Origin of the sequence: Hafnia sp. CBA7124 (assembly GCF_002355555.1) — a bacterium.
GTDB classification, from domain to species: domain Bacteria; phylum Pseudomonadota; class Gammaproteobacteria; order Enterobacterales; family Enterobacteriaceae; genus Hafnia; species Hafnia alvei.
Map to the genome: position 1 here is coordinate 3,914,880 of NZ_AP017469.1, position 57,671 is coordinate 3,972,550.

Genomic DNA, 57,671 nt, shown 5'->3' on the forward strand with positions numbered 1-57,671 from the left:
CAATACGCCTCAAATCCCCTCCATGAAAGCCATTCTCGGCGCGGCTAAAAAGCCGGTAACCGCGTGGCAGCCAGCCGATCTGGAACTGCCAGAGATCACGCCATACACCGAGTTGCTGAGCGTACAGGCTCCACAGCAGAAAGCGCGTGGGCGGGTCATTATCGAAGGCGATAGCGACGATCAAATTTCAGAATTCGCAGAGCATCTGCGCAAAGTCATTAGCTAATTGGGGGCAATATGAGCAAGTTTGCAACAGTATGGGTGTTCAGTGACACCCACTCACATCTACCCGAGCTGATTGGCGGTGCACGCGAGCTGGGTGAAATTATTCACGTCATCAGCCACAGCGCTGAGCAATCAGCTTTGGCTTTCCGTCTCGGCGCTAACGCCGTTTACCATATTGGCGAACAGCCCGCCGATCGCATCATTGAAGATTATGCCGATACTCTGGCTCAGGCGATCAAGACGTATAGTCATAGCTCGCGCGCTTTATTGCTGCTGCCCGCAACCCGTCGCGGCAAAACGCTGGCAGCGCGCTTAGGCGCTCGCCTAAACGCTGGGGTAGTTAACGATGCCGCTGAGCTAAGCCTCGAAGACGGATACCCGGTTGCCACGCACATGGTTTACGGCGGTTTAGCCTTCGGCAAAGAGAAAATCACCACCGACTACGCCGTCATCACGCTCGCCAGCGGCGTATTCCCTGCGGTATCAGAAGACAGTGCCTTAGTAGGCAATGCCGAAACGCTGGCCTTTATCCCACCAGCCCATGCAATTTCCTGCGTATCACGTCGAGCCAAACAAGGCGAAAGCGTCGATCTTGGCAAAGCACGTTTGGTGGTGAGCGTTGGGCGCGGCATCGGTTCACAGGAAAACATCGCCATTGCGGCGGCGTTAAGCAATGCCATTGGTGCAGAGCTGGGATGCTCGCGTCCGGTCGCCGAAAACGAAAAATGGATGGATCGTGAACGCTACGTGGGCATTTCAGGGATCATGATCAAACCAGAACTCTATCTGGCGCTGGGGATTTCTGGCCAGATCCAGCACATGGTCGGCGCCAACGGTGCGCAGATCCTGATGGCCATCAACAAAGATAAAAACGCCCCGATCTTCCAATACGCGGATTACGGGATCGTCGGCGATCTGATGAAGATCGTCCCTGCTCTGACAGAAAAACTAAAACGATAAAATATCGACGGAGCACGGATTAGCCAATGGCTTCCGTGCTCCATCGAATTTGGAGAGCCTATGTCTGAAGATGTCTTTGACGCCATTATTGTTGGCGCGGGCCTGTCTGGCTGCGTTGCGGCGCTAGTGCTTGCCCGAGAAGGCGCTAACGTATTGGTTATCGAGCGAGGTAATCATGCGGGAGCCAAAAACGTCACCGGTGGTCGCCTGTATGGGCACAGCTTAGAACGCATCATTTCCGATTTTGCGGCCCATGCGCCCGTTGAGCGCCGCATTACCCGCGAAAAAATATCGTTTCTTACCGACGACAGCGCAGTCACGTTGGATTATCACCATGCCAATGCGGCCGAACCGGCGCAGGATTCCTATTCGGTTTTGCGCAGTAAATTCGATCCTTGGTTGATGGAACAGGCTGAAGCCGCCGGTGCGCAATTCGTTCCTGGGATCCGCGTAGATAAGCTGATTGAGCGCGATGGCAAAGTGATCGGCGTTGAAGCCGATGGCGATATTTTAGAAGCCAACGTGGTGATCCTCGCTGAAGGCGTTAACGCGCTGTTGGCCGAACAGCTGGGCATGGTGCAGAAACAGGTTTCTGCCAAGCATGTGGCCGTTGGGGTGAAAGAGCTGATTGAACTGCCGCGTGAACTGCTCGAAGCGCGCTTTAGCCTAACGGAAAACGAAGGCGCCGCGTGGCTGTTTGCCGGAACGCCGTCTAACGGTCTGATGGGCGGTGGCTTTCTGTATACCAACGGTGATTCATTGTCTTTAGGTATCGTTGTTGGCCTCAGCCATATTGCCGATGCGGAAAAATCAGTACCGCAAATGCTGGAGGATTTCAAACAGCATCCAACCGTTCGTCCATTAATCGCCGGTGGCAAAACCGTGGAATACGCCGCACACGTAGTGCCTGAAGCCGGAATTAATATGCAGCCCAAATTGGTGGGTAACGGCGTGCTTATCGCCGGTGATGCCGCAGGCATGTGCATGAATCTGGGATTCACTATCCGTGGAATGGATATGGCGATTGCCTCTGGTGAAGCGGCCGCACGCGCCGTGCTGCAAGCCAAAGAGGCCAATAATTTCAGCGAGCAGGGATTGAACGGTTATCTCACGTTGCTAGAAGAATTGCCGGTTATGAAGGATTTACGCCACTACCGCAAAGTCCCTGCCATGCTGGAAAACCCGCGCATGTTTACCCAATACCCACAGATGGTCGCCGACATCATGGCGGATATGTTCACCGTCAACGGCCAGCCGCCGCAGCCAATCCGCAAAATGGTGATGCGTCACTGCAAGAAAATTGGCTATCTCAACCTGTTGAAAGACGGCATTAAAGGAGTGACCGCGCTATGACCGAATCCGTCAAACCCGCCAATTCCCCCGTCAATGAGCCCGTTAACGTTGATGTGAAATTAGGCATTAACAAGTTCCACGTTGATGAAGGGCATCCGCATATCATCATTCGCGAAAACCCTGATATGGCGGCGTTTCATACCCTCACGCTGGCCTGTCCGGCGGGGCTATACAAGCTCCAGCCGGATGGAACTATCCGCTTTGATTACGCGGGCTGCCTAGAATGCGGCACCTGCCGGATCCTATGCCGTGATTCCGTTTTAGATGAGTGGAACTACCCGCGTGGCACCTTTGGCGTTGAATATCGCTACGGCTAAAAAACGATATTCTGGCCTGCCCGTCTCTGTCACTTTTTTTACCCACTATAGCCACTTAGCTCTGCGATAAATGCCAGAGCTAAGCAGCTATCAGGCTGATTAAAACCACCATTATGGAAAAATCCAAAAGGTTTGATGACATCAGTTTTACCCCGATCCACCGCAAAATTATGCTGTGGGGAAGCGGTGGCCCTTTTCTCGATGGCTACGTGCTGGTCATCATCGGTATTGCACTCGAACAGCTGACTCCGGTGTTACAGCTCGACGCTCGCTGGGTGGGGTTAGTCGGGATCGCAACGCTGGTTGGGCTGTTTATCGGTACATCATTGTTTGGCTACATCGCCGATGTGCTTGGCCGCCGGTTGATGTTTCTGATTGATATTATTGCCATCGGTATTATCTCTGCCGCGACCATGTTTGTGACATCGCCGCTGGAGCTGGTGATCCTGCGTTTTCTGATAGGTATTGTGATCGGCGCAGATTACCCCATTGCCACCTCGATGATTGCCGAATTTTCTACCACGCGTCAGCGCGCTTTCACCATGGGGTTTATCGCCGCGATGTGGTACATCGGTGCAACCGCCGCCGACGTTGTGGGCTATCTGTTATATGACGTCGAAAACGGCTGGCGCTGGATGTTGGGCAGCGCGGTTATTCCCTGCATTATCATTTTGTTAGGACGTTTTGAACTGCCCGAGTCTCCTCGCTGGCTAATTCGTAAAGGGCGTGTTGAAGAGTGCCGTGCGCTGATGTTTAAGCTGTTTGGCGAACACGTGGTATTCGATGACGAAGCCCCACAGGAAACGCGTTATAGCCAGATTTTCACCCGCAGGCACCTAACATCGATTTTGTTTGTCGCCATTATTTGGACGTGTCAGGTGATACCGATGTTTGGCATCTATACCTTCGGCCCACAAATTATCAGCCTGCTGGGGCTCAACGAAGGCAAAGAGGCCGTGCTCGGCAACGTGGTGATTAGCCTGTTCTTTTTGATTGGCTGCTTGCCTGCGATGTATTGGCTCAACAGCATCGGACGCCGTCCGTTGTTAATTGGCAGCTTTGCCATTATGACGCTCGCGTTAGCGGTGTTAGGAATTGTTCCCGACCCTAGTATTACGCTGATTGTGTCAGCCTTTGCGCTTTATGCATTTTTCTCAGGCGGCCCCGGCATTTTACAATGGCTCTATCCAAACGAACTTTTCCCTACTCACATTCGCGCTTCCGCCGTGGGCGCAGCGATGTCGCTCAGCCGGATTGGCACCGTGGTGTCAACCTATGCGCTTCCGCTGTTTATGCAACAGCATGGGATCGCAATGACGATGCTGGCCGGTGCGGGGATCTCGCTTTTTGGCATGGTCGTATCCATATTTTTAGCGCCCGAAACACGCAATTTATCGCTGGATAAAACCAGCCAGATGGATCTGTATTAAAAATACTGGCGGGCAATCAGATTAACTGGCTAATGCAGATCGTTTAAGAGATCGAGATACACGGGTCTACCATACCGCGGGGCGCTCCGGCGGCTTCGCCGCTACGACCCCATCGGTATGGTCCCCCTAAAATCAAGCTTAAATGATCAACATTGATCGACTGCCCGCTTTTTAATTGCCTATTTTTGTCATGCTTCAAGCTGCTCGCAAAAATAGCGGGCGCCGTCGCGCAATGCCCGATCGGCACTTTCCATCATGCGCGAATAATGCAAAAACGCATGCAGCGTACCGGGATACATTTTATAGCGGCAAGGTTGTTGATGTTCAGAAAGCGTGCGATGCAGCGCAATACTGTCGTCAATCAGCGGATCAAATTCTGCGGTGGCAATAAAACAGGCGGGTATGTTATGGCTAAGATCGTTATTAAACAGACAGTAATAAGGTGACTCTTTATCGTGTTCATTAGCCAAATAGGCGTGCTGATAAAATTCAATATCGGGCCCGGTTAAACCGTCCCAGACTCCGCCGTATAATCGACGGCTGGCAGAATCCTGTAATCCATAAAGTCCGTAATAAAGCAGAACGCCTTTAACATGACCACAGTCTATCTCGCGATCGCGCAGCCATAACGCCGTTGCTAGCGCCAACATTGCACCGGCAGAATCTCCGGCAAAACCAATTGACTGCATATTGAGTTGATAGTCCGCTGCACGCTGAGAAAAATAGCGACATACCGCAACCGTCTCTTCGATAGCCTGCGGAAAATGTGCTTCAGGCGAAAGCGTATAGTCAACGCCAATCACGGCGCATCCGGTGTAATCGGCTAATAAACGCATAATACGGTCGTGAGTATCAAGATTACCGACAATAAAACCACCGCCGTGTAAATAAAAGATCGTTGCCGCCGTTTCACGCTGTGGATAATATATTCTTACGCTGATTTCTCCGTAAGAAGTAGCTATCTTTTCATGTAGGGTCTTAAGCATTTTAGGCCCCTCCTCATTCCAATACTTTCGCTCCTCAATATAAGCTTGTCTAATCGTTGAATTATCAGCATCCGCTGCGATTGGTTTTGCATTTTCATACTGAACACGCAATACATCACGCATCTCCGGTGATATTTTATCAGGGGCATTAGTTTTATTGATTGGATTCATTACACACTCTCATTAGCTATTTAATTCATTATAAAAATAGAGCTAACGCCACATGGCATTAAGAAACAAAAAGCATGATAAACCAGATAGCTATGACGTCATCAGCAAGCAAAAAGCGCGCCAATACGCATAGTTTTTTGCTTATTCTGGTGATATCAAATTAATTATGTTGTTTATTATTTTAAATCAAAAAATTCGCCTTTATAAACATATTCTCAATCACAAAAATAAATTAACACCATACAGCAACAAAACATTATCACTACAATAAAACAACAATAATTGCGGTTACAATCCTTCGCAACAAATAAAATAAAATACATAGCGAAGGCGTCATTAGATAGGTATATTCAGATCAAATCATGATTATAAATGTGAATATGATCGCATATATTTGAGCCCATCCATTTATATGGTAAACAAATGCTAATCTGATAAAAAATTGCTTTAATTTAAAGGTGAGCCTATGTGTAGAGAATACGTACCAGAGCCTTTGTATTTGTCCGTGGCGCGTTGGGCAATGCAACAACAACGTTGGATAAGCTCGCGAGAGATTGCCGAGCAGTTTGATCTCACGCCGTGCAAAGCCATAAACCTTGTCTCTTATATCCTTTCTGCCGTTGATGAGATTGACTGCCAAACCAAAACCGTTCCAAATCAGCTAGAAGGCAGAGGCTGTCAGTGTCAGCGCATGATCCAAGTGGATCATATCGACGATCACATTGCCGAACGAATTAAAAACGCGGTTAACGTTGATGGCGAAGAAAATGACTCAGAATCAATGCCTAGAATGCTGATTCCGGTTCCTCCTTCAGAGCTGAATCAGGAGCAGAAGTGGAAATGGATGCTGTCTAAATCACAAAGAAAGTAGAAATGAACCGTTAAAGGGAGGTCTACTACCTCCCTTTCCCTACTGTTTTTTGTGACTCAAAGCCAACCACTACAGTCTTCCTTTTCTCATTTTTGTTAAGCCACCGCCTAGATCACACCTCTTCGCTTTACCTAATCCCATAGCTTGACTATGGGTTTTTGCCAATTCATTATATAAATAATTATATAACGAAAAAACTTCTGGTTATGACATGGATATCACTCGTCGTAAGCTGATTGGGTATTTGCTTTCTGGCGCAGCTTTATCGGTCAGCCCTTTTGCTACCCACGCCGCTGACGCCCTTTTAGTCCCTTTCGGTACTTTGCCATCGCCACAAAAAGCACATCGCGTATTGAGCGCGGGGGCTCCCGCCGATCTCTTATTGCTCGCGCTAGCGCCCGAGATGCTGCTGGGATTATCCTCGTTTGATTTCTCAGTTTCCGGCAGTGAGTTTCTTTCCGATACCATTCGAAAACTGCCAAAGTTAGGGCGTCTATCTGGCCGTGCAAGTACGCTTTCCCTCGAAAAGATAGTGTCGCTGGCTCCTGACATCATTATTGATTGTGGCAGCGCCGATGAAACCTTCCGCTCCCTTGCGCAGCGAACCGCAGCACAGACTGGCGCGCCCTACGTCTTAGTGGATGGGAAATTGCGGGATTCAGCCAGCCAACTGCGTCAGGTTGGCGCGCTGTTGGGGGTTTCATCAAGAGCAGAGAAGCAGGCTCAGTTGGCAGAGCGTTTTCTGCAAGATGCCGAACGTTTTGCGCAACTGAGCAGTAATCCTCCTCGTTTTTATTCCGCACGCGGCGCCACAGGGTTGGAGACGGGCTTGCAGGGATCTCTGCATACGGAAGCCGCAGAGCAGTTAGGGCTAATCAACGTGGCTAGTGAACCGTCGCAGCATGGTTTAGCTCAGGTGTCTTTCGAGCAACTATTGCTGTGGGAGCCCGACATTATTCTGACTCAGGATGCCAACACCTATCGCTACATCACTCAGAATGGGCTATGGAAAAACCTTCAGGCGGTGCGTAAAGGTCAGGTTTTGTGTTATTCCGGCTTGCCTTTTGGTTGGCTCGATTCACCACCGGGTATTAATCGCCTGCTAGGGATGCGCCGACTACAGGCGCATTTTGATGGCAAGATTCAGGCAAACTGGATGGATGACCTCCAGCAGTTTTTCCGGCTGTTCTACCATTCGGATTTAAACCAAACCCAACTCCAGCGCTTGTTGGAGGCTGAATGAATCTGACCAAAAATCTGGCTCTTTTTTCCAGCGGTATTCTGATTGCCATTCTATTGGCGCTTTTGGTTGGCAAATATCCACTCACGCCCACTGAGCTGTTAGATCTGTTGGTGCATTCAGACACGACGCAGGCGGATCCGCGCGTTGCTATCGTGTTCTGGCAAATACGCCTGCCGCGTATTTTAGCTGCTCTAATGATTGGCGCCGCGCTTTCGGCAGCCGGAGCGGCTTATCAAGGAATGTTCCGTAATCCACTGGTTTCACCCGACATTCTGGGAGTATCCGCTGGGGCAGGAATGGGCGCGTGCGTGGCGATGTGGCTTGGTTTGCCTATCGTTATCGTTCAGCTGTTGGCTTTTGTTGGCGGTATGCTGGCCGTAGCGCTCACCTGTCTGATTGCCTCGATGGCAAAACGCCACGATCCGGTGCTCTCTCTGGTTCTGGTTGGCATTGCCATCGGCACCCTGTGTGGCGCAGTCATTTCGCTGATAAAAATCTTGGCCGATCCCTACACTCAGCTCCCTTCGATCACCTTCTGGTTATTAGGCGGCCTTTCTACCATCACTCATGACGATCTCTACAGCAGTATCCCCGTTTTATTGTTGGGCATGCTGCCGCTTTTGCTGCTGCGTTGGCGTATGAATCTACTGAGCTTGCCTGATGATGAAGCCAAAACCATGGGCGTTAATGTTAAGCGCCTGCGGCTGATCTTTATCATTTGCGCGACGTTGATCACGGCAAGCGCGGTATCGGTCGCCGGTATCATTGGCTGGATTGGCTTAGTGGTTCCGCATATCTGCCGCTTAGTCACCGGCGATAACTATCAGCGTTTATTTCCAGCCTCCATGCTGGGCGGGGGGCTACTTCTCTTACTCACGGATACCTTGGCCCGTAGCCTATTCACCATCGAGCTGCCTTTGGGGATCCTCACGGCGCTGATCGGCGCTCCCTTTTTCCTGATGCTGTTACTTCGCGGAGGCCGCGGATGAGCATGGTGTCATTTAGCCACGTGGCCTTGGGATATCGCGATCGCCCCATTTTGCAGAATATTAATTTTGCCATCCAACGCGGGGAAATCTGTTGTCTGCTGGGCGCTAACGGCTGTGGGAAAACCACGCTAATGCGGACGCTGCTTGGGCTATTACCCGTGCTCAAGGGCGATATTACCTTGGCAGGAAAACCGTTGCAGGATTGGTCATCGGCTAAGCTTGCACAGCAGGTTGCTTATGTTCCTCAGGCTCACAGTGGCCCTTTTTCTTACAGCGTACTGGATATGGTGAGCATGGGCCGCAGCGCTCATCTGGGCTTATTTTCCTCCCCTCATCAACGCGATCACCAGCTCGCCAGAGATGCACTGGATGCTCTTGGTATTCTTCACTTGGAACAACGCAGCTTTCCAACGCTCAGCGGCGGCGAACGGCAGCTGGTATTAATCGCCCGCGCGCTAGTACAACAGCCAACGCTTTTAGTGATGGATGAACCGGCAGCCAGCTTGGATTTTGGCCATCAGATAACCCTGCTTAAGCGTATTCGCCAGCTAAAAACGGCTGGGATCACGCTGTTGATGTCTACCCATCATCCCATGCACGCCAAAGCGGTGGCCGATACCATCGTGACCCTCAGCCCACAGAACGGGGCATTACAGGGAACGCCAAAAGCGATGCTTAATAGCGCTTCATTGTCTCAGCTGTATCACGTCAGTGAAGAGGAAATCGAAGCACATCTGGGAATATGAAAACTAAAAAAGGAACTCACATGCTGATTGATGAAATCGACTTTTCTGCACTCTACCAACAACAGTTAGCGCTAGCGCAACGCACTGAAAAAGCGCCAGAACATTGGGATAAGCGCGCTGAGAAAATGGCCGTAATCTGCGCCAATCCGCAAGACGCTTATTTGGTTCAGCTCATTGCTAAAATGGATTTTTCCAATGCGGAAACCTTGCTAGATATGGGCTGTGGTCCCGGTTCGGTGTGCCTCAATGTGGCACATAAACTCAGCCATGTTTACGGCGTGGATTACAGCAAGGGGATGCTTGAGGTTGCGGCCAAACGCGCACAGGCCATGCAGCTCGATAACGTCACGCTACTTCGCCGAGCTTGGGAGGATGATTGGAGCGATCTTCCACAGTGCGATATCGCCGTTGCCTCGCGCTCAACGCTGGTCGGTGATTTACGCTCAGCCATGCAAAAACTTCATCAGCAAGCACGGCTGCGCGTTTACACCACCCACACCGTCAGCCCTTCGTTCGTCAATGCCGAAGTACAGCGGGTTATCGGTCGCCCCGTCATCGAACTGCCAAACTATATCTACGCGGTTAACGTCTTGTACCAGATGGGCATTCATGCCCGCGTTGATTTCATCACCGGGCCAAACTGTCAGGGAAATACGGATACTTTCGAGCGTTTTTATGAAAGCACCAGTTGGTCATTGGGCACGCTAAATGATGAAGAACAGCAGCGCCTTTTCGATTACTACACCCACCAGCAAAAACACGGATTAACCATTGCTTCGCCAACTCGTGATTGGGCGCTAGTTTCTTGGGAGAAAAAAACGTCACCGCAGGGGGCGCTATGATTTTCATCCCTGATGCGCAGCTCGATCAGTGGCTGATGGATGACATACAGGGCGGAGATCTTACGACACGCGCGCTGAACATCGGTGCGCGTAAAGGATCAATGCGCTTTTATCATCGGCAAGGCGGCTGTATCAGCGGCATCGACACTGCTCGCCGTATGCTTTTACGGCTGGGATTAGAGGTTGAGCAGCACCTCCACGACGGCGAGATCGCCGAGGCAGACGCATGTTTGCTCACCGCCCAAGGCCGCGCCGATGCGTTGCATCAGGGCTGGAAAGCCGTCCAGAACCTGTTGGAGTGGAGCTGTGGCGTATCTGATTATGTCTATCAAATGCGTCAGGTCCTACAGCGTTATTCACCACAGGGAAAAATTGCCTGCACGCGTAAAACTATTCCAGGCACCCACTTACTCGCCATGCAAGCCGTAATCGCCGCAGGTGGCATTATTCATCGTGCGGGCTGCGGCGAAACGATTTTGCTGTTCACCAACCATCGACGATTTTGCTCCTCCCCCGATAACTGGCAGAGCATCATTGCGACCTTACGCCAGCAGGCACCGGAAAAAACCATCATCGTCGAAGCCGATACCGTGGATGAAGCTAAACAGGCGTTATTGGGCATGCCCGATATTGTGCAACTCGATAAATTCTCACCCGATGACATTGTCGCGCTCAAAGCCTATGCACAGAGATTTTCGCCTCACTGCCGACTGTCCTTAGCGGGCGGAGTTACTCTCGCGACCATTGATAAATTTGCGCAAACCGGCATTTCACTGCTGGTCACTTCTGCGCCTTATTACGCGCCACCGGCAGACATCAAAGTTCGGCTTGGACCCTCTGACTAAATAACACAGCGTTCCACATTGGCAGGCTAATGACAGCCTGCCAATCGACACCACAAGCGTTATATAAAAATAAACATATCGATCCTGGGGATAATGATGAAAATGAGAAAAACAACTTTATGTACGGCAATAACTCTATGCATGTCAGGCGGCATTGCCATGGACGTTCAGGCTGCCGATGACGATGATGTCATGACCGTTTGGAGTAGTCCGGTGGCAAACACCAGCGAGATCCTCACACAAGACACCATCACCAAACTTGATAAGCGCAACGTCGCCGATGCTCTCAGCGTGGTTCCCGGCGTATCCTTGCAAAAATCGGGCGGACGTAACGAATTACAGGTTCGCGTTCGTGGGTTCGATAACCGACAGGTTCCCGTTTTTTATGATGGCGTCCCGATCTACGTTCCCTATGACGGCAATTTGGATTTAGGTCGCTTCCTCACATCAAATTTGGCTTCGTTGGAAGTTTCGAAAGGCTACACCTCTCTGCTGCAAGGCCCCAACCAAATGGGGGGCTCAATCAACCTCACCACGACAAAACCTAAAAAAGATTTAGAAGGTAACATTAGCTACCGTCAAGGATGGGCGCGCGGCAAAGACAATGCTTTTGACACCAACGCCTCGCTGGGTATGAAAGGCGATTTAGGCTATCTACAGATCAGCGGCAGCGAGCTAAAACAACGATTTGTAGGCTTGCCAGACAGCGTAGATAACCGCACCGCAGGCACCGACGGCAAGCGCACTAATTCAAAATCTGACGATAAACGTGGAATTGTGAAGCTCGGTTTTACCCCACGCGAAAATGATGAATACACCTTTACCTATATCAAACAGGATGGTGAAAAAGAGAACCCACCGTATGCCGGAACCAGCGATCAAAAACCGAAATATTGGCAGTGGCCGGAATACGATAAAGAAAGTTATTACTATCAGGGAACCACCAAGCTCGGCGATATCTTTACCCTTAAAAGCCGAGCCTATCGAGATACCTTTAAAAACACCCTGCTGATGTACAACTCACTGAGCGATCTGAAAAATAAAAAAGACAGCTACAGCCACTATGACGATTACACCGATGGCGCAGGCCTCCAGCTATCGGCCGATATGCGCGAGCGTGACCAGCTTTCGTTCGCCGCTCATTGGAAAGAAGACGTTCACCGCGAGCAGGGATATCGCAATGCACCTTACGATCGTTACAAAGATCGCACATGGTCGCTCTCTAGCGAATACCAATGGGCTGTCGACGATCAGTGGGACGTCGTGGCTGGAATAAGCTACGACTGGCGAGATAGCCTTGAAGGGATGAAGCACGAAAAAGACGGCTCGATTACCCACTACGACAGCAATAATCAAAACGCCTTCAACTGGCAGGCCATGACGAAATATCACTTCGACAACCGTGATGATATTGCGCTCTCGGTTTCCGATCGCAGCCGTTTCCCTACGCTGAAAGAGCGCTACACCACATCTCGCCCCGCGTTCGGACAGGTGGCCTTGGTCAATCCAAACCTCAAAGCCGAGCGCGCTCGCAGTATCGACCTCACCTATACCGGCTATCTCAGCGAAAATTGGGGGTATGAAGCGAGCGTTTATTACAACCGCATTAGCGACGCCATTCTCACGCAAAACATCGATGCCAATACGGTGCAAAACCGCAATAGCGGACGCGTTGACTACACCGGCCTCGATTTAGGTGTTAACGGACTGATTCTGAACGAAGTAAAAGTGGGCCTCAGCTACAGCCTGATTCATAGCGATGTTAAGGACAAAGACGTTGGTAAAGTGACCGGACTACCGACTCAAACGGTCATGGGCTGGGTTACTTATACGCCATGGCAACCGCTCAGCCTTACCCTTTCTGAAGAAGCCCGTTCTTCAAGCTACAGCAACAGCGATGGCAGCCAAAAAGCGGGCGGATTTGCCGTAACCAATGTGCGGGCAGATTACGAGATTGCAAAAGGCCTCAGCGTTAACGCCTCGGTGAATAACGTGTTCGATACCGCTTATGCTTATACCGAAGGTTTCGTCGAAGAAGGACGTAACTACTGGGCGGGCATCGAATATAAATTCTAAGTAATCCCCCCGTATAAGCGCGGGGGTTTAACGGTATTTATATCCAACAAGATAATGGATATAGGAGTAATAAATGAACGCACAGCAACCGCTCGCCACTCTCGATGTGATTTTATGCAACCAGCGCCAAGCCGATGGAACACAGCTAAAAAAACCGGCCAACGGGCGCGTTCATGTAGGCACCCACGGAATTGAAACCGAAGCGGGACACCAAGAGCATTTTGATGATCCTGAATGCGCCGTCATGAACTATGCGCTTGAGCATTATGATTTTTGGCGCTCACACTATCCGGCTCAGGCTGAGCTATTTAAAACCCCCGGAATTTTTGGCGAGAACTTTGCCACCCGCGGGATCACCGAACACACCATCTGCATTGGCGATACCTTCAGCGTTGGCACAGCACGGCTACAAATTTCTTGGGGAAGAGTGGCCTGTAACACCATGGCAGGTCGCTTAAATGACCCAAACGCGCCGGAGCTTATGCATCAGCAATCACGCAACGGCTGGTTCTATCGCGTTCTACAGCCGGGGGAAGTTCAGGCCGGTAATGCCATCATGCTGGTTGAGCGCCCTCATGCCGATTGGCCGCTGAGCCGCGTGCAAAATATCATCTTCAACCCCAACGCATCTGCCAGCGATCTGGACGCGCTGAGCAAGCTGGATTTACTGGCCGCAATCTGGAAAAACGAAGCTAAAGCAAGATTAGACAGCATGTAGCGTCGCGCAATGGTACAGCCGTGTGCTGTACCACTGTTCAATTAAACTGTAAGCGCTCAGTTTGAAGCTGAGCGGCAATATCGCTCATCACATTGCGCGCCGTTTGGCTAACGCCACCGAGCTGGAAAAATCCGTGGATCACGCCAAGATAGCGTTGCGCACTACAGCTTACGCCCTGCTCGGTAAGACGTGCGAACAGCGCCTCGCCTTCATCGCATAGCGGATCGTATTCAGCGGTAATAATGTGCGTTGGCGGCAGACCGGAGAAATCACTGCGCCATAGCGGGCTGACGTCAGGATGCTTAAGATCGATGTCTGGGAAATAAGCTTCGTAGCCGCTGAGCAGCGTGTCGCGGGTAATAATATAGTCGTCGCCGTTGCGCTGATAGCTATCAAAAGAGGCCGTCGCATCCAGCATTGGGTAAATCAGCAAGAGCTTATGCGGCAACCAACGGCTCTCATCGCGCAGACGCAGCGCCGTGATTAACGCAATATGCCCGCCCGCGCTGTCGCCCGCCAACGTAATTTGCTCGCGATCCACGCCTAAAAAATCGGCGTGCTGCCACACAAGCATTGCCGCATGATGCGCATCATCGTGCGCCGCAGGATAGACGTGCTCCGGTGCCAAGCGATATTGCATGGCAATCACTCGGCATCCGCTGTGATAGGCCAACTGCCGCAGCTGCTTTTCATGCGTGGCAAAACCACCGCTGACAAAACAGCCGCCGTGGTAATAAATCACCGTTGGCCTATTTCCATGTGCTCCCTGCGGGGAAACCACGCGCAGCGTCATCCCTTCAAGACTCACGTCGCGCACATCCACGCGCATCTCTTTTTCGCCCGCCAATATCGTGCTGGCCACATACCCCGCTCGCCGCTCGGCAACGGTTTGGCGACGAGGCGATGGCCGTCCTGCCGCAATGAAATCGTTCACCAGTTCAGCGATTGCAGGTTCTAAAGGCATATCTATATCCTTGATATTATTGATTCTGAGCCGTGATGAGTGCGGCACTCTGTACCTGTTCGACGATAAAATCTCGCAGCCAGCGGTGAGCAGGATCGCGATGAGATCGCTCATGCCACAGCATCGACATTTCATATCCAGCAATGGGCATCGGCGGCTCAATATATTGCAGTTCGGGACTAGCGATGGCTAAGCGCAAAGGCAGCATCGCCACTAAATCCGTGCTCGCAAGCACCGACTTCACAAACAGAAAATGCGGCACCGACAGCACCACTCGGCGCGTAAGCCCCGCCTGCGCTAAAGCCTCATCGGTCACACCGCAAAAACCACCGCCGCTGGGCGACACAATAACATGCTCTAAATCGCAAAACTGCGCAGGGGTTAGAGCCTGTGACAGCTGTGGATGCTTTCGCCGCCCAGCCAGCACATAACGTTCAGAAAAGAGCTTTTTTAGATGAAGTTCCGGTGCGGCTTCATCGCTTACGTGAAAGGCAATATCGATTTCGCCCTGCTCAAGCTGTTTAGCAATTTTAGCGGGCGCCAGTTCAATGACCGATAACCGCGTATTGGGCGCCACGGCGCGTAAGCCGATTAAAACCGGCAAAACAACCGTGGACTCACCGTAGTCGGCGGCAGAAACCGTCCAATCATTTTGCGCCGTTGCGGGCTCAAACGGTTTGGTCGGCGCAACAACACCTTCTAATGCATTCAATGCCTGCCGCAGCGGTTCGCGCAGTGCCTCAGCTTTCGCCGTTGGCAACATGCCTCGTGGCCCCGGCAGCAACAAAGGATCGTCAAAAATATCGCGCAGTTTAGACAGATGCACGCTGATTGAAGGCTGAGAAAAATTAAGCTTTTCAGCAACACGCGTCACATTGTGCTCGGTCAGCAACGCATCGAGCGTCACCAACAAGTTCAGATCCAGCCGACGAAGATTACTCATAGTAATACCTGAGATATCAGAAATTCATTTCTCATGAATATGACAAAATTCTACCCTGCTATCTCTTTATTTTTGAGATAACGACTGAGATAGCCACAATGAAAGTACTTCTTGTTTATGCCCATCCCGAACCTAAATCACTGAACGGTTCATTAAAAAACTTTACCATCCAACACCTGCAAAATGCGGGGCATGAAGTACAGATTTCAGACTTATACGCTATGGACTGGAAAGCAGCGTTAGACGCAAATGACAGCAAAAATCGACTTGATGAAACCTATTTCGATGCTTCTCTCGACTCACAGCACGCGTTCACAAACGGCCTACAAAGCGATGATATTGCCCTTGAACAGAGCAAGCTACTGTGGGCTGATACGGTTATTTTCCAGTTCCCACTGTGGTGGTTTTCTATGCCCGCCATCATGAAAGGCTGGGTGGAACGCGTATACGCCTATGGTTTTGCCTATGGCGTGGGCGAACATAATGATAGCCATTGGGGCGACCGCTACGGCGAAGGCACACTGGCAGGCAAACGCGCTATGCTGATGGTCACCGCCGGTGGCTGGCAGCCACATTACAGCGCACGCGGTATTAATGGCCCAATCGACGATATTTTGTTCCCTATCCACCACGGTATCTTGCACTACCCGGGATTCGACGTACTACCGCCATTTGTGATTTACCACACCAGCAAGGTTAACCCAGACAGCTATGCAACAATCTGTGAAAAATTAGGCCAGCGCCTCGATACTTTATGGAGCACAGCGCCCATCGCTTTCCGCCAGCAAAACGGCGGTGATTACACGATCCCAGAACTAACGCTGAAACCCGATATCGCCCCCGAATTAACCGGCTTTGCGGCGCATATTAAATAACGGTAGAGATGACTAAGGGCTGCGGGGGATGCGGCCCTTGAAGGGATTAATTATCCATTTGGCGTTCGAAGGCTTGATGAAACCTAAATAGCTCTCAGTGTTTGAACTACTTTCGGATTTCTTTCTATTAGACATAGCATTCTTAGCGCTATACCACTCGGCACTCGGCGATTTAGTTCCCAGCTTTGTATCGTTGCTGAGCTCGCCCCAATCATTTTTGCAAACTCAGCCTGATTCAGGCCGATACTTTTGCGAATTGATTTCACATCTGGGATCGCGTGGCGGTGTACATTTTCTGGATTTACTGCCGTCTCACCCTTTTCGATAGCAACCATTTCATTAATGCTGCTAAGCAAATCATTAAACAATTTTTTTTCCATAAATGAGCTCTCCTTATAGGCAACTATTATGAACCACTTTGCTTAGGCTTTTCTCCTCGTTTCTTGCGAACACGATTCCATATTTAACTACAAATTCCTGTAAATCCATCCAGCCTATTTCATTGGCAAAATCTCAGGCATATATTCATCTGGCTGCGGCAAAATCCGTAGCTAGGCTTGGAACCCTAAAACTTTTAGCCCTGAAAAAGCTTGTACTTTTTCAGCACCGACGTGCACACTTCATTTGGTGGCGCAGGTGGGGAAACCGCAAGGTTAACCGGGTGCTAGAGGCCGGGGTTCCAAACCTGCCTGTGCCATCACCAAACTTTGGAACCTTTGGTAATGGCGATAAATAAACTCTAGTAGGAAATATCGTCATGAACTTATTAAACCAAGCGCCAAGCGACAACTCCATCACCGTTTTCCGTTCCCTGATTTCCGATTTGTCATTCGAACAGTTCAGCGACACGCAGCTGTACGATCTCAGCGGAATTGCCGCCGAATCAGCTGAAGGGCTGTGTCATGGGTTATTGTATTTGAGTGAATCACTAGAAAGTGGAAACCAAATTCCCCAAGAAAGTCTTGGGCAGATTGGCGCATGGCTGAAAGCCTCTGCACACGTGATTCCAGTGATGTTCGAACTGTATGAACAGGCCAACAACCGCCTATTTCAAATGAAAAATGCGGATAGTGCTGAATAGCAGATAGAAAAAAGGGATAGCCATCGCTATCCCTTTTAGAATGATTTGAGTATCAAGGAAAACGATTAATACTCATCAAAATACCAATAGCCCTGATTCACTAAATCAGTCAGCTCAGCCACAAAGGCCGGATTGTTCAGCGCATCACCCAGCTCTTTTTTGCCTACGCTGGTGTAACGACACAGCGCATCGGCGGCTTTTGGTTCAACCGCTTTCATTGGTTCGCTGTTAACAAAGAAGCTATCGCCAATGTTCAGCACGCGCAGACCGCTTAAGCGGGTTAAAACTTCGTCGCCCAGCAGCGCATCAAGAATTTCATCAGGCTCATAAGCCGGTTCCGCAGGCGCGATATCCAGTTCATGACGCGGCGTAGTCGCAAAACGACCCAGCCACTGTTTGAAATCTTCTGGCTGATTCAGCATCTCGATCATCATCCCGCGCAGGCGGTCAACTTCATAATCTTCAATGCGGCCCACGTGATCGCGGCAGGTCAAATCAGGATCGCTGTAGTGCTCGCCACCCAGATCGTTTTCCAGCGCATAGTCAGCAAAGCTGCTGATTAAATCTCTGCCGTTTGGCCCACGGAAGCCAACGGAGTAGTTCATCGCGGTTTCATGGGTGAAACCATCGTGCGGGAAGCCCGGTGGAATATACAAAATATCGCCCGGCTCGAGATCTTCATCGATGATTGGTTCGAACGGATCAACGTGCAACAGCGCTGGATGTGGACAGAACTGACGCATCGGCAATTTATCGCCCACGCGCCAACGACGGCTGCCCATACCTTGAATGATAAAGACATCGTACTGATCGATATGTGGCCCAACGCCGCCGCCCGGCACGGAGAAGGAAATCATCAGATCGTCTAAACGCCAGTCCGGCAACACACGGAACGGACGTACCAGCTCAGCAGATGGCGCATGCCAGTGGTTAACGGCCTGAGCCAGTAACGACCAGCCGGTTTCGCCCAAGCCATCAAAATCTTCGAAAGGCCCGTTGCTGGCCTGCCACTCACCATTTTTATGGCTAACCAAACGGCTATCGACTTCCGGCTCCATCGCCAAACCCGCCAGCTCATCCGGCGTGATAGGATCAACAAAGTTCGGGAAGGCATTTTTTAATACAACTGGCTGTTTTTGCCAGTATTTTTCAAGAAATTCGGGCCAGTTAAGATTGAGTTGATAAGCCATGCTTTCACACCAGTGAGAAGAAAAACGGGCTCGATTATAAAGAAGCTAAGCGTGGGGCTGCCTTGTCATTGGTCAAGGATAATGTTGAATAAGTCGAGAGGGGAAATCAGTTAAGCGTTGCTTAACTGATCGCATAACGAAAAACGGCGCGCCACACACAGGTATGGCACGCCGATAACGTCAGTTTTTAGCGTTAATTAGCGGATAAAATCTTTATCATCAATCACCCGCAGCGGATCGATATCGCTTTCTTTCTTAATCACTAAGCCCGTCTCTGAACGCACGCATACACCGCCGTAATGACCGCCAACGGTAAACGCACACAGCTGAATATAACGCCCCGCCACTTCAGGCAGACACCACAGCTGCTGGTAGATATTTTTCTGTTCGGAGAACTTACCGGAAGTTTCATCCAGCACCTGATCTTCATGGCTGATCAAACCGATGTTGTTACCGCAGCGTCCAGCAATCGGTTTCACCGCATAGCCGCTTTGCTCCAGCTCTGCGTTTAACTCAAAGTCAGCGTCTAACAGATAACGATGGTGCGGGAACAGCGACCATAGCACCGGCAAAATAGCTTTATTGCTTGGGATCACCGTCCACAGCGGCTCAAAGACCATCACTTCAGGACGAAGCAACACGTCGATCAAGCGAACGCTGTTTTCCGGATGTCCGGTACGAATGGGCAGCGCCGAGTGCTCCGCTTCGCTCTCTTCACGCAGCTGATCGAGCGCGGTTTCCCATGCCCACGTTTTCCACACACAGTTTACAGGGCGATGATCGCCATCTACCAACTGACCAGACGCATCCCAGTGCAGCTCGTCTAAACCGTGCAGAATTTTGCTTTCAAAACCGGCTTTAGCTAATGCGCGCTGCATAAACTGCGCGTGATAGCTCTCTTCAGCATCATGATCTTGCAGGATATGAACGAATGGGCTGGCGTCGCTGTGCTTCCAGGTATTCGCCAACGCATCCAGCAAATGCTCACCCGGATCGCCGCCGAGAACGTCTCCGGCCTGCTCAGCCCATTGGCCTAGAATCAGCCCTGTTTCAGCGTGGCACGACGCGGAATCCGCGTTGTATTCATAGACTTTAAGCCCGCGCTCATCCATACAGAAATCAAGACGACCAGTGATCATATGATGACGACGACGCTGCCAAGACAGACGCAGACGCGGCCACAGCGCTTCAGGGATATCAAACAGTGCTAGCAGATTGTCATCTTTCAGCACTTTATCCGTGGCATGCAGATACATCAGATGCAGCTCATTGGTGGCACGAATAAGCTCTTGTTCCGCGCTGCGTGAGATTGTGAAATAGCGGTAAGGATCGGCGTTTAGCGTATGACCGCCGTTGGCCTGCACGTAGGTATGCTGCAACGGATCCTGCTCGTTCAACCAAGCGCCGCTAAACTGGCCGCGATTTTCTACGCGCTCGCTGTGGATAGCCAGATACGGCGCAGGGATCTGCGGCTGCGGCAGGCTAAAACTATCGTCAGCGGTTTGGGTCATCCAGCCCAATATTTCGGTGTCGTCGAAGGTATCCTGAATCACGTATTTGCCGTCTTGGCACACCAGTGGCAATTCACGCGTCCACTGCTGCCCTGCGGGCAACGGATGGTGGATCACGTTCTGCTCAGCTACGCGGATGCGGTCTTCCAACACTTGGGTGATAATCGCGACGTGCCCCGTATGCTCAAACTCACCGCCCTGCTGCCAAATCAGCAAAGAACCCGCCACCGGCAAGCGCTCGCAGCCGTTGGCAAATGCCTGTAGCGGCAGAATATTATCGTTCACGACCTGACGCAGATAGCGCAGCGAAAAAATATCGTAGGCCATACGCACGTCGGTAAACACGGTGCCGTAGTTGAGATAAAGGAAGCGGCGGGCAAACTCGACGCACTGCCACTTATACCCCATGTACTCTTTGTCCAGATAGTGACGGAATGCCGCATCATCCATCTGGTCAAGGTTTTCAAGGGAGTCATAATCCGAGGAGTAAATCGCTACGCCACCGGGGGCATAACCTAACAACGTACCGAAAGGGGCATGTTTTTCGAGCGTGTTCACACACATAGCGAGAGCCTTACGCGAATTTCACTGTTGCAGTAACAGTTGGGGAAAGATCTATCTTAAAACTTTTTCTAATGCGGATCACACTTCTCCGCGGGTTAAATGTTTCGATACTCTTAAATAGAACGTATCAATAATAGCAGTGAGACGCTATTTCGACTCTCACAAGGTAGGTGAGGATTAGCGAGCACCCTATGAACACGGTCATATTGGCTCGTCGTTGGCGGGTATCCTTGATTCTCTATCGCCAAGCACGAATATTTTTTCACCGATACAAAAACTAGCACTCGTAAGCATATTTTTTATGTTTATCTGAGACTTATTTCCTTAAGCAACGGCATTTATTGACACCCCTTCGGCCCGTAGGCTATTCATTTCCTGCTCAATAACGGTAAGTACTTTTTGTAACTGCTGTAAATTCAAACTTCCAAACCCAAAGAGTATCACCGACTGGTTATTCATTTGCTGCCATAGACATTCAGAGCCATTAGCCATCTCATTTAACGTGTCAAAGCGCACACCTGCGCGCAAACAACGCTGGCGTAACGTTTGAATAAACTCAACGGAAAGCGGTGTGATTAGCGTTAAGTGTAACCCTGCCGCATGTCCCCATATTTTCCCTTCAGGAAACAAACGTAGTAAACCTTCGTGTAATAAGCGCTGACGTTCTTCATAAACACAGGATAATTTACTTAAATGGGTATAAAAAACCTGATTATGCATAAACTCAGCGAGGAACTGCTGGAATAACCAGTTACTCCCACTGTTATTTAGCGCCTTCATACTTTGCACCGATTCAAGAATCGAATCTGGGCAAACCAGATATCCTAAACGAATACCCGGCCCCAGAGTTTTGGAAAACGTTCCGGCATAGATAACCCGGTCACAACTGTCCATCGACTTCAGCGCAGGTAGCGGCTTTTCCTCCCATGAGAAAACGGCATCATAATCATCCTCGATGATATAAGCCCCTACGCGTTGTGCCCAAAGTAATAATTTTTTTCTCCGAGAGAGTGAAAGCTTGCTCCCCAGCGGATACTGATGTGAAGGAGTGACATAACAAAGTTGGGTTGAACACTCAGGCATTCGGGAAACACATATCCCTTGCTCATCGACATCTACCGCGGTGACCTGTGCACCGTAATAATTGAACGAATGCCAGGCTCCTGAATAACATGGCGATTCTGTGACTATATGGCAACGTGAAAGATTGATTCTGGCCTGATTAAGTACGAAAAGCTGAGTTAATAACGACAGCCCTTCCTGTGTACCATTTGTGATAATAATATTTTCCGGCTGGGTATTAATTGCGCGCGACAAGCGTAAATAGCGCACAATCTCCTGACGCAGAGAAAGCAATCCTTGCGGAGAGTGATAGCGCGTTGCTAATTGCTCTTTGAGGTATGAAGGGGCGTTATTCCATTTCCGCCAGCTTGACCAAGGGAACGCATTAGGATCGGGAATACTCATCCGACAATAAAGCTCAGCCGTTGGCTGGTTATATAAATCCCCCGGAACCTCCGCGGCGATTAACCCAGTTGGTTCAGGCCCTATGGAATAAGGTATTTCCTGAAGCGCCATCTCTATGGGTCTATCAAATATGACCTGATAACCAATACCCGGACGGCTTTTAATATAGCCGCCAGATATCAATTTTTCATACGCGAGCACGACCGTAATTCGCGCTATCTGTAATTTTCCAGCCAACATACGTATGGATGGCAGCATATCGCCCGCGACACATTCACCAAGCGTGATTGCTTGATAATAGTATTGGAAGATTTGTGATTGCAGAGGCATACCACAGGTTTTATCAAGCTCGATATCCCATATCAAAATAACCTACCTCTTAGAGACTGCCAGAATCAATTTGCACACTCTACGTCAACATCCCAGATCAGTATTTGACGCTACGCATGCTGAGCCAGCTGGCCCTATGACACACCGCGGCCGTATCTAATGCGTCCGATCGTTTCTCCTTTAATTTAACGGCAAAATTACAAGAATTGAGGCAACTTGATAATGTCGTTGATACGCAAAAAATCACTCTGGCTAGTTGCTGCCGGGGCACTCGCTATGTTGGTCGTTATCTGGGGAGGCTGGCAGGGAGTCCACCAAACCAGCTCAACAGAATTCTGTTTGTCCTGCCATACCATGAGTACGGTGGGTCAGGAATATGAGCAAAGCATTCATTTTAAAAACGCCTCGGGCGTAAGGGCCGAATGTAAGGATTGCCATATCCCACCGGGCGTTATCCCCACGCTGGTGCGCAAAACGGAAGCGCTAAACGATATCTATCACGAATTTATCTCCCCTTCGATTGATACGCCTGAGAAGTTCCAAAGCAAACGCGCGGAGCTTGCGCAGCGGGAATGGACAAGGATGACCGAGAACCGCTCTGCCGCCTGCAAATCCTGCCATAGCTATGGCGCGATGGATCACACAAAACAGTCATCCAACGCCGCGATGCAAATGACGCCAGCGGCACTGAAAGACAGTAACTGTATTGATTGCCATAAGGGAATTGCGCACCACAAGCCGAATATGAGCAATGGTTTCCGGGTCCAGTATGAAAAGCTGCAGCGGCAAAGTGCATCCTTACCAGACGAGAGCACGCTGTATACCTTAGGTGAAAAAGCCATCACCGCCACAGCTTCATCTCCGGCCGGAAAAGCCCTTTTGATGCCAGCGACTCAGGTTACCGTACTGAAAAAACTCGATGATCAGGTAGAGATCCAGATCGTTGGCTGGCGCGAAAGCGTGGGACGTGGCCGCGTGATAACGCAATATCCGGGTAAACGGGTATTTGCCGCCGTGCTAGATCCATCATTGCTACCAGCAGTAAAAATTCTGAAGACCCAGATTGATCCAGACTCTCATCAGGAATGGCAGCAAATTAGCGTTGTTGCCTGGACATCTTCAGAAGGATTCTCAGCCAGCATTGAACCCGTTTGGCAATATGCCGACCAGATGTTCCAGTCCACCTGTAGCGCCTGTCACAGCGTTCCTCCAACGACCCGTTTTAATGCCAATGGTTGGATTGCAGGATTAAAAGCGATGTCAGCCTACTATCGCCTGACATCACAGGAGGAGCGCACCTTGCTGAAGTATCTGCAAACCCACGCCAATGACACCACTGACAACCCGACTCATTAAAACGAGGAACTGACATGGAACTTAATGATTTCAAACTATCCCGTCGCCGGTTTATGACAGGTGTTCTGGCTACGGGCGCGGCAAGTATTCTGGCCCCCAACCCTCTGATCGGCAAGGTCTGGGCCGCCGGAGAAATGCCTGAGCAATGGCTCCAGTCGGGATCGCACTTTGGCGCTTTTGAAGCCAAAGTGGTTAACGGCGAATGGATAGAAACCCGCCCTTTCAAACACGACAAATATCCATGCGACATGCTCAACGCCGTGCGGGAAATCGTTTACAACCCTTCCAGAGTGCGTTACCCGATGGTGCGTTTAGACTGGCTACGCCAACGCGAAAAATCTGACCGCAGCCAGCGTGGCGATAATCGTTTTGTTCGCGTGAGCTGGGATCAGGCGTTAGATTTGGTGTATCAGGAACTTGAGCGAGTACAAAAAGAGACTGGCTCATCCGGTGTGTTCACCGGGCTAGCGGACTGGCAGATGATCGGTAAACTGCATAAAGCAGGTGGTGCCATGGACCGTGGGCTGGGTCTGCACGGCAGCTATGTCACCACGGTGGGGGATTATTCGGCTGCGGCAGCCCAGGTCATTCTGCCCCACGTGATGGGATCGCTGGAAGTGTATGAGCAACAAACCTCACTCCCGCTGGTCATTGAAAACACCAATACCATCGTACTCTGGGGCTGCGATCCGATCAAAAACCTACAAATCGAATACCTGGTTCCCGATCATCAGCCATTTGATTATTGGCAACAGATTAAAGAGCGCGTGGCACAGGGTAAAATGCGTGTTATCAGCGTCGATCCTGTGCGCAGTAAAACGCAGAACTATCTAGGCTGTGAGCAATTAGCGCTCAACCCACAGACTGACGTCGCACTGATGTTAGGCGTGGCTTGGACGCTGTATCAAGAAAAGCTCTATGACTCTGCATTCATCAAAGATTACTGCGTGGGCTTTGAACAGTTCCTTCCCTACCTGTTAGGAGAGCACGATAACCAGCCTAAAAATCCTGAATGGGCAGCAAAAATATGCGGGCTGAGCGCTGAAAACATTCGTGATTTCGCCCGGTTGCTGGTCAAAGGGCGAACTCAGTTTATGGGGGGCTGGTGTGCACAACGTATGCATCACGGGGAACAATACCCCTGGATGCTGGTGGTGCTAGCCAGCATGGTAGGACAAATTGGCCTACCGGGCGGCGGCGTGGGATTTGGCTGGCATTACAATGGCGGTGGTACCGTAACCTCTCTTGGGCCTGTGTTATCCGGTTTGGGCAGTATTAACAATCCCCCAGCCCCGATCCATGCCGCCGACTTCCGAGGTGCTTCAGAACAGATCCCTGTTTCGCGTATCGTCGATTGCCTACTTTCACCGGGAAAAAAGGTCGAGTTCAACGGTACAACCATTACCTATCCCGACATTAAAATGGCTATTTATAGTGCGGCCAACCCCTTCCACGCACAGCAGGATCGCAACCGTATGATCGAGGCGTGGAAAAAACTAGAAACTGTGGTAGTGCTGGATCATCAGTGGACGGCGTCGTGTCGTTTTGCCGATATCGTACTCCCCGTCACCACACGTTATGAACGAAACGATATCGAGCAATTTGGTACACACTCCAATAAAGGGCTGATGGCGATTCGTCAGATCGTGAAACCGCAATATGAAGCTCGTCATGACTTTGATGTATTCACTGATTTATGTAAACGCTTTGGTCGTGATGAGGTGTACAGCGAAAAACGCAGTGAGATGGAATGGATAAAAGCCATTTATGAAGAAGGTGTTACGCAGGGGGCCGCCATCGGTGTAACCATGCCTGATTTTGACACCTTCTGGAATGGTGAAGGTTATATTGAATATCCAGCGGGTAAGCCCTGGGTACGCCACGGCGATTTTCGCGATCAGCCCGATCTCAACCCGTTAGGAACCCCGTCTGGCCTGATTGAAATCTACAGCAAAACTATTGCCGACTTTCATTACCAAGATTGCCCTGGGCACCCAGTATGGATGGAGCCTTTTGAACGTAACCACGGAGGCCACGGTGCTGAGCAGCATCCTTTACATCTGCAATCGTGTCATCCCGACAAGCGCCTGCATTCACAAATTTGCTCAAGCGATAGCTTTCGTAAAACCTACACCGTCGCAAATCGCGAGCCGCTATATATCAGTCCGGAAGATGCTAAAACCCGAGGGCTCAAAAACGGTGATGTTGCGCGCGTATTTAACGCTCGCGGACAGGTTCTGGCAGGCGTAGTAATAAGCCCAGATTATGCACCGGGCGTGGTTCGTATTCACGAAGGGGCATGGTATTCCCCGAAGGAAGGCGGCAAGAGCGGCACATTATGTACCTATGGTGATCCGAATGTCCTGAGCGCAGATATTGGCACATCCAGCCTGTCGCAAGGCCCCTCTGCCCACACCGCGCTAGTGCAGGTAGAACGTTACAAGGGCGAACTGCCTAACGTGACAGGATTTGGAGGGCCGCATGAAATACAACTCACCACCGGTAAAGAGGAAACTCATGCCACTGCTTAATGAGATGGCCCGGCAACGGGCCAGTATTTATCGCTGGTTCGCTCAAATTCTTTATCAGGAACTGACTGAAGAGGCACTCATCCATATGCGGGATAACGATACTCAGGCGCGACTTAGGGCGCTGAAGTCTATTCCAGAACTGTGGTTGGACGTACAACAGTTCCAGCTCCGTCTACGCACGGCATTAAAACGCAAAGATCGCCAGCTTGAGCTCGCTGCGGATTTCGCTTCATTGTTTTTAATTCCCCCTCCTGCTGGCGTTTCACCTTATGCGGGACACTACCCGCACACCACCTCGCATGAAGCGCGCAAAATCATGCAGCAATGGCTGGTTCGTTATGAGCTTGCACCACAAAACAACGAAGCCCCCGATCATCTCGCCATCCAGCTCGCGCTAATGGAGGTTCTGATAACAAAAAACAGCGATACGGCAGAAGGATTAGAACAACAGAGCCAATTCCTAAAACAACATCTTTTAAGCTGGTTACCCTATTTTTCTCAACGCTGCGGCCAGCGTGATAGCTTCGGTTTTTACGCTACAGCAATTAGGGTGATGGTCTGCTTCATTAAGCAAGATGCTCAATGGATTGAGGATTATTTAGAGGCAGTGAAAATAGCCCAGACGCCTGATGCCAGTCACGTAAGCTGACCGGCATGATCTTTAAATGACTTGATTTTCAGACTATTGCGAAGGTCGGACTCGAACATACCAATCAACAATCTGATTTCAATATGATTTATTATTAACACTTATAGTTTGTACCCGCACTTGTACCCACAAACGAAAATTCGTATAAAAATCAGACACTGCCCGCGGGTACAGAGCCATATCAGAACAATACCAATATGGCGGCCAAGACAAGAACTAAGCAGGTAAGAATGTTTTCTTCAGAGGAAACAAAAGTTTGGTCTCAATATCAACTTGCTCATAGTTCTCAACAAGCGTCCGGACAAGGTCTTCAAGCGTCCAGTGTAGTGGTCAACTAACTCAGGACACTTTGTTAGCCCTTTTCCGTTGGTGTTCATATTCGCAGGGTGATAAGCCTCCGTTATGAGTGTGGGGCCGGCGAGTGTTGTAATAACTCACCCATCTGCTTAAATCTATTATCGCCTCATTTATATCCCTGTAGCCCCTGCAAGGTACCCATTCGCTCTTCAGACTTCTAAAGAACCGCTCCATCGGTGCATTATCCCAGCAGTTTCCCCGACGACTCATGCTCTGTATGACGCCATCTCTCCACACTAACTGCCTGAACATCTTACTGCTGTACTGACTTCCCTGATCGCTATGGAACAGTAATCGCCCCTTGGGCTGCCGACTTTCCAGCGCATTTCTCATTACCCTGCACACCAGCCCTGCATCCGGGGAGCCTGAGATGGCCGACCCCACTACCCGCCGTGAATTCAGCTCCATCACCACCGCCAGATAACACCACCCGCCATTTATGCGCAGGTAACTGATGTCACCACACCACGCTTGATTGGGCATCTCCGGGCTGAAGGCTCGTTTCAGCAGGTTCGATGAAGCGGCACTTTCTTCTTTACACACCCGGTAGCGGTGCTCACCTGGCTGACAACTGACCAGACCACATTCTTTCATCAATCGCCGCGCCAGCCACCGCCCCACATTCATTTTTTCCTGACGTAACAGCGTGCTCAGCGTTCTGCTTCCCGCACTGCCACGACTTTCAGCATGCAGTTCGCGCACACGACTGCGAAGCTTCAGCCGTCTGACATCCACGGTTTTGTGAAGGCTGGCGTAGTAGCTACTGCGCGATATTTTTAGCAACCGACACAACTCTGCCACCGGCCACTTTTGGCTCAACCGTGTGATTAGTGCGCAGGTTTGAACGGGAACTCGCTTATCAGCACGGCCGCCTGCTTTAGTATTTCTTTTTCCATTTCCAACTGTTTTATCCGGGCCTTCAGTTGCTGGGTTTCACGCTGCTCAGGCGTCATAGCCACGGTACCCAGCAGAGTCACTCCTGCTATTTCAGCTTTATATTGTCTTATCCAACGGCGCAGTTGGCTGGGGTCAAGCTCCAGAGCACGGGCAATATCCACCACGCGCAGATGATGTTTCACGACCTGCTCAACGGCTTCCAGTTTGAATTCGGATGAAAATTGTCGATTGGTTTTTTTATCTGTGTCATTTGCTGCCTCATTGTTTATCGCTACTTTAGCGGACTCATGAGGTGTACGGGATTATTAAACCACTACACGTAATCAGTTACTTAGCCAAATCTGAGCAGAAGTCACGAGGGGTTATTGCAGGTATGAACGCTTTACCACCCCGCAGTCGCAGAGGCAGGCCCAGGAAGGAGTAGCGACAGGTAAACGTTGAGCCGAAGTTTTTTTACAACAGAAGCCATTGATGTGGAGGAGCTGACGGTAATGATTGGTTTACTAGCAGCTCCGGTTATTCATCCTTAACCGGAACTCCCGTTGTTTCTCATCCATTACTATTTATGAACTTATATCTGCAGGGTTTAATTAACTTAAACTAACGAATTCCCATTCAGGATGGCTGATAGCACCAGAATCGATATGCAGGCCAGGAAAATTTAACCTCCTGGCCATATAAAAAATACTACTGCGCAGTTAATAATATACTTGGTACACCGTATGAAGAAACAAACAGCCCTTTTACCGCACGGGTTGCTGCAACATGGAGTAGCGCACGTTCATTAAATAATGCATCACGTTGTTCAACAGGATCGTCAGAGGATATGGCTTTCACTTCCGGCACGACGCCATCGTTGATACCCGCAAGGAACACATACTGGAACTCTAGCCCTTTAATGCGGTGCATAGTTGCCATACGCACACCAGGGCGTTGATCACTATCACCACTATCCTGACCTAAATTATAGGTCTCGATTCCAGCATCATTCAGAGCAGAAGCATAACGTTCGTAAGCATGCTTCGTACGAGCGGTAATGCAGATATCCTGGGAACGAACATCATTGGCTAACAACGCCTGAATTTGCTTGATAATCGTCGCAGCCTCTTCTTTAAAATCTGAAGCATAAGTGATCATGGGTTTTTCACCATGAAGCAATGATAAATAATCGTTGCTGGCATCAGTTTCACCATCCAGGTTGTCAACCTTAACGCCGGTTAACAACCCGACAGCAAACTGTCGCGTCTCTTCTGTAGTCCGGTAGTTAATTTTAAGTTTTTTACTACGGCGCCCACGAACGTTAATCCCGCACTGACCCAGAACGACTTTATTGCGGTAAATACGCTGATGTCCATCACCCACGATAAAGAGATCGTTAGGAGACTCTGGAACCAGGCTACGAATAAGGGTAAAGGCCGGTGCGCCTATATCCTGAGCTTCATCGACTACGATACTGCTATAAGGCAATTGCACCTGCTTTTCTTTAAACAGAATGATAGCCTCATGCATGGCATCACCCATCTCTCGCAGTTTGGCTCGCGCCATTTGTGCCCGGAACTCTTCGAACACAGGCCAGATTTTCGCACGCTGAATACGGGATAATGCCGTGCCACGACCAATACGACTCACCTTCAGATATTCTTCACGGCTGTAAACCGCATTCGGCTGAACAACACGTTGCCACTCTTCAGAATAAAAGTTATCCGGTAATCCCAATTCAGCAGGGACTTGCTGCAAGGCATAGTTCCAGCATTTACGTCGCCCTTCATCGCTGTCATAGACCACGCGGAAATCATATCCATGGCGTTTAAGCTGCTCGCTCATCCAGGCATCAATGTTAACAACTTCAATACGCGCCATCTCCTCACGGCTACACAAACGCTGGAGGTTGGCGCGAATATCCGCCGCCAGGTTACGGGTGAAGGTTGTGAACAGAACTTTTTTACCGGATTTATCAGCCAGGCGTTGGGATAACCAACGTGCACGATGCATCGCAACAACTGTTTTACCCGTACCTGCACCACCTAATACTCGCACCGGACCATTTGCCGGAGACTCCACCAGTTTTCGCTGGCTCGGGTGCAGGAATACACGCCATTTTTCCAGTGGCGCATTGAGCATTTGCAGTAGCTCCTGTTCATTTTCAACGACATGGAAACGACGTTTACTTCTCTCAATTGCCTCAATAAAGTCGTTGGTATCAACAGGCTCATCACGGTTATCGTTAAACTCCTCCAGCACTTCCTGGTAATCCAGACCTTCTGCCAGCCAGTGTAGGGGTTCCCAGGCTTCCGCAGGCATCACGCTTTCCAGCTGATTCAGCCCTGTGGTATCCACAAGAGCCATCACCTGCTCAATAAACACAGGAGGAACACCCAGCGCGAGGATCTGCTCTGCCGTATAAGCAGCAAAGAGTTTGGGTTTATCAACAACAGTCGGCTCGGGGGTAGGTTTGATATAGCTGGTATCAATCACCTGAATCGCACCGGTTACCGGGTGAATCGCACATTCGTGTCGCCGCGCCCAGTCGTAGGCTTCGTCGTGCTTATCCACCCACATCAGCATATACAGAGCACCCTGCTCAGGTTTCAGGACGATCCCCCGGTAGGTTTGGTCAATACGCACAGAATGCACATTATTGCTGCGTGCATCGTGGATCTTTTCGTAGTTCAGCCCATTACTCGTCGGATCCTGGCGGAACTTAGAGATGAATTCCTGGACCTTTTTTTGCTGCGCTTTAGGAATCCGCGCAAAAGCCCCCAGAAAACCATCAGAAAGTGCCACCTTTGGCGTTGGAATCGTCATTTGTCACCTCCGGACAGATGCTGCAATGTATTTTCGTCAATTGGCCCGAAAACAACGTGCCAACCCTTACTTTCGAATAAAGCAGTAAAGCTCTGATTATCGATAATCAGGGCTTGCTTTTGTAATGGCCAGGCGAGATCGGCTTCCGCAATAATTTCGCCATCGTCATCCTGTAATTCATATCCGACTGTCGGTGCCGGAAGCGATAACGACTGAAGCAAAGCGATTTCTTCTGCGCTCAATAAACCAAACTCAAGTATATCCGCCCAGCTCTCGTCAGGCTGAATATCCACTACCACCGAAGTCTGCATTTTTACCGCTTCAGGCTTCTGCGGTAAATGGACCGCTTTACGGCTGGTGAATGTCATATCTGGCAGGAACTGCAGTAAATTCACCATCCACCAGAAACCGTTAAATCCGGCTTCATAGCCATTATCCTGGGAATAACGATCGTCAAAGCAAATATGCAGCCTCAACCAATTTCGCATTTGTTCAATGCTTGTCGTTGATTTAATGGCTTGTTGCGGTACAACAACTGCCAGCTCAATGAACTGTTGTGATGAACTACAGCTATCCAGTAAACCTCCAAATACAAAAGGTTCATCAGGCAAAAGTGCATTCAACCGATAAGCGGGAGCGTTCTCCTGCATTTCATAGGCATACTTTTGTTTGGCTCCGGTATCCTGCGACTTTTTAGGATCCAGCCACACCCAAGCAAAGGCAGCGGCCATTTTCTGCCATAGCAGAGTTTTATTACCGGGATCAGAGAGATAATCGAGTAGCAGTGCAAAACTGTTTCTCTCCCTGAATGTACCTTCAAGCGTAGCAAAGTTTGTATCATGGAACGGGTTATAAAACTTAGGCTGTTTCATATCCGGGTTATGACCAAGCCCCATAACATTCTGTACATGTTTAATACCTTGTTCTTGAAGGTCTGCCCAGGTCACTGTCCATATCCAAAAATTACCGCTGTCTTTAATCGCCTGCCGTTTTTGGACATCATCCGACACGCTATCTTTATGAAAAGCAAAACCATCCAGGAAAATTGCTACCGGTTTTATCTTTTCTGACTGCATCAGAGGATAGAGCACATAATCTGGTCGGCTAAGGATGCCAACTCCTTCTTTAACTCCTAAATCAACCTGTGCTTTGAGATGCCAGCTCATCGCCGGTTCTGTACGGGTATTAATAATCCAGCCTGCGTTCTGATGGGCATAACTCCGGCTCACGAGGAGATTTTTATTATCCTGCAGGCAGTGAATGAACCGTTTTTCCAGTTCACTCCCCATCATGGCATCAAGCGAAATGTTTTTGATGGAATCAATAACGCGTATAGAAGCACTGGCCTTCAGGATTTTTGCCAGTAAGAGACGCGCCTGATCTCTTGATACATACTTCATACGCCCACGGTCACGGTAAGCGTAAACACAGCGATAGCAGCCGTCTTTATGCGTATCATGGTTGCAGCTGCATTCCACTAGCGCCTTGTAGGCCAGCTCAAGTAATTTCAGCAGGTTGTCAGGTGTACGCATCAATTCTTTGAGTGAGCCGGTCCCCCCTGGTACGGTGTCGTAAATCACCAGATACTGACGCCAGGATTCGCCCTCATTTTCCGGCTCGCGATACACCACGCCTTTCAGGTGATCCACGTTACCTTTGAAGTAATGTTTAAGCCCAAGCTGAATGGCTGCCCCCAGGGAGGCTTCCACCACGCGATCGTTACTGTAGCTGGTTACCGGCAGCAGGATACGCAATGCCTCAGATTCCAGTTGGCGATAAAGGTAGAGATAATCTTCAAACTTCGCTTTTTCGGGTTCAGCGCGATATTTACAGCTCAGGTCATGACGTGGTTCATGATCGCGAGGGCGCTGCACCATGCCGCAGCCGAGGCAAACTTTAAACCCGGTGCGTTTCTTTGCCTCTCCTGCGATCATCAGTTCATTGGCGTCATCCACCATTTTGCCAAAGTTGATATCTCGCAGAGTCACTTTGCTCAAAAACTCAAAGCCAAACGGGATTTCTCCTTCATCAATGGCATAAGCGGCCGATACATCCTCTTTTTCGAAGCTGACCAGCAGCTGTCGCTGGAAGAATGCCGGTTCTCGGCTATCGCTCTCATCACTGATCTGGCTGTCCCGGGCGCTTGAGCGGGCATAAACCTGGCGAAGCTTCAGTAACGTCGTTTTTTGTCCGGCATCAGCCCAACCTGGTGTGCCGCATTTAGGGCAGTATTTATGCTGATCGCCGGTCTGATCGATATTCTCGCTGTAGTTACAGTGGCTGCAAATACGCCAGTTTTCAGGCTCAGACAATTTAAGATCAATCTGTTCGATTTCAACTTTATGCCCGCCCGCATAGAAGTTATTCAACGGGGCCAGTTCAGCCAGCGCCGTTGATGCCGGACGTTCGTATTCGTAGGTCGTGTTCTGATACTCACGCGTCTCCCCACCGTCTTTACGCCGCCACAGCACAGAACGCAGCGTAATACCGGCCTCCGGGAAGGCATAGTTGGGAAGTAATCCTTCATCGGTGAGGAAATTAAGCGTTTGCTTGTTATTGATCTGGTTCACCAGGGCCATCAGCGCCTGACGTTCCGAAGTCAACTCGCGCATATCGCTATCAAAGTTTTGATCGTGCGGATCGCTCTCCAGCTTGTCGATACTGCGCTTGAGCTTATCAATTCGGGAACGCAACGATTTGCGATCCTCCACCAGCAGTTTTAATGCTTCTTCAATACGTTGCACCAGAGAACGTTGCCCTGGTGCCCCTTGCAAATATGACAGGAGCTGTAGACGAGTGTCCTCCGTAAGATCAGGGAAGATGGACGAGAACTGTTGAGCGATATCAACATGATGTTGTTCGACGTAACTCAGGAAGTTATAAGGGAACCCAGATTTGTGTCCAAACTCCAGCTCGTCCAGCATCTGTTTCACGTTTTTGCTGATAGCAGATACCGGAACACCTGTTTTCACCCAGTTGTCCATGCAGAATGCGGCCAACTGACGCTCCAAAATAGCCGTTGCGTTCAGGAACACACCAGGGGCCTGTACCTGTCCTTGCATCATCTCCAGAGGCTCTTCAAAGAAGAACTGATCGTGCGGGTTCCCCTCAGCCACCGTGATGTTAAGTGCATTGCCGTCTTTACGTCCGGCACGACCAATACGCTGTAAGTAATTAGCCTGCGCGGGTGGAACAGAACAGAGTAATACTGTAGAAAGGTCACCAACATCGATCCCCATCTCCAGCGTCGGTGTTGCCGAAAGCAGGTTGATATTCCATGGCTGACTACCACGATAGAACGATTGTTCCGTAGCCTCACGATCTTCACGGCTCAGTAATCCGGTATGTTCTGCTCCCTGAACACGAGCAATGTCCATATTATCCCAATGCCAGGTCACTGTATTTTCAGCTTCCTGATAGCGGCCTTCACAGCGCAGAGAAAGGCATGGCGCGTTTCGCCAGTGCCAGCCCTGATCGGCCGGAGCCCGAACAACCTCACGACAGCAAGTGCAGTTTAGCTGAACAACATCACGACTCACCACCAGCGCCGAAGGTACTAGCCCCCAAGCTTCTTTGCCTTTTGTGTCAAAGTCTTTTACCAACCCGGTCATTTTCAGTGTCGCAAACAGACGTCGTAAAACCGTCTCGGCCAGGCTGCTGATAAACAGATTATTGCCGTTGCTGAGCGTGCGGTTGATCCAATGCTGATACCAGCTGGGGTTGGATTTCGCGCCAATCAGGCGATGGAAGCCATTTATTTTTTCAAATGATGCATAGGCAGGTTTACGCGTTTTCGGGCCAATAGACGGCATATAGCGTGAAGTTCGCTCCTTCTGCGTCATCATAAAGGTCTTACCCTCACGCCGATAACTTTCGAACGCCGGATGCAAAACAGCTCCCGCCTGCCGCTGATGCCAAAGGACGCCAATTACCAGGTGTGCCACCTGCTCAACGCTGACTCCAACCATTTCATCACCCAGCTCCTCGACAAGCTGTTGATGAAGCGCCGTTATCGCTGAATTGAAACGTGCAATCTCAATTCCTGCAGCTGCGTAACCGGTGGCCTCCAGCGTACGTCCAATTCGTGCGCGTAGGGTAAATTCGCTGTATACCTCCCAGTCGAGACGAAGAGAAACCAGCTCCGGTAAATCGGAACTCTCTGCCAGCTGACCTTCGTTCTTCAGCGTCTGGTAATCGTTCATCCACTGCATGTTGGGCGCGATGAAGCTCGCGGCAAAATGAGCATCATCCGGTGAACGTTCACGCGTCTGCTGGCAGACGCGTGCCGCAAAGGCATCCAACGGTAACGTTTCTTTTTCACCCAACACGCTGGCGATTTGTCCGCGTACCATCAACGGCCAGGTTCGGGCGGTAAAGAAACTGGCGCGGTGTGCGGCATCCTGTACCGAGTCAGAAAACGTAATCAGCTTTTTATGTTCGTTGAACTGGCTGCCATAAAGCTGGTGGATCATCACCGCCGACAGGCTGGCTGCCTGTGACCCAAGAATCGAAATACCCTGTTTGCTGTTGCAGTACGGGCATTCGTTGGCAAATTCCAGCTCATCCTTACGCTCTCTGAGCATATCCGGGATGAGTACTTGTAGCAGATCAGTATGGCCACAATGCCCGCACTGTACGTTAGCCTGCTTGTTGAGCTTTAAACAGGAAGGGCACAGTTTCTGGTGAACACCGCTGACCGGTTTATCGTTGTTATCCGGGAAGGCAAGCACAATAGAACGGCCTTTTTCGAAGAACTGACGATAAATACCGTCCAGGTCGGTTTCGAGTTGAACACTCTGACCATGGCGCAGGCTCACCCACCCGGTAGCATGGCAGTCACGACAGTGAATAACGGGAAGATAATGTTCGCGATCTTCCACCGCGACATCATCAGCAAAAACAAGCTCAGGTGTTTTTGACACGCTGGCAACTAGGCGGCGCATCTCGCGCAACCACAGCTGAGAACGTAGTTGCACAAAAGGCAGAACGGGACGTGCTTTATTCGCCTGCAGGCGTTTTTCCCGATCTTCCTGTTTTTCTGGAACCTCCAGGCGTGCCTGGGCAATCAGTGCCAGAATGCTTTGCAGCACGCGGGTCGCATGCCCGGCACTTTCCGACAGCATCACCTGGAGATTTTCCAGGCACTGCTGTTCCGACAAGATACCGCCCTGCAAATCCTCAAGCAGTACATGCAGGATGCTGTGGCGACGTAACAGTGAGCCCAACTCAATACGCTTTTCACGTCCGCGATCGCTGTCCAGATCGGCAGGTAATTGCAGTGAACTATCCGGGAACCACAGCGGAATTTGTCCGTTCAGATAATCTACCGGGCTGGCGTACGTTTGCGGATCCAGCGCTGCGCTGACATCCTGTCCCGGATACTGACTGTACTCGATGGTATAACCTTGCAGATACTCTGCCGCCGTGTAGCGATCTTCGCGAATAACCGCGTCATCGCTAAACGGCTGATCAAAGATCGATTTCGCGTAATCGAGTAGTTGTCCCAGTTCGTCACCTACGGTAGCCGACGTCCCCACGCAGGCAAAACGCTTGTCATCGACACCAATATGATGCTTTAAGCGCCGCACCAGACAGGCCAGGTCCGACCCTTGCGCACCGTCAAACGTATGCAGTTCATCCACCACCAGATAACGCAGTGACCCTGGCTGGTTATAACGCCAGAGCTTCTGATCGCCGGGGCGCATCAGCAGGTAATCCAGCATTTTATAGTTGGTCAGCAGGATATCCGGCGGGTTCTCACGCAGGGTATGTTTGCAGGTGATAACTTTATCCGCAGACATCTTTTTGCTGGGTTCGATTTCACTGTCGCCGACAAACAGGCCGACGGTCACTTTGCCATGCAGCTGCGGATCGCTGGCGATGGTTTTGGCGAAACGGCTGGCCTGATCGGTTGCCAGAGCGTTCATTGGATAAATGATGATCGCTTTAACACCGGCCTCTGATACTCCAGCACAATGGTTAAGCAGCGGGAACATAAAACATTCCGTTTTACCGGAACCCGTCCCGGTCGCCACCAGCGTCGGCTCAGGCGTCTCGATACCCAGGCGTTGAAACGCCTGCGCCTGATGCGCGTGCGGCGGGAATGGCAGCGTCAGGTTGGGGAAGAAATCCAGCGGTAAATCACTTTTACGAAACGGCAGTTGAGCGGAAAGATACGGCCCTTTCAGCAGCGTTTCTGGCTGAGCCAGAAATTGCTCCAGCATCGAGACGTTATTGTTTTCTTCACCGTTAAACAGCGGGCTGTTAAGCGGAAAGGCTGCCCGTAAAAAGGAGGCAACGCTGTCGGCAACCTGCCGACTGACAACAGAAGGCAGCATCAGGCGCTCTCCTTATCTTGTGCAAAGAATGCCCAGGCCACTTTATAATCGTCTTCACGGTCAGGTTTGATAAAAGGTGCCTGCCAGACGACGGTTCGGCGCTCGCCTTCATCGCTGCGGGTATAATCATCAAAAGTGACGCTAACAGTGCCGGTTTGAAAATGCTTGACATCATCCCAGCCGATAGCTTGATCGGTACAGTCGCCACCAGTCCAGTCCGGGCTGTCAACGTTAAAGACAAAACCGTTTTTCAGGTCGACTTTACGCGCGGTACGCGGCAGGCCGACGCCCACCAGCCCTTTGCTTGGGGTAAAGATGATGCGGCCGTTTTGATCGTACCAGGTATCAGCTTCGTACTGGCGCATCACCGGGAACTGAACGCGGTAGATAGTAAGTAGTTCTTCGAGGGTTAACCCCAGCGCCTGTGCCACCAGTACGTCGATTTCCACCAACGCCTGGCGGCGGCTGTAGTCGGAGCGTAAAGCGCAGTTACGCTGCCACTCTGGGGTCAGGTTGGCGAAGAAATCTTGTGGAAGTTGCGGGAGATTGCGGCTCCAGTGCTGGGTGTTGAAATCTGGGGTATAGCAGGATTGCCAGAGCTCGGCGTATTCACTTGAAAGAGCATTTAATAATAAGGTCCTTAGTTTTACACCAAATATTTCTGTATAAACGAACCCACCGAGTTGCGCACCATACAGATCTGATTTTCCAGTTGATTTCAAAATGAAATCATAAACAATTGAATGTGAAAGGCCGGTGAAATTAACCAGCATATTAGTTGACTCAAACGCTGTCGCGACACATGTGTTGATGTTTGCAAATCCCTTGGGAAGAATTGCAGAGATAAAAGATCTCTCAGAAGACCCACCAAACATTCTCCTGTTAACAAAACGATAATAATCTGTCACCCTTCTCGGTTCATCTTCACCCGGTTCAGTCCATGTAACGCGTGGAGTACGTTTGGTATACTCCTGCGCATCACATGCCGGAATATAGTTAGTGCGCGGCAGGTAATCGTCGGGCAATGTTAGCAGGTCCAGGCAGTCATAATCGCTGCTTAACGTACAATTTTCGCGTGGAGTCTTGTAGAACGGCGTCCCAACAAAGAAGTGCGGACCAGACAATACCCATTGTGATGCATCCTCAGGGAACTGCGTCTTACGTTCAATAGTGCCGTCTTTCTGCTGGTTTGTTTCATGCCACATTTCCAGGGATAAATATTGCCCCTGTAAATCACCCAATCTCTTCGGCTGATTTGCAAACTTCTCCAGTACTGCAACAAGTTGTCTAGCATGCAAGGCTGGCAAACGCGCTTGCCATGCAGGAGTTCCTTCACTGTCATACAGACGAGCAAATAATGAGAGCTCCTTTAGACCAATATGAATTAGTCTTGAACGGTGGCCCGACGTATTCCAGGAAACTTTGATTTTGCCTTCAATTTCCTGCTCATCTTTGATACCAGGAACAGGGCCTGCATTGTTGTGTTCAAAAGAGGCATCAATAGCGCTTACTGCGTAAACATTTGACATATTAATAAAGGACGGCGTTGTATTCTGCGGTCCATATACGTTAATGCTGAACATCGTTGCATGATGCACTTCAGCAAAAAGACTCAATTCGTTATGAAATTGAAAATGTGTCCTGAGCCTCGGATACACCGACGCACGCAGTTGCCCACCTTTCGGGTCATCATAAACCCCTTCCGGGTGCAGGAAACCTGCCACGCCTTTCTGCGCCCCTAAGCGCCATGCCTGCGGCAGGAAGCATTTATACAAATTAGTCTGCACGCCACGCAGCACCGGGTAGTTCTGCTGCGCATTCAGGAAGTTTTGCATCCCTTCGCAACCCTCATACTCGTTGCGCCAGGCATTTTCGAGCAGCGGAATTCGATTGAAGGTTTCATGGCGCAATGTCGCCAACTTCGAGGCACTTAATCGGCCTAGAACAAACTCCGGCTCGTAGTCGCCCAGCACGCCAGCTTCCTGCCATTCTACTTTCAACCACGGCGGGTTTCCGAGTATCAGGTCAAAACCACCGCGCTCGGCGAACAGATCGCAGAATTCCAGATCCCAATGAAAGAAACGGTGCTGCTTTTTCAGCGCATCGACAATCGCCAGACGAGGTAAATGGCGGAACAGCACATCGGTTTTCAGGCGACCTGCACCGGAAAACAGCGAAGACTCTTCACGCACCATGCCCTCGTCGGCAAACAGATCGCCGGTGGCCTGTTCTGTACTTTCTATCACTCTTTCCGTGACGACAATACCGTCGAGCAGAGTCTCCATCTCCATTAGCCACATACCGCGGTCCGGCAGTTCATTCGCTTTGTCGATTGGCCAGAACCATAGCGCACACCAGTAGTCCATCACCCAGCGCAGTTTCTGATAGGTACTGTTATCTTCGAGGCGGCCGCTGAAGGTTTCATCTTTACTGCTTAAAGAAGAGCGGGCTTGGGTCGTATTTTCCGCAGGCCAAACCGGATAATTGTCGGCGGTTTTCTGGCGCTCGGCTTTCAGCTGCTGACGGAATGTGTTCCAGAGCGCTTCCACTTTGCCGCTGATGCGCTGCACATCGACAATCTCATGCGGTGCAAAGCTTTTGGTAAACTCTTTGCGCCAGCTGTCCAACGCTTTGAAATCATCCGGATAGCGCTGCTTAACGGTTTTGTCGCTGTAGTTGGCCATGCCGCTGTCCGGGAGCAGGAAGTGGAAAATCTGCTTCTCTTCGCGTGGCGTATTCATCGCCAGCTCGACCGGCTCGCTGTTAAGCCAGCTCGGATCTTTCGCTTTTTTGTAGGTCAGCTCGCTCTTGTTGAACACCTGACGGCGTGCGCCCACCAGCGAGTTGCCACAGTGCAGCTGGTAGCCAAACCACGGTACAAATGCATCGCCGCTGATGGCGTTCAGCCACAGCGACACTTCCGCCAGCTCCACCGCCACCGGGTTTAAGTCCACGCCGAATACGTTGTTGTCGGCAATGTACATCTTCACCCGTTGCAGCTCCTGGGTGTAGCGATCCTGAGGAATGCGACGGCCTTCCGCCTGCTGTTTGTGGAACAGGTAAGCTTCCGCCAGCTGGTTGATGGCTTCGTTAAGGAACGCTGCGCTACCCATCGCCGGTTCGCACACGGTAAGGTTTAATATGGCGTCGGCTTTGGCGTGCGGATCGGTAATCGGATCAATTTGCTCTTTAAACAGCTCTTTCAGGGCATACTTGACTAACGATCGGGTCAGTACTTCCGGGGTGTAGTAAGAGGCGGATTTTTCGCGGTCTCGCCCGGCCATCCGATAGATAAAGCTGCCTTTACGGTGAATACGCAGGCTGCCGTCTTTTTCGTAGACCTTCTCATCGTCGTGGTATTTACCGATCTCGTCTTTGCTAACGAAATAGCCAGTCTCCAGCTCGTTAAACTCTTCTCCAGCTTTTTTCACCTCGTAGAGGTCATCACTGGCGAAGAATCCTCGGTAAGAGAGCAGCGCTTCATACACTGCACCTAACTGGTTGATACCCAGCTGTCGATAGGAGATACGCCCCCGTCGGTTAAAACGTCCTTTACCCGGACGGCTTAACGACATCGCCTGAATAATTTGTTGCAAGGTTTCGTTGCGGAACACCACGCGGTTAAGAATGCGGGTGTTATTCGCCTCAAACAGATGGCTTTCCAGACGCGGCACGCTGAACTGATGGCTGTGAATAGTGATCCGGTCGCCGCTCTCCAGGTCGCCCTGCATTTTCACGCCGCCGCTGTAGCCGTCACGTACCAGTTTGAACAGCATATTCAGGCTATCGTGAAAGTAGCGCCCGTTGCGATCTTCTTCGCTGGTCAGCGGGATCATCTCCAGATCGCGCAGCGTTTCCAGACTGTATCCTTGCAGATAGGTTTTGGCGGTCATCGGCGCATAGCCCAGTTCCGGGCGCGCTTCGATATAGAATAGGAATAACAGGCGATACATATACCGCAGGCATTCGCGGCTCAACTCATCCGGGTTAATAGCCCGTTTCCCGGTGTAATAAGCCAGCTCGTTGTTGATGAGATAACGCATCGCTTCATTGCCCAACAGCTCAATGCTCTCACGCAGGGCATATTTCAGATCTTCCGACACGCCAAACGCATGTTTGTGTGAATTGTCATCCAGCGAATCGAGGTACGGCGCACCGCTGCCTGGCAACAGCAAATCTTTGTGTAGCAACACCGACGTCGCTTTCAGGGTATCTATCTCGCGACGACTTAAAATTTCTTCAAAGTCAAAGCGCAGCAGACGGTTTTGCGCCCACTTAGTACGATCCAGCAATAACAGCTGGCGGTTACCGAGCAGCAGCACAAAACGCGGCGGTTCATTTTGTGTGAAGACAACCGTGGAGAGCAGATCCTGCCAGCTGCGGTATTCCCCGTTCGCTTTTTTACGCAGACTGTCGCGCTTATGTTTATCGGTATCTGCCGGGAACTGCGCGGTCAGTAACGACAGCGCCAGCGGATCCAGCGCTCCTTCTTCCTGATCATGCGCTTCAACAATCCACAGCCACGGACTGCCGTCGGTGCTGTTGTAACGAGCCAGTACCGGCAAAGGCGTATCGTCATCCAGCATCTGAATGTGCGGATTAAGTTCATAACCCAATGCCTTTAAAAGCGGCTGCCAGCGACTGCGCTGATCGGCAAGACGCTGCGTGATCTGGCGCTGTTTTTCATGTTCCGTGAGTTTACGAAAAAACTCAGTTGCCAGGCTGTTAAGCTGGTTCCACGGCGCGCGGTAGCCCGCCTCAACCTCTTTGCCCTGTTCACGGGCAGCGCGTTCAGCTTCACGAGCGGCATTTTCCTGCTCAATCCAGGATTCCAGGACATCGCGAATATCGCTGGTAAAGACTTCGCCCAAATAGTGGTTAGAGTAAAATTCGTTTTCGTTATTAATACCGACCAGCGCCATGATTAGCCCTCCGCTCCGGTGATTACAGCAATAACCTGAATGTAGGGCTCTTTTTCGGTGGTCATGGTGTCCTCAATCCATTGGATATAGCTGTCAAAATTGTGTTCGATTTCGCGCTGACGTTGTTCTTTGCGGTTCTGTTTCACTGAAAGCAGCTGTTTATTATCGGCAAAATCCAGCTCCAGTTGACTCAGCTGACGCCCACGCAGAACCTCCAGCTTTTGTAGATGTTCATTGAGCTGCTGATTGATATGCTCCTCAAAAGCATTTCGATCGTGAACAAACACATCCCGCGCATGGGAGATTGCCGCTTCCAGCAGATCCTGCTGGCGCTGGTGGTTACGATCTTTACCGCCACTGTTAGTCAGTTTGCTTCTCAGTTGCGGATGTCGTTTCAGGAACTCAGCAAAAGGCAAGCTACCGCTTAACGTTTCGCGGTTAAAGCTCACCACCAGCCATGGGTTCACCATCGGGTGCGACTTACGGTTCGGGAACAACCCGGAAAGGATGAAATGATCTTCATCAGGCTCAAACAGGTGTGGCAGGCGCATCACCGGAGCCTGGTGGCGACCAAAGGCGGACTGAATTTTGTCGTCTAACCACTGCACGACCGGGTTAATTTGCCAGAGATACTGCACATCGGGCCAGGCATGTTGCTCACCGCGCGCACGCGAAATGGCTTCCGTAATAACGGTTTTGTCCTGGCTTAGATAAAGCTGCCAGTTTTCCGGCGCAATTTCCGGCGGTAACTGGTTAAAGCGACGGCGCAAGTCCTCCGGTGCGACCAGCGATAAGGTGTTATCAGGCAAGGTATCGTATTGCACAGTCTGGCCGCTGGCCTTCAAATAGCCCAGCGCTTTTTCGCAGTATGTCTGCTCATTATCAAACAAACTAATGTCGCTTTCGGTCACGGTCGAAGCATCGCTGGACACTGCGCTGCAGATTTCGCCAAACAGGTCGTGTTCAGAATTTTCAGTGACATTGCTATTCAACAGATCATCGAACAGGCTGGCGCCATCGTCCTGCATCATGAATTCAGCAACCTGCTCTTCTTCCTCTTCCTGGGTAAATTTGCCGGTAAATTCGGAGCTGTCACCGATATTCTTCTGCGCCTGTTCGTCTTTATTGATCAGCACTTCCAGCACGCGCATATCACCGTTGATCTGCGGTTCGCCGGCTTCAGTCAGCAAGTAGCGGATCTGCGGCTGGTGTTTTTGCCCATAGCGGTCAATTCGTCCGTTACGCTGCTGGAATACCATCAGCGACCACGGAATATCGAAGTGAATCATTTTATGGCTGAGGTGGTGCAGGTTGATACCTTCAGACGCGACATCCGAGCAGATAAGCAGGCGAAGCGGAGACTGGGTTTTGCCAAACGCTTCGACGGTTTCCATCAGAACTGTATCGCCCTGATCGCCTCGCAACGTGGCAATTTGATCGTTTTTCAGCTTGAGATCGGAACGCAGTTGCTGCTCAAGGAACTCGAGCGTTTTGATACTCTCGGTAAAGATCACTAGACGATCTTCCGTGTTATTCGCTTTCCAGCGAAGATCGTTACGGATGGTCTCCAGCAACAACTGATACTTGCTGAACTGACTGGCATCAATATTATTAAGTGCCAGCAACAGTGACTCTAATTCGTTAATCTGGCTCTGGCTGTTTATTTCTCTGCGGTTCTCAAGCCGCTTCAGGCGGTTAGCCACCACGCTGGCACATGCCATTGGACTGGAGAACAACGCTTTTTCGAGCGTAATTTTGAACAGGCGGCCTTTATTTGACCGCGAGTCTTCATCATCATCGTCACGGAACTGACTCTCAACCAATCGGCGGTAGGCTTCTTCTTCAGCTCCGGTTGCCGGGCGCATCAATTTGACGATATTGCGCTCCGGAAACTCGCCAGCCATCTGATCTTTTACGTCTTTTTTAAAGCGACGCACAACCAGATTTTTATCGGCAAAATCGGCGTATTCATACTCTTTAGGATTGGCAATGGCCGTCGGGTCGAGCATGTTCATCAGGCTGGCAAAACTTTCAGCCTTACCGTCATGCGGCGTGGCCGAGAGCATAATCAGCGTATCGCTGCGCCCGGCGAGTAATTTTGCCAGTTTGCTGCGTAAGGAGCTGGTCCCACGTTCAGCGACATTATGCGCTTCATCGATAACAATAATATCCCACCAGGCGTTTTCCAGGTGATGGCGATATTCGATGTCCTGTTTCAGGGTATCGATGGAGATAATGGTCTTATCGAAATAATGGAACGGGTTGTGGTTGGTTGGGATGCGGTTACGCACCTTTTGTAAGCCAGCGGAGTCAAGCCGCGTCAACGGAATAGCAAAACGGCTCCAGAATTCTTTCTGGAATTGCGTAAGCATGGATTTAACCGCCAGCACCAGAATACGTTTGCCACGTCCACGGCGAATCAGCTCTGAAACCAGAATTCCAGCTTCCAGCGTTTTACCCAGCCCTACCGCATCAGCAATTAATATCCGCTGGCGCGGCTGCGCCAGTGCCATGCGCGTGGGATCGAGCTGAAAGGGCATGGAGTCCATCGCAGCCTGATGTCCGAAATGGACTTTGCTGTCAGTCGGGACGCGTTGGCGTAGCTGGCCCTCTATGTACAACTGAGCCGCCTGGTAATTGGCTGACTCATCTTCCACCAGATTTGTTTTTGCTGGATCGAGAATTTCGACTTTTTGTTCCAGCTTTGTCAGAAAAAGCCCTTCTTTACCGCGTACCAGCTCCGAAATTCCATCACAGGTCAGCAGGTGGCCACCATCTCCACTGTCATCCGCCCGGCGAATGCGCCATTCTGCATCACGAATAACCACCCGCATCCCAGGTGCATAATTTTGCTTATTCATCGGTTTTTCTGTCTGTATGAGGCAGTGGTGATAACACTATCCCGAGCGATATGTCGCTGCACACTGCTATAAAAAAGAGGGCTTTAAAGATAACATGAAGGGTGGCGTCAGGGGGGATAAAATGGAATGTAATACGCAGAAATAACGCATAAATTTCAAACAGCGATAGTTAAAAAGTGAGCTGGGTCAACTCCCCCACACTGAGTCGGTGGGGGAGAATTCGTGATTAAGGGACGAAGGTTATAGACCGTGTTAGTTCTCAACCATCAATCGGGAAAGCTTGGCAAAAATCGAACTCTTACTACTTTCGCCGCTCCTGAGCATATCCAGGGTGAAGCTATTGAGGTAAGCACCAGTTAACGGGTGGTTAAATACATCTACGACCTTACCTTGAGCATCCCATATCAGCAGATTTTCTACCAGGTTAGGCCGTGCAATAGTAGGATTTGTAGGCTGAGCATCGCTTACCAGAACAAACACTCCATTCTCATGCGGTTGCAGGTAAATATGGTGATGCTTCATCTTTTGAGTTTTGGTCAACGAGTCGTATTTCGAGCGGCCCGGTGATATCAGATAGGGCAGTACATTTTGCTCCAATTTTGCTGAGCGGGTGATGGTATACCCGTTAAATTTATCACCTTTACGCTCCGCCAGCGCTTTTTCTTGTTCCTGATAAGCATATGAATCGACGATATTAAATTGCGCCGGGCCAATCAGGCGCGGCACGCGGGAGCTGTTATAGGTGGTAAGCAGCACATCTGCTGTGTGGTCGTAGAGATAGAAGCTTTTATCGAATAATTTCTTTAGTCGTCCCAGAGATGGATGTTCAACAGATAGATACTCGAATTCACCTTCAGCGATCCCGGTATCAACCACCCTAAGTTGGCCGCGCTCTATTTTTAGTTCAACATATCCAAGCAGGGAGAGATAGCTTTTTGTTTTGCGTACTGCATAGGCGGTATAGTGCCCATCCGCCAATTCTGGCAGGGGTATGTTATGTTGATTGAGTAAGCTCTCTTTGAACCATAGCTCGGTTTTTGTTCGGCGAACCTTACTTTTTAATAAGGTAACTGCAGACTTGAGACGACTGTGAGGTTTCGTAAGATCGATTTCGTATTGCACAGCGTTGCTTACAAATTGTTCATTAATAAAATCAATCGCATCCAACAACTTTCGATCAATGTTCATTCCCTGTAAAACCACAGGCAGCGGTTGTTGATTTAGCCACCCTTGCAAACGATCTAACTTAAGCTGGGTATAAATATCCCAGTTGAGTTCAGGTTGTTTTCGGACGTCGGCAAAGGCTGCATAGAAATCATTGTACTCAACAGATTCATTCTCTTGCTGCCGGATGCTGTTGCTTCGTTCTTCATCTACCGCATTGAGTACAAGAATAGATGTATTGGCAGGCAGCCCAGCAAATCCGGTTTGCTGAGAATGTTTAAGCGATGCCAGCGGCCAGAGTTTATACCCGGGGAACTGGTTGGCTAATGCGTCAAATAAATAAGCTTCTTGCGTGGCGCTGAATTCGACGCCGTTATTAACCACCAACAGCGTATTAGCCAGCTGTTGATCGAGGTCGGTAGCGAACTGATTGACCTCGTGGGTGGCCTGAAATGGGATAGGTTGATGGGGGATATCTAGTTCACTGAGCCGCTCGCAGGCAGCATTCATGACCACGTTATAGGTATAGGCTTGGCATTCACCATAGCCGCTGCGCTCACGAAAAAAATCCAGTTTGCTATCACGGGCATCAAGTTTGCGCCGAGCTTTAAGCCGACGATTATCGATGTTAAACCACACGCTGGTATCGTCCAGGGATAGGTGCATCTCATCCGCCGGTTCGACCAGGAATTTTCGTTTGTGCAGGGTAAAAGCGAGTTCGTTATATTCTGAGGCATAAATGTCGAGCTCAAAGGCTTCCATCACCCCGGAGCCTTTTTTTTGTGTGACGGGCTGACTCAGGCGAGCGTTAAGGTAAAGCGTTGAGTTGAAGTAAGTCGGCGATACCGAAAAGCGCTCACTGGCTTTTTCCAGCATTACCATTTTCAAATGCAGGCTAAATAATCCCTGAATCAGGCGAGATAGGTCATGATTTTCAGCGGTGAGTTGCTGACAAAGCGTTTCAATACGTTCTGCCAACGTCCTATGAGCCTGACTGTTCGGGTTAGTTGCAGGCGCCAGGAAAAAAAAGACGTGATGGTAATTTGGTAAGTAATGCAGCTCATATTTTACCTCCTGCCCGACCTCCAGCCCAAGCTTCTGCCGCACGCAAGATTTTACCTCCTGATGAATTCGCGCATAGTAATCAGCGGATTTTTCTTTTCGCTCTTTAGTAAAGCGCTGAACCATAAAGTCTATCGTATAGATATTAGATATAGGGGCCAATAGACGCTGGATGGTCGTCAGCTGATCTTCTTCAAGCTTGATCAAATTGGTTCGGGCAATCGGAGTATCCGTCAGTTCATTCAGATTAGGGATCATGATACTTTTCCTTTAGTCGGCAACTTTTCTACACCCAGCAGGGTTAGTAACATTGGGTTAATGTCCAATGTCATGCTCAGTTTCGAGTTTTCCTGAGCTCGTCCGCTCTCTCGATTTTTGGGCTGATAGTACTGGTAGTCGGTTTGCAACAGGTTAAGGTAGTGGATCGTGTGATCCACGTTATCTTGCCACATCAGATTATTAGGGTTCTGGCTGTAGGCGACGTTCAGATAGACAAATCGAATGCGTTCATAACGGCCTGCCAGCACATCCTGAAGCTGTTTCTGCCCCTCTGTATCTGCCTTTTGGCTGGTGATATTACGGATCTGGCGAATCTTGTTGTTGCTTTTCTCAAGCGTTTCTTCTGCCCGCGTTAAATCGTCCAACTGCGTCGCCCAGCGTTTAACGTCGATGCAGAGCAGGTCGTTACCCACTTCAATAAAGCGGTCAAAAAACTCATATACTAGCGGTTCAAGGCGTTCAAACACCTGCTGATCAGAAAGTGGGGTAACGCCATAACTTTTTAGCACTTTATCGAAGAGATATTCACCGACATTGCCTTTGAGCAACGGAACTAGCCTGGGGTTGGGTACCCATTTTTTGAATGCCGTTTCCTGGATGTTGTCACATTCACGAATCAACTCGCCGACCAGGTTGCCGGGGGTAAAATCGACATCGTTTCTATACTGCGGAAAGAGGGTGAGCTCAGGCCGGTACTCTCTTGCGCCGCCAGCGAAATCCGACAGGGCGGAATAATCTCTGTGGACAAGTCCATCCGGGCCGCGTTTATGGCAAAGTAAAATAGTTTGGTTGCCCTGATGGCGGTCGATAAACAGGGCGTGGTGGATTGATTGCATTTGCCGATTGGCGGCATACAAGGAATTAGCCTGAAGTTTTTCCAGCCAACGCAAGGGATCGGTAAAGGAGTCTGAATCGCGGAATAAATTACACAATTCGAGATATTCAAGGTTGCCGGCGCGTACCTGATTTATCCAGTCGGTTTTCAGGACTCGCTTATGAACAGCATCGATGCGGCGACCATTTTCTACGATAGCCTGTTCAAACGCATACCGCTGTTGTGCATCACTAAATGACTGGCTCTGACTCAGCTTTTCGCACTCCTCCATGAGGCGGTGGTTAAGCAAGGACATGCTTTCTGATACTACCTCGTTACCGCTATCTTCACTGAGAGCGGCGAACTGGAATGCAACATTACGGAACACATCGCGGGGTAAAAAGATTTCTGTTTTCAATAGAGTGTCGCGACGCTCGACTCGCCCTACGGCCTGCACGACGACTTTGAATAAGCTCATATCATGTTCGGCCATTAACAGGCGATAGTTTTCGCCGTGGGCGAAATTAACGTTGAAATCGGCCAGCTTGTGGACGGTAATATCGTCATCAGCGTAGTGTTTAAGCACGGTAACGTAGTTAGGTAATGTATTGAGGTTGCCGCTGTTGTCCTTTACTTCGCTGTAAAACGAGGAGTTGATGAGCACTAAGCGCTCAAAATCGACATCCAGACGTGGTGCATTGATATCATTAATATCGCCGTCATGGTATTTAACAAAGTAGTTGAGGCCGGTGCCTGCACTTTTGTAGCTGCTCATAAATACCAGTACGGTATTGCTGTTCTGGAGATAGGTTTCTTGCCTAATATCTTCGACATTAGCCAGTGGTGAATCGAAAAAGACCAAATGGACGGTGTGACGCCCTTTGAATGGGGTAAAGGTCAGGATCTGGTCATGTTTCTTATCGTTATCCGTTTTTTCATCGCACCGGGAGTGCATACCGTACTGCTGACGCCAGGCTGATTGATGAGTGCGCCAGGCGCTGATAAAGGCCCGCTTAAATGTCCCTGAAAGGGACAAAACCAGGCTGTTTTTACCCTCGTAGGCGGCAAGCAATAACGCTTCCAGTTCCCGCTGGTACTGACGCCGTTTATAGGTATTTTTCAGGTCGTACTCCAGCGGTTTCTTCAGCGCGTCGAAAAAGTTGTCATACGTCCTGCGATAGATCTCACAATTTTGGTAGATATCGGTCAATTTTAGCTGCTTATCATCGAACACCCTGAAGTCGACGTTGCGGATACTGGCTCTCAACGCGCGTAGTGCTCTAAGCGTATCGATATCTGTTTTTTTACGTTCAATGACTCGATAGCCAAGGTCACGGCTATAGCGTTCCAGGAAGTGACGATTGAAGTTACCGTTTTTGGTGTGGCTAAAACCGCTGGTGGCGCTAAGTCCAATCACTTTATTGTGCGTGCCCGTTAATAAACGTAGCAGCATGGCTTCAGGCAACTCTTGTACCAGATCCATCTCAAACGCCAGAATAATTGTACGCTCGGCTCCACTGTTCACGTAATTGAGTTCAACTATCGGCGTCATCGTGAATACGGTTTTGGGTTGCAGATAAGTGTAGAAATGATCGATCAACAAGTTTTTATCGGTGGTGCGATCGAAGATATGTCGCACCACTCCAGCTACATTATTGGCTGCGTCAACAAATTGGCCCAAAGGTGTATTCTGGCTGCTGGAGTTATCCTGGCCACCATTTTTTACCCAGCGCTTAAAGTGTCGGTTGGTGATATCAGAACAGGCGGCGAGGATGACGGAGACCAATTGGAACAGATCGTGCAGGGTGGGATTGGTGTCGCTGGCATCATTTTCGACTTCGTAATACAGCTCGGTGCGCGTTATGTCACCTTCGCTGTTGCGCATACGAATGCGTTTCAGCCCCTCTTCATTAACGTACATTTTGGGGTTAAAGCTGAACACATTCCGGGTAATGGAAATGATGCGTTCGGCGGCGTCGCCGTTAACTTCGAATGCACCTAACTGGTCGCGAAACATCTCCAGGATCGAGCCCAGCGTCGTACCGGGTGATAATTCGCACTTTTTCGCCAGTAGATCTCGAAGGATGGTGATGAATTTGACCATCTCTTGCTCAAAGGTCGTTTGCGCTTCTTTGGGCTTTTTCCGGCGCTCCAAGCTGAGTACCGCATTGTGAATACGTCCCGCGACAGAGATAACATGCGCCAGATTATTTTCCTGTGTGATTAGCTTTACATGGCATGTTTCTTCAAGACGGGTGTAGGCTTCATGTAGTTCATCAATGATTACCGTAAAGCGAATATTTTTCTGGAGAAAAGGGCAGTCTGGATTACGTCTGAAGTGTTCATCACGAAGATAGGCAACCTGCCCGGTATGGCCAGCTGCCGCAACGGTGCTGATCTGTGGATCTTTGGGAGTCAGCTTGCCGCCAATCAGCAAGTCGAAACCTACGGACTCAAAACGCACGCCTTCACCTCGCTGACGAGGCGCCAGTCGGTAAGTTGATGTGTCGAACTTATTTGTAGTCATTAATAGCACCGACGGGCGGTACTGGCAAACTTCGAAAGGCAATACCTGTTTGATAAGCTCGAAGTAGACTTCGTGTACGCTTAGTTCAGACTTGCTTGGTTTTCGTGCTGTCTCCACGTGTTGCATTCGCTCTTGGCGCGCCTGGAGCCCGCGACGAATGTACTCTTTAATGGAAGCTTTTTCACTATCTGGTCCAAATAGTAATTTACAGGCTGACTCAATCGTATTGCGGATACTATGACGACAGTTTTTTAGCTGCTCTTCAAGAATTTCTCTTTCGTAGTTGGTATCCTGAGAACCGTATGTTGTCAGCTTTTTTAACTGCTCTTCACAGCGATCAATTTGTGAGACATGGTAATTGAGCGAACGCATTGCGCTGCCAATATATTTGCTACCTTTCGCCCCTTCGTACCACTGAATATAGCGGTCGCGATTTTTCAAGCCCGTGGCCCAGTCCATAAAGTCGAGATCGGCAATATCCTTACGAGAGAGAACGCAAACAAATTCGCCGCCAGAGGCAAGAATTTTATCTTTCTGGCTGCTGTCCAGGTCGATTTGTGATTTTTGCGGCGACATAAACAGCAGGTTGGTAAAGCCGCCTTCAGGAAACAGGTAATCTGGCTTTTGGGTTTTGGCGAAGCGCGCTAGATATTCGACGTACCCTTGAATCACTCCATAGCTTTTGCCAAATCCCGTGCCGTCGGAACTGAAAATGACCTCAGCGCCATCACGTTCATGCACGTGGTAAAGTTGAGAGACTTGGGCGCGGCAAGTATTAATATCTTCGACCAGCGTTATGTCAGGAGTTTGTCTGGAGATGAGATCTTGCAGATTATCATCGATACTCTTCTTTGCAACACGCTCACACTTACGGTAACTATTAATAGTTATTTGGTCGTTTTCGAGCAGAATCTTTTCCACCTGCATGGGGGCAAGATGCAAGGCTGTTGCGATTTCATTGATAGTATTGGACAGAGATTCGTGTGGATTGCTAATCGTGAAGTGGTTTAGCACCGCTGCAACGGTATCTGGATGCAATGCTTTTCTTAGTGTGGGAAAGGTGAGGCTATAGTCGTATAGAGTCAAATCATTGTTTATCTGGCAGCGAAACGGCTGTTTAGTGGGATCGCCTCCAGGACGGCTGGCAAATCCCAGAACACCGGCATCTTTTAGGCGAAATAACAGCGCTGCGGCATCGCGATTAGGTGAGTCAAATGCAGTGTGGAGTTGCTGGCTAAATGGCATCGTGGCATTTAGACGCTCATAGCTGACCAGTTCTGAAAAGCGCTGACGCACAAGGTTTAGCAGCCTACAGTCTTCCTCAATAGTCCAGTTCTTTCTCATTGTCTTCCCTTAATATAAATGACACCGCAATCACTTCGTAACGAGTTCAACATTAAAAGCGCGTATCCATACTCCTGCGTCAGCAACATCTCCGGTAAATATTCATCATATTTTTTCGAGATACCTTTCAGCGATGCTTCGGTAAGACGAGACTCGGAAGGCAAACCTTCCTGAAGTATGCTGGCTAATCGCTGATCTCGCTTCCCGGCATTGTTCAACTATCGGCAAAAGTGGTAAGCATAAAACTGGAAGTAAGATTGTTAAAGGATACCGCGACTGGGCTGGAGAACAAGCATAAAACCATACTATTAAAATGGTTTATGCCGTATGACTGGGCGATCAATTGTCAGGAAAAGTTATATCCGTGAGACACGTATAAACGATTAATTCTATCCTGAGCTTGGCGGAGACGGTTAGCAATGTCGGCAAATCCGCCTGGCTGTCGGAAGAATATACCGCCTTCAACAGCTGACTGATGATCCCCGACGATGGCTGAGAACCGTTCAACGTTGTCAGACAACGGTTGCAGGTTTCTGACAGTGACTAGAATAAAATCTACTCCCGGTACAGGCCAACGGCATTACTTACTCTAAACCATATTGCACATGGCCTCCGACGTAGCGAAGCAATTAAACAAAAGCATTATCAGAATGTGTTGAACATGGTACTGAGGAAGGAAGCCTGTCTGGTGGCCGCACTGCAGTTGGCGTAACAGTTCACAGTAAACATGAAAGCCATTCAGTCATTTCACAGATAAATGGCTTTTATGCTGTTTATAACAAATCAGGAAAATGGTATATTAATTGTTGCATAGTCAAAAGATGATATGACCTCATTGCGATTCGCATCCAAATAATCCGCCCAACACTGCAGCAGCAGCCTGCGCTCCCCCAAATGCTCCGCCTTATGTATATAAGCCGCACGAACAGAATTACGCTCCTGGTGACTCATCTGTCACTCTACCGCATCTTTCGACCATAGCCCCGACTCAATCAACGAACTACACGCCATCGTCCTTAAACCATGCCCGCAAGCTTCAACTTTCGTATCGTAGCCCATAACGCGCAAAGCCTTATTCACTGTGTTCTCACTCATCGGCTTACGTGGATCATGATCACCAACGAAAATCAGCTCACGATTCCCGCTCATGCTTTTGATCTTTTCCAGAATGGCTAGAGCCTGCCGCGACAAAGGAACAACATGAGGCATCCGCATCTTCGAACCACGCTGGGAATGCTTAACTCCTTCCAGCGGTTCACGCTCACTCGGAATCGTCCACATAGCAGTTTCGAAATCGACTTCTGACCAGCGAGCAAAACGTAGTTCGCTTGAACGGATGAAAACCAACAAAGTGAGTTCAACAGCCAATCGGATTAACGGCCTGCCGGAGTAGTGATCAATGCGATGAAGCAATTCAGGAATGCGATTGAGTTCTAGCGCTGCGCGAAGCAGCCTTTTCTCCGTAGCAACTGCACCGGCAATCTCTTGTGCAGGGTTGTAGTCGATTAAGTCGCTCTGAACAGCAAAACGCATAATCGCGGTAGTACGCTGCTGTAAACGGGCGGCGACTTCAAAACGCTCGGATGACTCGACTGCTTTGATGGGTACAAGTAGGTCTCGCGTTTTCAGTTCTGCAATGTTCCGCTTACCGATAGCAGCAAAGAGATTATCTTCTAGGCTTTTCAATACACGAGCACTATGCGATGCCGACCACTTCTGATTGCTGCCGTGCCAGTCTCTGGCGACCACTTCAAAAGTTATCGCTTCTTGTTCCTGCTCTACCTGAACGGTTTTCTTGTTCTCACTAGGGTCGACACCGTTAGCCAACTGCTTACGGGCTTCGTCCCGGCGTGCTCTGGCATCCGCCAGCGAGACTTCAGGGTATTTCCCCAGCGCTAGCATCTTCTCTTTACCACCGAAGCGATAACGTAGCCGCCAATATTTAGAACCGTTAGGGTGAACCAGCAAAACCATGCCTTCACCGTCAGTTAGTTTATAGGCTTTTGCTTCAGGCTTAGCCGAACGAACCTTCACATCACTCAGAGCCATGATGAGTATCCTTTCAAGGGTTCTGTGTGGGTACAAACATTATCGAACCGGAATATACCCGCAGATGTACCCACATCAGTAAGCTAATGTAGATTGAATTAGGTTGAATTAGGCTGGTTGAAATGCGGGGAAAAGTCTTACTGGAACTGAATTTTAGGCATAAAAAAAGCCACCCTGAGGTGACTTGATTTTCATACTAATGGTGCCGAAGGCCGGACTCGAACCGGCACACCTTGCGGCGGTTGATTTTGAATCAACTGCGTCTACCGATTTCGCCACTTCGGCACAGAAGTAGTATGCGGAAAACGAGTGCATTATACCTAGCCACGACCCTCACGCAATACTTATCCTGCATTCAATTGTTTAAGTGCCTAAAAAAACGGCGAAGGCGCGGTAAAAAACATCTGCGCGAGTATTTTATCAACAATTATCGCCTTTAATCTGCGGTCTAGCAGCGGTTGGGGCGCCGTTTTTACCTAACGTAATCCCGTTTCCGTATGCCTTTAGGAGAGATTATGACTTTTGCCCATGTCTCACTGGGGTTGCTGTTCGTAAGCTCCATCATTACATTGCGGTATACGCTTCTCTCTAGGAAACCTTATGTCCGCAAATAACCCGTATTTTGTTGAAGTTGTCGAATCACATGAGCTCATTCAGCGGTGGTTTGCCAATACGTCTGCCAGCGAAGCGCTCTGTGAACAGCTGCTATCGCATTTTAGCCCTGCATTCACCATGGTGGGGATGAGTGGCATGCAGCTGAATTATCCTGCGGTGTGTACATTTTTCCGCGCAAATGGAGGAGTCAAAGCAGGGCTGAGCATCGAAGTCTCAGAAATGACCATCATCGCTGAATGGGAAAATGGCGCGGTCGTTAGCTATAAGGAAACACAGACTCAGCCGGAGCAGCCAAAAACCGTTCGCTTCTCAACGGCAGTCTTTGAAAAAGACAGTCAGGGGAAAGTGTTATGGCGTCATCTGCATGAAACCGCAGCGCATCTCTGATCGCGAGACGTGAAAAAGGCGGGATATATCCCGCCTTTCGGTAACTCACATCAAGTGATTATTCAATCAGTTGATTTTAATTGGCATGCCTGAGCGCGCTGCTACTGCATTATCCACTGCGCTGGTCTGAACGCTTGGATCAGAAACAATTTTGTTGATAGCGTCGGTCAGCACCACAGGCACTGGCGCATCAGAGTTGAACTGCTGCTCAGTGGTAGACAGCGGATTGTGAACCTCAATATAGCGAGATCCATCAGGCTCTACGGTCGCTTTTACAGGCTCATTGATGAACTGCAAACGAGTACCAACTGGAACGTTATCAAACAGGTATTTGATGTCGTCATCACGCAGACGCACGCAGCCATGGCTTACGCGCAGGCCGATACCGAAGTTGGCGTTAGTACCGTGAACCGCATACAAACGGCCGATGTACAGCGCGTACAGACCCATTGGGTTATCTGGACCAGCAGGGAATACCTGCGGCAAAGTCTCACCGTTAGCGGCATACTCTTCGTGCATTTTTTTGGTTGGCGTCCACGTTGGGCCCGCTTTTTTACGCTGAACCGAAGTGACCCAGTTCATTGGCGTATCACGACCTAACTCACCAATACCAATCGGCAGAACCACGACGGTTTTAGAGCCTTTTGGATAGTAGTACAAACGCATCTCTGCACTGTTAATGATAATGCCTTCACGTGGAGTATTAGGCAGAATCAACTGGTGCGGGATAGTCAGCGTCATACCCGGCTTTGGCAGGTATGCATCTACGCCCGGATTCGCTTCCAACATGTTACTCAGGCCCATTTGGTACTGAGCAGCAAAATGTTCCAGAGGCTGTTTGTTATCTTCTGGCACTTTTACCTGAATGTTTTCACCAATCAGACGGCTGTTATTCGCCGGTAAAGGGTATACCACGGCAAATGCAGACTGCATGAAAGCAGTCGTTGCCAGAAGCACCGTGAAGAGCGCACGGATACTCATTTTCATGTTTATATTCCTGTTGGGTGCTAGTACCGCGCGCAGGCGGTTGTCGATTTTAGCCAGTGAAGACTGGATGCGCATTATATGTGCACAAACGCAAAAGAGGAAAACATTAGTGCTCATCTTCTTAACGTATTTTTGTCATCACCAAACCAGACTGGGTTCTATTCTAAGATTAGCTCCACGTGTGAGCTACGTCACAACCATTTTTGTTTCCACATGTACCGTTTGGTTTTATTTACAAAAAACTGATGAATTCCGCTCTGCCAGCGCACACGGTTAGCATTAAGATGTTCCCACTAGAAAATCTGACCTGTCTCTTGCCTGAATAAATGGATAAACGCGTGTTGAAATATTTCCCTGCGACGCTGCTGGGCGTCGCCTGTGCGGTACTGCCACTCACAAGCTATGCTCAACAACCTCAACCTCTCGCTTCACAGGTGGTGGATGGTTACGCCGAACATATTTTTTATAATAGCGGTGCCGCGGCAATGGCCATGGTTGCTATCGATAACAACCAGCAGGTGTTTAGAAGTTTTGGCGAAACTCGCCCCGGCAATGATACCCGCCCACGTAAAGACTCTTTAATCCGTATTGCTTCCCTTACCAAACTCATGACCAGCGAAGTATTGGTTAAGCTCGCCGATGAAAGGAAAGTCAGTCTCTATGATCCATTGAGAAAATACGCGCCAAGTGGAATGCGGGTTCCGTCCTATACCGCTAACCAGCCGATTGTGCTGATGAATCTCGCCTCTCACACCAGCGGTTTACCGCGTGAACAGCCAGGCGGCGTGGCACATCGTGACGTGTTTACTTGGCCAACGAAATACGATCGCTGGCAATGGATGAAAAGCGCGAAAGTCGCGGTGCCACCGGGCGTTCGAGCATCTTATTCAAATTTGGCGTTTGATCTGCTGGCCGATGCGCTTGCGCAGGCCACGGGCAGAGCGTATCCAAGCCTGCTCAAAGAGAAAGTTACGCTGCCGTTGGGCATGAAAGACACCACATATACGCCCTCACCTGAACAGTGCTCGCG

Annotated in this window: 35 protein-coding genes, 1 tRNA gene and 2 pseudogenes (2 of these 38 cut by a window edge); 20 read left to right on the top strand and 18 right to left on the bottom strand. The window is 49.9% G+C overall.

Annotated elements, in window-relative coordinates; translation table 11 throughout:
* The 5 genes from CPY98_RS17845 to CPY98_RS17865 all read left to right on the top strand — a co-directional run.
* Nucleotides 1–226, top strand: partial view of an electron transfer flavoprotein gene (locus CPY98_RS17845; RefSeq protein ID WP_025798290.1) — the final stretch only. 548 nt of this gene lie to the left of the window's left edge; only the last 226 of its 774 coding nucleotides appear in the window; the start codon falls outside the window, past its left edge; its stop codon occupies nt 224–226.
* Nucleotides 227–237: 11 nt separating this feature from the next.
* Nucleotides 238–1,185 carry an FAD-binding protein gene (locus CPY98_RS17850; protein ID WP_096388534.1) on the top strand — a complete coding sequence of 316 codons (948 nt, stop codon included), beginning with the start codon at nt 238–240 and terminating at the stop codon, nt 1,183–1,185.
* Nucleotides 1,186–1,245: 60 nt separating this feature from the next.
* Nucleotides 1,246–2,538, top strand: a complete 1,293-nt coding sequence (gene fixC / locus CPY98_RS17855; RefSeq protein WP_096388535.1) for an FAD-dependent oxidoreductase FixC — start codon at nt 1,246–1,248, stop codon at nt 2,536–2,538.
* Nucleotides 2,535–2,855, top strand: coding sequence for a ferredoxin (locus CPY98_RS17860; RefSeq protein ID WP_043489148.1), 321 nt, complete (start codon nt 2,535–2,537; stop codon nt 2,853–2,855). Before fixC ends, CPY98_RS17860 begins: the two co-directional genes overlap by 4 nt.
* A gap of 113 nt (nt 2,856–2,968) precedes the next feature.
* Complete coding sequence (locus CPY98_RS17865; protein WP_096388536.1) at nt 2,969–4,285, top strand: MFS transporter; 1,317 nt, start codon at nt 2,969–2,971, stop codon at nt 4,283–4,285.
* A gap of 188 nt (nt 4,286–4,473) precedes the next feature.
* Here the strand turns inward: CPY98_RS17865 and aes are convergent, their stop codons facing one another.
* Nucleotides 4,474–5,442 carry an acetyl esterase gene (aes, locus tag CPY98_RS17870; RefSeq protein ID WP_096388537.1) on the bottom strand — a complete coding sequence of 323 codons (969 nt, stop codon included), beginning with the start codon at nt 5,440–5,442 and terminating at the stop codon, nt 4,474–4,476.
* Nucleotides 5,443–5,908: 466 nt separating this feature from the next.
* On the opposite strand from aes, the gene caiF reads away from it, so the two are divergent.
* From caiF to CPY98_RS17910, 8 genes are all read left to right on the top strand, one after another.
* Nucleotides 5,909–6,313, top strand: coding sequence for a carnitine metabolism transcriptional regulator CaiF (caiF, locus tag CPY98_RS17875; protein WP_025798306.1), 405 nt, complete (start codon nt 5,909–5,911; stop codon nt 6,311–6,313).
* Between the two features lie 211 nt (nt 6,314–6,524).
* Complete coding sequence (locus CPY98_RS17880; RefSeq protein WP_096388538.1) at nt 6,525–7,556, top strand: ABC transporter substrate-binding protein; 1,032 nt, start codon at nt 6,525–6,527, stop codon at nt 7,554–7,556.
* A complete protein-coding gene (locus CPY98_RS17885) occupies nt 7,553–8,545 on the top strand; it encodes an iron ABC transporter permease (protein WP_043489114.1) in 993 nt (330 codons plus the stop codon). Before CPY98_RS17880 ends, CPY98_RS17885 begins: the two co-directional genes overlap by 4 nt.
* The gene (locus CPY98_RS17890) at nt 8,542–9,291 is read left to right on the top strand and encodes an ABC transporter ATP-binding protein (protein WP_043489112.1); all 750 of its coding nucleotides are present in this window, start codon (nt 8,542–8,544) and stop codon (nt 9,289–9,291) included. The genes CPY98_RS17885 and CPY98_RS17890 overlap by 4 nt, the downstream gene beginning before the upstream one ends.
* Before the next feature lie 20 nt (nt 9,292–9,311).
* Entirely contained in the window at nt 9,312–10,133 is an 822-nt protein-coding gene (locus CPY98_RS17895) for a class I SAM-dependent methyltransferase (protein WP_043489110.1), read from the top strand.
* Complete coding sequence (gene modD / locus CPY98_RS17900; RefSeq protein ID WP_096388539.1) at nt 10,130–10,978, top strand: ModD protein; 849 nt, start codon at nt 10,130–10,132, stop codon at nt 10,976–10,978. The genes CPY98_RS17895 and modD overlap by 4 nt, the downstream gene beginning before the upstream one ends.
* Nucleotides 10,979–11,074: 96 nt before the next feature.
* On the top strand, nt 11,075–13,054 hold the full coding sequence (locus tag CPY98_RS17905; RefSeq protein WP_096388540.1) for a TonB-dependent siderophore receptor: 1,980 nt from the start codon (nt 11,075–11,077) through the stop codon (nt 13,052–13,054).
* Between the two features lie 73 nt (nt 13,055–13,127).
* Entirely contained in the window at nt 13,128–13,772 is a 645-nt protein-coding gene (locus CPY98_RS17910; RefSeq protein ID WP_096388541.1) for an MOSC domain-containing protein, read from the top strand.
* 37 nt (nt 13,773–13,809) lie between these two features.
* On the opposite strand, the gene CPY98_RS17915 is transcribed toward CPY98_RS17910, so the two are convergent.
* Both CPY98_RS17915 and CPY98_RS17920 read right to left on the bottom strand, forming a co-directional pair.
* Nucleotides 13,810–14,736, bottom strand: a complete 927-nt coding sequence (locus CPY98_RS17915) for an alpha/beta hydrolase (protein ID WP_096388542.1) — start codon at nt 14,734–14,736, stop codon at nt 13,810–13,812.
* 16 nt (nt 14,737–14,752) lie between these two features.
* Nucleotides 14,753–15,679: a LysR substrate-binding domain-containing protein gene (locus CPY98_RS17920; RefSeq protein WP_043489102.1), complete on the bottom strand. Its 927-nt coding sequence runs from the start codon at nt 15,677–15,679 to the stop codon at nt 14,753–14,755.
* A 98-nt stretch (nt 15,680–15,777) separates the two neighbouring features.
* Here CPY98_RS17920 and CPY98_RS17925 point away from each other — a divergent pair, with 98 nt between their 5' ends.
* Complete coding sequence (locus CPY98_RS17925) at nt 15,778–16,554, top strand: NAD(P)H-dependent oxidoreductase (RefSeq protein ID WP_096388543.1); 777 nt, start codon at nt 15,778–15,780, stop codon at nt 16,552–16,554.
* 83 nt (nt 16,555–16,637) lie between these two features.
* On the opposite strand, the gene nadS is transcribed toward CPY98_RS17925, so the two are convergent.
* Nucleotides 16,638–16,934 carry a NadS family protein gene (gene nadS / locus CPY98_RS17930; RefSeq protein WP_096388544.1) on the bottom strand — a complete coding sequence of 99 codons (297 nt, stop codon included), beginning with the start codon at nt 16,932–16,934 and terminating at the stop codon, nt 16,638–16,640.
* Between the two features lie 377 nt (nt 16,935–17,311).
* On the opposite strand from nadS, the gene CPY98_RS17935 reads away from it, so the two are divergent.
* The gene (locus tag CPY98_RS17935) at nt 17,312–17,635 is read left to right on the top strand and encodes a hypothetical protein (protein WP_096388545.1); all 324 of its coding nucleotides are present in this window, start codon (nt 17,312–17,314) and stop codon (nt 17,633–17,635) included.
* A gap of 65 nt (nt 17,636–17,700) precedes the next feature.
* On the opposite strand, the gene CPY98_RS17940 is transcribed toward CPY98_RS17935, so the two are convergent.
* The 3 genes from CPY98_RS17940 to CPY98_RS17950 all read right to left on the bottom strand — a co-directional run bounded on the left by CPY98_RS17940 (nt 17,701) and on the right by CPY98_RS17950 (nt 22,730).
* A complete protein-coding gene (locus CPY98_RS17940; RefSeq protein WP_043489096.1) occupies nt 17,701–18,825 on the bottom strand; it encodes a cupin domain-containing protein in 1,125 nt (374 codons plus the stop codon).
* A 197-nt stretch (nt 18,826–19,022) separates the two neighbouring features.
* Nucleotides 19,023–20,900, bottom strand: a complete 1,878-nt coding sequence (gene gss / locus CPY98_RS17945; RefSeq protein WP_043489094.1) for a bifunctional glutathionylspermidine amidase/synthase — start codon at nt 20,898–20,900, stop codon at nt 19,023–19,025.
* Nucleotides 20,901–21,224: 324 nt separating this feature from the next.
* Nucleotides 21,225–22,730, bottom strand: a complete 1,506-nt coding sequence (locus CPY98_RS17950; RefSeq protein WP_096388776.1) for a PLP-dependent aminotransferase family protein — start codon at nt 22,728–22,730, stop codon at nt 21,225–21,227.
* A gap of 189 nt (nt 22,731–22,919) precedes the next feature.
* On the opposite strand from CPY98_RS17950, the gene torC reads away from it, so the two are divergent.
* Genes torC through torD form a run of 3 tightly spaced genes read left to right on the top strand, consistent with a single transcriptional unit; the run spans nt 22,920 to nt 27,233 of the window.
* A complete protein-coding gene (gene torC, locus CPY98_RS17955; RefSeq protein ID WP_096388546.1) occupies nt 22,920–24,053 on the top strand; it encodes a pentaheme c-type cytochrome TorC in 1,134 nt (377 codons plus the stop codon).
* A 14-nt stretch (nt 24,054–24,067) separates the two neighbouring features.
* Entirely contained in the window at nt 24,068–26,584 is a 2,517-nt protein-coding gene (gene torA, locus CPY98_RS17960) for a trimethylamine-N-oxide reductase TorA (protein ID WP_096388547.1), read from the top strand.
* Nucleotides 26,571–27,233 carry a molecular chaperone TorD gene (gene torD / locus CPY98_RS17965; RefSeq protein ID WP_096388548.1) on the top strand — a complete coding sequence of 221 codons (663 nt, stop codon included), beginning with the start codon at nt 26,571–26,573 and terminating at the stop codon, nt 27,231–27,233. Before torA ends, torD begins: the two co-directional genes overlap by 14 nt.
* A gap of 216 nt (nt 27,234–27,449) precedes the next feature.
* Here torD and CPY98_RS17970 read toward each other — a convergent pair.
* From CPY98_RS17970 to CPY98_RS18015, 10 genes and pseudogenes are all read right to left on the bottom strand, one after another.
* Nucleotides 27,450–27,554: pseudogene (locus CPY98_RS17970) on the bottom strand (restriction endonuclease); the annotation flags it as partial.
* A gap of 18 nt (nt 27,555–27,572) precedes the next feature.
* A protein-coding gene (locus CPY98_RS17975; protein ID WP_096388549.1) for an IS3 family transposase occupies nt 27,573–28,756 on the bottom strand; the annotation gives its coding sequence in 2 pieces (ribosomal slippage) (nt 27,573–28,471 and nt 28,471–28,756; 1,185 coding nt in all).
* Between the two features lie 418 nt (nt 28,757–29,174).
* The gene (locus tag CPY98_RS17980; RefSeq protein WP_096388550.1) at nt 29,175–31,292 is read right to left on the bottom strand and encodes an ATP-dependent helicase; all 2,118 of its coding nucleotides are present in this window, start codon (nt 31,290–31,292) and stop codon (nt 29,175–29,177) included.
* The gene (locus CPY98_RS17985) at nt 31,289–37,630 is read right to left on the bottom strand and encodes a DEAD/DEAH box helicase (RefSeq protein WP_096388551.1); all 6,342 of its coding nucleotides are present in this window, start codon (nt 37,628–37,630) and stop codon (nt 31,289–31,291) included. The genes CPY98_RS17980 and CPY98_RS17985 overlap by 4 nt, the downstream gene beginning before the upstream one ends.
* Nucleotides 37,630–42,552 (bottom strand): class I SAM-dependent DNA methyltransferase, encoded by a 4,923-nt coding sequence (locus tag CPY98_RS17990; protein WP_096388552.1) that lies wholly within the window; start codon nt 42,550–42,552, stop codon nt 37,630–37,632. The genes CPY98_RS17985 and CPY98_RS17990 overlap by 1 nt, the downstream gene beginning before the upstream one ends.
* Before the next feature lie 2 nt (nt 42,553–42,554).
* The gene (locus CPY98_RS17995; protein ID WP_157743853.1) at nt 42,555–45,413 is read right to left on the bottom strand and encodes a DEAD/DEAH box helicase; all 2,859 of its coding nucleotides are present in this window, start codon (nt 45,411–45,413) and stop codon (nt 42,555–42,557) included.
* Nucleotides 45,414–45,665: 252 nt separating this feature from the next.
* The gene (locus CPY98_RS20925) at nt 45,666–47,897 is read right to left on the bottom strand and encodes a hypothetical protein (RefSeq protein WP_172863853.1); all 2,232 of its coding nucleotides are present in this window, start codon (nt 47,895–47,897) and stop codon (nt 45,666–45,668) included.
* Complete coding sequence (locus CPY98_RS18005; protein ID WP_096388553.1) at nt 47,894–52,603, bottom strand: hypothetical protein; 4,710 nt, start codon at nt 52,601–52,603, stop codon at nt 47,894–47,896. The genes CPY98_RS20925 and CPY98_RS18005 overlap by 4 nt, the downstream gene beginning before the upstream one ends.
* Nucleotides 52,604–53,386: 783 nt before the next feature.
* Nucleotides 53,387–54,652 (bottom strand): annotated as a pseudogene (locus CPY98_RS18010) (tyrosine-type recombinase/integrase).
* Between the two features lie 200 nt (nt 54,653–54,852).
* A tRNA-Leu gene (locus CPY98_RS18015) sits at nt 54,853–54,937 on the bottom strand.
* A gap of 315 nt (nt 54,938–55,252) precedes the next feature.
* Here CPY98_RS18015 and CPY98_RS18020 point away from each other — a divergent pair.
* Nucleotides 55,253–55,654: a DUF4440 domain-containing protein gene (locus tag CPY98_RS18020; RefSeq protein ID WP_025798344.1), complete on the top strand. Its 402-nt coding sequence runs from the start codon at nt 55,253–55,255 to the stop codon at nt 55,652–55,654.
* A 66-nt stretch (nt 55,655–55,720) separates the two neighbouring features.
* On the opposite strand, the gene CPY98_RS18025 is transcribed toward CPY98_RS18020, so the two are convergent.
* On the bottom strand, nt 55,721–56,641 hold the full coding sequence (locus tag CPY98_RS18025) for a L,D-transpeptidase family protein (RefSeq protein WP_025798346.1): 921 nt from the start codon (nt 56,639–56,641) through the stop codon (nt 55,721–55,723).
* A gap of 326 nt (nt 56,642–56,967) precedes the next feature.
* On the opposite strand from CPY98_RS18025, the gene ampH reads away from it, so the two are divergent.
* Nucleotides 56,968–57,671: the 5' portion of a D-alanyl-D-alanine-carboxypeptidase/endopeptidase AmpH gene (ampH, locus tag CPY98_RS18030; protein ID WP_096388554.1), read on the top strand. Its footprint extends 448 nt past the window's final position; 704 of the gene's 1,152 nt are visible here — the first part of the coding sequence; it begins with the start codon at nt 56,968–56,970; its stop codon lies beyond the right edge, outside the window.

What these genes read in the sequence shown, in the direction of transcription:
- CPY98_RS17940 (WP_043489096.1), bottom strand. Translation starts at nt 18,825, where the DNA reads ATGGCTTATCAACTCAATCTTAACTGGCCCGAATTTCTTGAAAAATAC.
- CPY98_RS17860 (WP_043489148.1), top strand. Translation starts at nt 2,535, where the DNA reads ATGACCGAATCCGTCAAACCCGCCAATTCCCCCGTCAATGAGCCCGTT.
- CPY98_RS17920 (WP_043489102.1), bottom strand. Translation starts at nt 15,679, where the DNA reads ATGAGTAATCTTCGTCGGCTGGATCTGAACTTGTTGGTGACGCTCGAT.
- torA (WP_096388547.1), top strand. Translation starts at nt 24,068, where the DNA reads ATGGAACTTAATGATTTCAAACTATCCCGTCGCCGGTTTATGACAGGT.
- aes (WP_096388537.1), bottom strand. Translation starts at nt 5,442, where the DNA reads ATGAATCCAATCAATAAAACTAATGCCCCTGATAAAATATCACCGGAG.
- CPY98_RS20925 (WP_172863853.1), bottom strand. Translation starts at nt 47,897, where the DNA reads ATGATCCCTAATCTGAATGAACTGACGGATACTCCGATTGCCCGAACC.
- nadS (WP_096388544.1), bottom strand. Translation starts at nt 16,934, where the DNA reads ATGGAAAAAAAATTGTTTAATGATTTGCTTAGCAGCATTAATGAAATG.
- CPY98_RS18020 (WP_025798344.1), top strand. Translation starts at nt 55,253, where the DNA reads ATGTCCGCAAATAACCCGTATTTTGTTGAAGTTGTCGAATCACATGAG.
- gss (WP_043489094.1), bottom strand. Translation starts at nt 20,900, where the DNA reads ATGTGTGTGAACACGCTCGAAAAACATGCCCCTTTCGGTACGTTGTTA.
- CPY98_RS17850 (WP_096388534.1), top strand. Translation starts at nt 238, where the DNA reads ATGAGCAAGTTTGCAACAGTATGGGTGTTCAGTGACACCCACTCACAT.
- fixC (WP_096388535.1), top strand. Translation starts at nt 1,246, where the DNA reads ATGTCTGAAGATGTCTTTGACGCCATTATTGTTGGCGCGGGCCTGTCT.
- CPY98_RS17985 (WP_096388551.1), bottom strand. Translation starts at nt 37,630, where the DNA reads ATGCTGCCTTCTGTTGTCAGTCGGCAGGTTGCCGACAGCGTTGCCTCC.
- CPY98_RS17890 (WP_043489112.1), top strand. Translation starts at nt 8,542, where the DNA reads ATGAGCATGGTGTCATTTAGCCACGTGGCCTTGGGATATCGCGATCGC.
- torC (WP_096388546.1), top strand. Translation starts at nt 22,920, where the DNA reads ATGTCGTTGATACGCAAAAAATCACTCTGGCTAGTTGCTGCCGGGGCA.
- CPY98_RS17935 (WP_096388545.1), top strand. Translation starts at nt 17,312, where the DNA reads ATGAACTTATTAAACCAAGCGCCAAGCGACAACTCCATCACCGTTTTC.
- CPY98_RS17880 (WP_096388538.1), top strand. Translation starts at nt 6,525, where the DNA reads ATGGATATCACTCGTCGTAAGCTGATTGGGTATTTGCTTTCTGGCGCA.
- CPY98_RS18005 (WP_096388553.1), bottom strand. Translation starts at nt 52,603, where the DNA reads ATGAGAAAGAACTGGACTATTGAGGAAGACTGTAGGCTGCTAAACCTT.
- CPY98_RS17910 (WP_096388541.1), top strand. Translation starts at nt 13,128, where the DNA reads ATGAACGCACAGCAACCGCTCGCCACTCTCGATGTGATTTTATGCAAC.
- modD (WP_096388539.1), top strand. Translation starts at nt 10,130, where the DNA reads ATGATTTTCATCCCTGATGCGCAGCTCGATCAGTGGCTGATGGATGAC.
- CPY98_RS17915 (WP_096388542.1), bottom strand. Translation starts at nt 14,736, where the DNA reads ATGCCTTTAGAACCTGCAATCGCTGAACTGGTGAACGATTTCATTGCG.
- CPY98_RS18025 (WP_025798346.1), bottom strand. Translation starts at nt 56,641, where the DNA reads ATGAAAATGAGTATCCGTGCGCTCTTCACGGTGCTTCTGGCAACGACT.
- CPY98_RS17895 (WP_043489110.1), top strand. Translation starts at nt 9,312, where the DNA reads ATGCTGATTGATGAAATCGACTTTTCTGCACTCTACCAACAACAGTTA.
- CPY98_RS17925 (WP_096388543.1), top strand. Translation starts at nt 15,778, where the DNA reads ATGAAAGTACTTCTTGTTTATGCCCATCCCGAACCTAAATCACTGAAC.
- CPY98_RS17905 (WP_096388540.1), top strand. Translation starts at nt 11,075, where the DNA reads ATGAAAATGAGAAAAACAACTTTATGTACGGCAATAACTCTATGCATG.
- torD (WP_096388548.1), top strand. Translation starts at nt 26,571, where the DNA reads ATGCCACTGCTTAATGAGATGGCCCGGCAACGGGCCAGTATTTATCGC.
- CPY98_RS17995 (WP_157743853.1), bottom strand. Translation starts at nt 45,413, where the DNA reads ATGAATAAGCAAAATTATGCACCTGGGATGCGGGTGGTTATTCGTGAT.
- caiF (WP_025798306.1), top strand. Translation starts at nt 5,909, where the DNA reads ATGTGTAGAGAATACGTACCAGAGCCTTTGTATTTGTCCGTGGCGCGT.
- CPY98_RS17990 (WP_096388552.1), bottom strand. Translation starts at nt 42,552, where the DNA reads ATGGCGCTGGTCGGTATTAATAACGAAAACGAATTTTACTCTAACCAC.
- CPY98_RS17865 (WP_096388536.1), top strand. Translation starts at nt 2,969, where the DNA reads ATGGAAAAATCCAAAAGGTTTGATGACATCAGTTTTACCCCGATCCAC.
- CPY98_RS17980 (WP_096388550.1), bottom strand. Translation starts at nt 31,292, where the DNA reads ATGACGATTCCAACGCCAAAGGTGGCACTTTCTGATGGTTTTCTGGGG.
- CPY98_RS17885 (WP_043489114.1), top strand. Translation starts at nt 7,553, where the DNA reads ATGAATCTGACCAAAAATCTGGCTCTTTTTTCCAGCGGTATTCTGATT.